Source organism: Bradyrhizobium nanningense (assembly GCF_004114535.1).
Taxonomy (GTDB): domain Bacteria; phylum Pseudomonadota; class Alphaproteobacteria; order Rhizobiales; family Xanthobacteraceae; genus Bradyrhizobium; species Bradyrhizobium nanningense.
Genome location: NZ_LBJC01000030.1, coordinates 169,950 through 225,408, shown reverse-complemented (window position 1 = coordinate 225,408; position 55,459 = coordinate 169,950). Strand labels below are relative to the sequence as shown.

General features: G+C 64.8%; 61 protein-coding genes (2 of these 61 only partly in view). 51 read left to right on the top strand and 10 right to left on the bottom strand.

The features are described 5' to 3' along the window. The 3 genes in view from fliI to XH84_RS26020 are tightly spaced (at most 42 nt apart) and all read right to left on the bottom strand, a layout consistent with a single transcriptional unit that may run on beyond the window. Window positions 1-305 carry the beginning of a flagellar protein export ATPase FliI gene (gene fliI, locus XH84_RS26030; RefSeq protein ID WP_128920251.1) on the bottom strand. 1,021 nt of this gene lie to the left of the window's left edge, so the window shows 305 of its 1,326 coding nt (coding positions 1-305); its start codon is at window positions 303-305; its stop codon lies beyond the left edge, outside the window. Window positions 306-347: 42 nt separating this feature from the next. Then, entirely contained in the window at window positions 348-1,076 is a 729-nt protein-coding gene (gene flgF, locus XH84_RS26025; RefSeq protein WP_128920250.1) for a flagellar basal-body rod protein FlgF, read from the bottom strand. A gap of 3 nt (window positions 1,077-1,079) precedes the next feature. Further along, complete coding sequence (locus XH84_RS26020) at window positions 1,080-1,868, bottom strand: DUF1217 domain-containing protein (protein ID WP_128920249.1); 789 nt, start codon at window positions 1,866-1,868, stop codon at window positions 1,080-1,082. Between the two features lie 143 nt (window positions 1,869-2,011). Between XH84_RS26020 and motA the strand changes: the two genes are divergently transcribed. The 37 genes from motA to XH84_RS25835 all read left to right on the top strand — a co-directional run bounded on the left by motA (window position 2,012) and on the right by XH84_RS25835 (window position 32,747). Then, complete coding sequence (gene motA / locus XH84_RS26015; RefSeq protein ID WP_128920248.1) at window positions 2,012-2,908, top strand: flagellar motor stator protein MotA; 897 nt, start codon at window positions 2,012-2,014, stop codon at window positions 2,906-2,908. Further along, window positions 2,905-3,846: a flagellar motor switch protein FliM gene (locus XH84_RS26010; RefSeq protein WP_128920247.1), complete on the top strand. Its 942-nt coding sequence runs from the start codon at window positions 2,905-2,907 to the stop codon at window positions 3,844-3,846. Before motA ends, XH84_RS26010 begins: the two co-directional genes overlap by 4 nt. Then, window positions 3,827-4,141 (top strand): hypothetical protein, encoded by a 315-nt coding sequence (locus tag XH84_RS26005; protein WP_128920246.1) that lies wholly within the window; start codon window positions 3,827-3,829, stop codon window positions 4,139-4,141. The genes XH84_RS26010 and XH84_RS26005 overlap by 20 nt, the downstream gene beginning before the upstream one ends. Window positions 4,142-4,217: 76 nt before the next feature. Then, window positions 4,218-4,607 carry a flagellar motor switch protein FliN gene (gene fliN, locus XH84_RS26000; RefSeq protein WP_128920245.1) on the top strand — a complete coding sequence of 130 codons (390 nt, stop codon included), beginning with the start codon at window positions 4,218-4,220 and terminating at the stop codon, window positions 4,605-4,607. A 2-nt stretch (window positions 4,608-4,609) separates the two neighbouring features. Further along, window positions 4,610-5,650: a flagellar motor switch protein FliG gene (locus XH84_RS25995; protein ID WP_128920244.1), complete on the top strand. Its 1,041-nt coding sequence runs from the start codon at window positions 4,610-4,612 to the stop codon at window positions 5,648-5,650. A 13-nt stretch (window positions 5,651-5,663) separates the two neighbouring features. After that, window positions 5,664-6,749 carry a flagellar biosynthesis protein FlhB gene (gene flhB, locus XH84_RS25990; protein WP_128920243.1) on the top strand — a complete coding sequence of 362 codons (1,086 nt, stop codon included), beginning with the start codon at window positions 5,664-5,666 and terminating at the stop codon, window positions 6,747-6,749. A 62-nt stretch (window positions 6,750-6,811) separates the two neighbouring features. Then, on the top strand, window positions 6,812-7,213 hold the full coding sequence (gene flgB / locus XH84_RS25985) for a flagellar basal body rod protein FlgB (RefSeq protein WP_128920242.1): 402 nt from the start codon (window positions 6,812-6,814) through the stop codon (window positions 7,211-7,213). An 11-nt stretch (window positions 7,214-7,224) separates the two neighbouring features. Beyond that, a complete protein-coding gene (flgC, locus tag XH84_RS25980; RefSeq protein WP_097660216.1) occupies window positions 7,225-7,641 on the top strand; it encodes a flagellar basal body rod protein FlgC in 417 nt (138 codons plus the stop codon). Between the two features lie 2 nt (window positions 7,642-7,643). Further along, window positions 7,644-7,973, top strand: a complete 330-nt coding sequence (gene fliE, locus XH84_RS25975) for a flagellar hook-basal body complex protein FliE (protein WP_128920241.1) — start codon at window positions 7,644-7,646, stop codon at window positions 7,971-7,973. 18 nt (window positions 7,974-7,991) lie between these two features. After that, entirely contained in the window at window positions 7,992-8,780 is a 789-nt protein-coding gene (gene flgG / locus XH84_RS25970; protein WP_128920240.1) for a flagellar basal-body rod protein FlgG, read from the top strand. A 13-nt stretch (window positions 8,781-8,793) separates the two neighbouring features. Further along, window positions 8,794-9,270, top strand: a complete 477-nt coding sequence (gene flgA, locus XH84_RS25965) for a flagellar basal body P-ring formation chaperone FlgA (RefSeq protein WP_164936361.1) — start codon at window positions 8,794-8,796, stop codon at window positions 9,268-9,270. Next, window positions 9,267-10,397 carry a flagellar basal body P-ring protein FlgI gene (gene flgI, locus XH84_RS25960; RefSeq protein WP_128920238.1) on the top strand — a complete coding sequence of 377 codons (1,131 nt, stop codon included), beginning with the start codon at window positions 9,267-9,269 and terminating at the stop codon, window positions 10,395-10,397. The genes flgA and flgI overlap by 4 nt, the downstream gene beginning before the upstream one ends. 67 nt (window positions 10,398-10,464) lie before the next feature. Beyond that, window positions 10,465-11,250 (top strand): MotE family protein, encoded by a 786-nt coding sequence (locus XH84_RS25955; RefSeq protein WP_164936360.1) that lies wholly within the window; start codon window positions 10,465-10,467, stop codon window positions 11,248-11,250. Beyond that, window positions 11,251-11,958, top strand: a complete 708-nt coding sequence (gene flgH, locus XH84_RS25950; protein WP_128920236.1) for a flagellar basal body L-ring protein FlgH — start codon at window positions 11,251-11,253, stop codon at window positions 11,956-11,958. It abuts the gene before it with no gap. Window positions 11,959-11,997: 39 nt separating this feature from the next. After that, window positions 11,998-12,441, top strand: a complete 444-nt coding sequence (locus XH84_RS25945; protein WP_128920235.1) for a flagellar basal body-associated FliL family protein — start codon at window positions 11,998-12,000, stop codon at window positions 12,439-12,441. Next, window positions 12,438-13,178 (top strand): flagellar type III secretion system pore protein FliP, encoded by a 741-nt coding sequence (gene fliP / locus XH84_RS25940; RefSeq protein WP_126255035.1) that lies wholly within the window; start codon window positions 12,438-12,440, stop codon window positions 13,176-13,178. The genes XH84_RS25945 and fliP overlap by 4 nt, the downstream gene beginning before the upstream one ends. Window positions 13,179-13,418: 240 nt before the next feature. Continuing rightward, on the top strand, window positions 13,419-14,324 hold the full coding sequence (locus XH84_RS25935; protein WP_128920234.1) for a flagellin N-terminal helical domain-containing protein: 906 nt from the start codon (window positions 13,419-13,421) through the stop codon (window positions 14,322-14,324). 274 nt (window positions 14,325-14,598) lie between these two features. Beyond that, window positions 14,599-15,513 (top strand): flagellin N-terminal helical domain-containing protein, encoded by a 915-nt coding sequence (locus tag XH84_RS25930; protein WP_128920233.1) that lies wholly within the window; start codon window positions 14,599-14,601, stop codon window positions 15,511-15,513. Between the two features lie 306 nt (window positions 15,514-15,819). After that, window positions 15,820-17,445, top strand: a complete 1,626-nt coding sequence (gene fliF, locus XH84_RS25925) for a flagellar basal-body MS-ring/collar protein FliF (protein WP_164936359.1) — start codon at window positions 15,820-15,822, stop codon at window positions 17,443-17,445. Continuing rightward, window positions 17,442-18,134 carry a hypothetical protein gene (locus XH84_RS25920; protein WP_128920231.1) on the top strand — a complete coding sequence of 231 codons (693 nt, stop codon included), beginning with the start codon at window positions 17,442-17,444 and terminating at the stop codon, window positions 18,132-18,134. The genes fliF and XH84_RS25920 overlap by 4 nt, the downstream gene beginning before the upstream one ends. A 6-nt stretch (window positions 18,135-18,140) precedes the next feature. After that, window positions 18,141-19,448 carry a MotB family protein gene (locus XH84_RS25915; RefSeq protein ID WP_128920230.1) on the top strand — a complete coding sequence of 436 codons (1,308 nt, stop codon included), beginning with the start codon at window positions 18,141-18,143 and terminating at the stop codon, window positions 19,446-19,448. Then, window positions 19,445-20,623 (top strand): chemotaxis protein, encoded by a 1,179-nt coding sequence (locus tag XH84_RS25910; RefSeq protein WP_128920229.1) that lies wholly within the window; start codon window positions 19,445-19,447, stop codon window positions 20,621-20,623. Before XH84_RS25915 ends, XH84_RS25910 begins: the two co-directional genes overlap by 4 nt. Then, a complete protein-coding gene (gene fliK, locus XH84_RS25905; protein ID WP_128920228.1) occupies window positions 20,620-21,957 on the top strand; it encodes a flagellar hook-length control protein FliK in 1,338 nt (445 codons plus the stop codon). Before XH84_RS25910 ends, fliK begins: the two co-directional genes overlap by 4 nt. Beyond that, on the top strand, window positions 21,908-22,489 hold the full coding sequence (locus XH84_RS25900) for a transglycosylase SLT domain-containing protein (RefSeq protein WP_128920227.1): 582 nt from the start codon (window positions 21,908-21,910) through the stop codon (window positions 22,487-22,489). The genes fliK and XH84_RS25900 overlap by 50 nt, the downstream gene beginning before the upstream one ends. Window positions 22,490-22,609: 120 nt before the next feature. Continuing rightward, on the top strand, window positions 22,610-23,845 hold the full coding sequence (locus XH84_RS25895; protein WP_128920226.1) for a flagellar hook protein FlgE: 1,236 nt from the start codon (window positions 22,610-22,612) through the stop codon (window positions 23,843-23,845). A 34-nt stretch (window positions 23,846-23,879) separates the two neighbouring features. After that, the gene (flgK, locus tag XH84_RS25890) at window positions 23,880-25,355 is read left to right on the top strand and encodes a flagellar hook-associated protein FlgK (protein WP_128920225.1); all 1,476 of its coding nucleotides are present in this window, start codon (window positions 23,880-23,882) and stop codon (window positions 25,353-25,355) included. Window positions 25,356-25,358: 3 nt separating this feature from the next. Further along, window positions 25,359-26,405, top strand: a complete 1,047-nt coding sequence (locus XH84_RS25885) for a flagellar hook-associated family protein (protein WP_128920224.1) — start codon at window positions 25,359-25,361, stop codon at window positions 26,403-26,405. Window positions 26,406-26,472: 67 nt separating this feature from the next. Next, the gene (gene flaF, locus XH84_RS25880) at window positions 26,473-26,817 is read left to right on the top strand and encodes a flagellar biosynthesis regulator FlaF (RefSeq protein ID WP_164936358.1); all 345 of its coding nucleotides are present in this window, start codon (window positions 26,473-26,475) and stop codon (window positions 26,815-26,817) included. Further along, window positions 26,817-27,227 (top strand): flagellar biosynthesis repressor FlbT, encoded by a 411-nt coding sequence (gene flbT / locus XH84_RS25875; protein WP_128920223.1) that lies wholly within the window; start codon window positions 26,817-26,819, stop codon window positions 27,225-27,227. Before flaF ends, flbT begins: the two co-directional genes overlap by 1 nt. A gap of 14 nt (window positions 27,228-27,241) precedes the next feature. After that, window positions 27,242-27,664: a flagellar hook assembly protein FlgD gene (flgD, locus tag XH84_RS25870; protein ID WP_128920222.1), complete on the top strand. Its 423-nt coding sequence runs from the start codon at window positions 27,242-27,244 to the stop codon at window positions 27,662-27,664. Continuing rightward, window positions 27,661-27,927, top strand: a complete 267-nt coding sequence (gene fliQ / locus XH84_RS25865) for a flagellar biosynthesis protein FliQ (protein ID WP_027572776.1) — start codon at window positions 27,661-27,663, stop codon at window positions 27,925-27,927. The genes flgD and fliQ overlap by 4 nt, the downstream gene beginning before the upstream one ends. A gap of 78 nt (window positions 27,928-28,005) precedes the next feature. Further along, on the top strand, window positions 28,006-30,087 hold the full coding sequence (flhA, locus tag XH84_RS25860) for a flagellar biosynthesis protein FlhA (RefSeq protein WP_128920221.1): 2,082 nt from the start codon (window positions 28,006-28,008) through the stop codon (window positions 30,085-30,087). Then, window positions 30,084-30,836 carry a flagellar biosynthesis protein FliR gene (fliR, locus tag XH84_RS25855; protein WP_128920220.1) on the top strand — a complete coding sequence of 251 codons (753 nt, stop codon included), beginning with the start codon at window positions 30,084-30,086 and terminating at the stop codon, window positions 30,834-30,836. Before flhA ends, fliR begins: the two co-directional genes overlap by 4 nt. A 5-nt stretch (window positions 30,837-30,841) precedes the next feature. Beyond that, entirely contained in the window at window positions 30,842-31,261 is a 420-nt protein-coding gene (locus XH84_RS25850) for a hypothetical protein (protein ID WP_128920219.1), read from the top strand. Further along, window positions 31,258-31,737, top strand: coding sequence for a rod-binding protein (locus XH84_RS25845; RefSeq protein ID WP_164936357.1), 480 nt, complete (start codon window positions 31,258-31,260; stop codon window positions 31,735-31,737). The genes XH84_RS25850 and XH84_RS25845 overlap by 4 nt, the downstream gene beginning before the upstream one ends. 42 nt (window positions 31,738-31,779) lie before the next feature. After that, entirely contained in the window at window positions 31,780-32,292 is a 513-nt protein-coding gene (locus tag XH84_RS25840; protein ID WP_128920217.1) for a flagellar biosynthesis protein FlgN, read from the top strand. Continuing rightward, window positions 32,289-32,747 carry a hypothetical protein gene (locus XH84_RS25835; RefSeq protein WP_128920216.1) on the top strand — a complete coding sequence of 153 codons (459 nt, stop codon included), beginning with the start codon at window positions 32,289-32,291 and terminating at the stop codon, window positions 32,745-32,747. Before XH84_RS25840 ends, XH84_RS25835 begins: the two co-directional genes overlap by 4 nt. 316 nt (window positions 32,748-33,063) lie before the next feature. On the opposite strand, the gene XH84_RS25830 is transcribed toward XH84_RS25835, so the two are convergent. Next, window positions 33,064-33,834 (bottom strand): winged helix-turn-helix transcriptional regulator, encoded by a 771-nt coding sequence (locus XH84_RS25830; protein ID WP_164936356.1) that lies wholly within the window; start codon window positions 33,832-33,834, stop codon window positions 33,064-33,066. A gap of 817 nt (window positions 33,835-34,651) precedes the next feature. Between XH84_RS25830 and XH84_RS25820 the strand changes: the two genes are divergently transcribed. Next, the gene (locus XH84_RS25820) at window positions 34,652-35,614 is read left to right on the top strand and encodes a hypothetical protein (RefSeq protein WP_128920214.1); all 963 of its coding nucleotides are present in this window, start codon (window positions 34,652-34,654) and stop codon (window positions 35,612-35,614) included. Window positions 35,615-35,628: 14 nt separating this feature from the next. On the opposite strand, the gene XH84_RS25815 is transcribed toward XH84_RS25820, so the two are convergent. After that, complete coding sequence (locus XH84_RS25815; protein WP_128920213.1) at window positions 35,629-36,207, bottom strand: MarR family winged helix-turn-helix transcriptional regulator; 579 nt, start codon at window positions 36,205-36,207, stop codon at window positions 35,629-35,631. A 705-nt stretch (window positions 36,208-36,912) separates the two neighbouring features. On the opposite strand from XH84_RS25815, the gene XH84_RS25810 reads away from it, so the two are divergent. Continuing rightward, window positions 36,913-37,800: a dienelactone hydrolase family protein gene (locus XH84_RS25810; RefSeq protein ID WP_128920212.1), complete on the top strand. Its 888-nt coding sequence runs from the start codon at window positions 36,913-36,915 to the stop codon at window positions 37,798-37,800. Window positions 37,801-37,857: 57 nt separating this feature from the next. On the opposite strand, the gene XH84_RS25805 is transcribed toward XH84_RS25810, so the two are convergent. Then, complete coding sequence (locus XH84_RS25805; protein ID WP_128920211.1) at window positions 37,858-39,126, bottom strand: serine hydrolase domain-containing protein; 1,269 nt, start codon at window positions 39,124-39,126, stop codon at window positions 37,858-37,860. Between the two features lie 119 nt (window positions 39,127-39,245). Further along, window positions 39,246-40,094: an SDR family oxidoreductase gene (locus tag XH84_RS25800; protein WP_128920210.1), complete on the bottom strand. Its 849-nt coding sequence runs from the start codon at window positions 40,092-40,094 to the stop codon at window positions 39,246-39,248. Between the two features lie 144 nt (window positions 40,095-40,238). On the opposite strand from XH84_RS25800, the gene XH84_RS25795 reads away from it, so the two are divergent. Continuing rightward, window positions 40,239-40,994, top strand: a complete 756-nt coding sequence (locus tag XH84_RS25795) for an HAD family hydrolase (protein WP_128920209.1) — start codon at window positions 40,239-40,241, stop codon at window positions 40,992-40,994. Window positions 40,995-41,018: 24 nt separating this feature from the next. On the opposite strand, the gene XH84_RS25790 is transcribed toward XH84_RS25795, so the two are convergent. Continuing rightward, complete coding sequence (locus XH84_RS25790) at window positions 41,019-41,426, bottom strand: nuclear transport factor 2 family protein (protein WP_128920208.1); 408 nt, start codon at window positions 41,424-41,426, stop codon at window positions 41,019-41,021. A gap of 98 nt (window positions 41,427-41,524) precedes the next feature. Next, window positions 41,525-43,009: a mannitol dehydrogenase family protein gene (locus XH84_RS25785; protein WP_164936355.1), complete on the bottom strand. Its 1,485-nt coding sequence runs from the start codon at window positions 43,007-43,009 to the stop codon at window positions 41,525-41,527. 143 nt (window positions 43,010-43,152) lie between these two features. Here XH84_RS25785 and XH84_RS25780 point away from each other — a divergent pair, with 143 nt between their 5' ends. The 6 genes from XH84_RS25780 (at window position 43,153) to uxuA (ending at window position 49,458) form a co-directional block, all read left to right on the top strand. Further along, on the top strand, window positions 43,153-43,962 hold the full coding sequence (locus XH84_RS25780) for a FadR/GntR family transcriptional regulator (protein WP_128920206.1): 810 nt from the start codon (window positions 43,153-43,155) through the stop codon (window positions 43,960-43,962). Window positions 43,963-44,047: 85 nt separating this feature from the next. Continuing rightward, window positions 44,048-45,013 (top strand): sialic acid TRAP transporter substrate-binding protein SiaP, encoded by a 966-nt coding sequence (locus XH84_RS25775; RefSeq protein WP_430641960.1) that lies wholly within the window; start codon window positions 44,048-44,050, stop codon window positions 45,011-45,013. 203 nt (window positions 45,014-45,216) lie between these two features. After that, window positions 45,217-45,795 (top strand): TRAP transporter small permease, encoded by a 579-nt coding sequence (locus XH84_RS25770; protein WP_128920205.1) that lies wholly within the window; start codon window positions 45,217-45,219, stop codon window positions 45,793-45,795. 4 nt (window positions 45,796-45,799) lie between these two features. Beyond that, window positions 45,800-47,206 carry a TRAP transporter large permease gene (locus tag XH84_RS25765; RefSeq protein ID WP_128920204.1) on the top strand — a complete coding sequence of 469 codons (1,407 nt, stop codon included), beginning with the start codon at window positions 45,800-45,802 and terminating at the stop codon, window positions 47,204-47,206. Beyond that, window positions 47,203-48,252 carry an L-idonate 5-dehydrogenase gene (locus XH84_RS25760; protein ID WP_128920203.1) on the top strand — a complete coding sequence of 350 codons (1,050 nt, stop codon included), beginning with the start codon at window positions 47,203-47,205 and terminating at the stop codon, window positions 48,250-48,252. The genes XH84_RS25765 and XH84_RS25760 overlap by 4 nt, the downstream gene beginning before the upstream one ends. 15 nt (window positions 48,253-48,267) lie before the next feature. After that, complete coding sequence (uxuA, locus tag XH84_RS25755) at window positions 48,268-49,458, top strand: mannonate dehydratase (RefSeq protein ID WP_128920202.1); 1,191 nt, start codon at window positions 48,268-48,270, stop codon at window positions 49,456-49,458. Between the two features lie 133 nt (window positions 49,459-49,591). Here the strand turns inward: uxuA and XH84_RS25745 are convergent, their stop codons facing one another. Further along, a complete protein-coding gene (locus tag XH84_RS25745; protein ID WP_128920200.1) occupies window positions 49,592-50,530 on the bottom strand; it encodes a LysR family transcriptional regulator in 939 nt (312 codons plus the stop codon). A gap of 210 nt (window positions 50,531-50,740) precedes the next feature. On the opposite strand from XH84_RS25745, the gene XH84_RS25740 reads away from it, so the two are divergent. From XH84_RS25740 to XH84_RS25715, 5 genes are all read left to right on the top strand, one after another. Then, complete coding sequence (locus tag XH84_RS25740) at window positions 50,741-51,820, top strand: ABC transporter ATP-binding protein (RefSeq protein ID WP_164936353.1); 1,080 nt, start codon at window positions 50,741-50,743, stop codon at window positions 51,818-51,820. A 34-nt stretch (window positions 51,821-51,854) separates the two neighbouring features. Then, window positions 51,855-52,580: an HAD family hydrolase gene (locus tag XH84_RS25735; protein ID WP_128920198.1), complete on the top strand. Its 726-nt coding sequence runs from the start codon at window positions 51,855-51,857 to the stop codon at window positions 52,578-52,580. 8 nt (window positions 52,581-52,588) lie between these two features. Continuing rightward, window positions 52,589-53,896 (top strand): NAD(P)/FAD-dependent oxidoreductase, encoded by a 1,308-nt coding sequence (locus tag XH84_RS25730; protein ID WP_164936368.1) that lies wholly within the window; start codon window positions 52,589-52,591, stop codon window positions 53,894-53,896. A gap of 23 nt (window positions 53,897-53,919) precedes the next feature. Further along, the gene (locus XH84_RS25725) at window positions 53,920-54,969 is read left to right on the top strand and encodes an ABC transporter substrate-binding protein (protein WP_128920196.1); all 1,050 of its coding nucleotides are present in this window, start codon (window positions 53,920-53,922) and stop codon (window positions 54,967-54,969) included. 193 nt (window positions 54,970-55,162) lie between these two features. After that, on the top strand, window positions 55,163-55,459 hold the 5' end (the start) of the coding sequence (locus XH84_RS25715) for an ABC transporter permease (protein ID WP_181769564.1). Its footprint extends 576 nt past the window's final position; 297 of the gene's 873 nt are visible here — the first part of the coding sequence; it begins with the start codon at window positions 55,163-55,165; the stop codon falls past the right edge of the window.

The following is a 55,459-nucleotide window of genomic DNA, read 5'->3' as shown; positions in this document are numbered from 1 at the left end:
CAGCTCGGATCGGGCGCAAAGGACAAGGGCGGCATCCGGTAGGCGACCGACCCGAGGCCGCCGGCGAAGTGCCGGTCGAACGGCTTGGCAACGATGCCGTCGCTGTCGATCCGCACCACCTCGCCGATCTGGGGCTTACCGGCCGAGTTGACGCCGATGAGCTCGCCGAGCCTGACGAAGCGCGACAGGCCGGAGACACGGAAATGCGTCGGCGCGATCTCGGAGATCGCGCCGCTGACGCTTGCCAGGGGAGTGCTCTGCTGAAGCTCCAGCAGCGCCCACTCGAGTTGCCGAAGAGCGTTCAAGGAAACCGTCCAACCTCAATCTCAATGCGCGCGAGGCGCGCTCTACTTGCCGGGTTCGCCCAGCGTCCGAATGGCGTTCTGAAGCGAGCTCTCGGTGCCCTCGATCATCGAATTGGTGCCGTCGAAGGCGCGCGAGGCCGCTATCAGCTTGGTCAATTCCATCATGGGATTGGCCCCGGAGCCCTCGACATAGCCCTGCTTGAAGCCGTCGCGCGAGAAATCCGCGATCGCGGTCGCGGGCCGGTCCGGCGTCACGCCGGAATTGCCGTAGCGTTCCAGATTGGCGTCAGCGGGAATGTTGAACAGGCCGATGGTGCCGATCTCGTTGTTGTCCTGGGTGATCGCACCGTTGCGCGCAATCGAGATCTGTCCGCCGTTGGGGTCGAGCGTGATCTGCGCGCCGCCGGAATCGACGACAGGGAAGCCGCTCACGGTCTGAAGATCGCCGTTGGGGGCGATCTGGAGGCGGCCGTCGCGGGTATAGACCGTGCCGTTCGGGCCGGCGAAGGCGATCCAGCCCTGTCCGACCACGGCGACGTCGAGCGGGTTGCCGCTCTCGGTGATGTTGCCCATCTCGCGCGAGATGATGTTGTCGCCGGGCGAAGAGAAGGCGACCGGGTTCGGACCCGCCTTGGACAGCACGGTTTCGAACTTCACTACGTCGGTGCGGAACGCCGCCGTGTTGACGTTGGCGACGTTGTTGGCGATCGTCTGCAGGCGCTTTTCGAGGGCGACCTGGGCCGACAATCCCACATAGAGGGCCGATTGCATGTGCTACTTTCCGAACCGGATGGACTGAAGTTTCGACAGCATGTCGCTATCCATGCTGGCCGACGCCGACGCGCCGCCGATCAGGACCAGCGCGGGATTGGTCGAGGTGTCGCTCTGGGCCTGGGTCGCGTCCCACATCGCCGCAAAGCGCTGCACGAACTTGGTGACCTTGGCCGGGTCCTGGAAATCGGTGAGCTCGACCTTGTTCGTGATCAGCTTGGCCTGAGCGTCGATGTTGCCCGCGCTGATCGTCGACGGCAGACCGAGCGCGGTCTGAACCACCTGCGTCAGCGCCTTGTCCGCGAGGACCTGGTAGGCGGTCCTGATCGTGGAGGCCTTGCGGGTGAAATAGAGCGCCAGCCGCAGACCCTCGTTCTGGTCGCCGGCCTTCTGCTCCATGGTCTGCGTGACATAGTGGGTCGCCGTCCCGGTCGTGGCCTGGGTGGTCTTGGTCGCGTTGCTGCCGAGAGCGGCGAAATTGAAGGCGGTGGCGAATTCGCGGTAACGGGCGTCGGTCAGCTTGTTGGCGAAGGTGTCCTTGTTCGCGACACCCTCGGTCAGCACCTTGCGCATGAACGCCTTGGCATAGGTCATGTCGCTGAGGCCGTAGGCCTTCATCGCATAGGAATAGAGGCGATAGTCCTTCAGGAAGTCATCGATCGTCTTCACGTTGCCGATATGGCTCAGGAAGTAGTCGGTCTCGCGGCTGACATCCGGCTGTGTCGCGACCTGCGTCAGCGACTTGCCCATGTCCTTGGTCAGTCTGGTGTAGTCCGCGATGGTGGATAGCATGACACGCGCCTCTCTGGCCGCCGTTGCGACGCCGCCTCAAGCTGCCGCCAATTGCTTGCGCGAGGCTGGCGATGCGGGAAGCCAGCTTCGCGCAAGGCTCGCCGACTAGATATTCCCGATGGGATCGGCGATGGAGCGGCGTGTTGGGCAGTTTCGTGGGGGTTTTCATCACGGTAGCGGCGCTGCTCGGCGGATTTGCCGCCATGGGCGGGCACCTGGCCGTGCTCATGCAGCCCTGGGAGTTCGTGATCATCATGGGCACCGCGGTCGGCACCTTCATCGTAGCCAATCCGTGGAAGACGGTCGTAGACACCGGGGTCGCCTGCATGCAGGCCATCACCGGCGCGGTGCCGAGTGAGCGCTACTATCTCGACCTGCTCGGGGCGCTCCATGCCCTGATGCGCGAGCTCAGGGGCAAGGGCCGCAACGAGGTGGAAGCGCATATCGACGATCCCGCGTCCTCCGAGATATTCAAGGCGTTCCCGAGCGTGCTCGGAGATCCCTCGCTGCTCCAGTTCATCTGCGACTATGTCCGCCTCATCATCATGGGCAATGCGCGCACGCATGAGATCGAAGCGCTGATGGACGAGGAGATCCACACCATCGTGAAGAGCAAGCTGACGCCTTACCATGCACTGGTGACGGTGTCCGAGGCGCTGCCGGCGCTCGGCATCGTCGCTGCGGTGCTCGGCGTCATCAAGGCGATGGGCGCGCTCGACCAGTCGCCGAAGCTGCTGGGCGGCTTCATCGGCGCGGCCCTGGTCGGAACCTTCGCCGGCATTTTCCTGTCCTACGGCGTCCTTTCGCCCTTCGCGATCAAGATCAAGACGACGCGCGAGAAGAAGTGCCGGCCCTACATCATCGTCAAACAGACGCTGCTGGCCTTCATGAACGGCGCGATGCCGCAGATCGCCGTCGAGCACGGCCGCAAGATGATCGCGAGCAGCGAGCGCCCGTCGATCGACGTCGTCGAGAACGAGACGATCGCAGGTCCCAAGGCCGTCGTCACCGAACCCGAACCCAAGGCTGCCCGCGCATGATGATGGGAGACGTCGAAGTCGATCAGCGCAAGCAGCTGCCGAACTACCTGCTGGACGCCGCCGGCATATCGGTCGAACGCATGCCGATGCTCAATGTGATCTTCGATCGCATGGCGGCATCGTGCACCGACAGCCTGCAGCCAATGGCGGGAACGCCCTGCTATTTCTCGGTCAACGGCATCACCAACGACCGGGTCGGCGACATCGTCAAGGACTACGAGGCCAACGCGGTCGCCGCCGTGCTCTACGCCGAGCAGTGGGATTCGCGCATCATCATCATGCTCGACCGCGATTTCGTGTTCACGATGGTCGAGGCGATGTTCGGCTCCGACGGTGCCGAGCCGCCGCTCGACGTCGAGCGCTCGTTCTCGAACATCGAGATCCGGCTGGTCCAGGCGCTGTTCGAGCGTTTCGCCAAGGCGCTGCAATCTGCCTTCGCCGGCACCTCCAACGTCACCTTTCGCGTGGAGCGGGTCGAGACCGCGATGGCCTCGCTGGCGATCGGGCGGAGCGGCAACATGTCGATCTGCGCGAACATCATGTTGCAGGCGCTGTACCGCGGCGGCCAGATGTTCCTCATCATTCCGCACTCCGCGCTCAATCCGCTTCGGCAGAAGCTCGCCCACGTCGTCGTCAGCGACGGCCGCGCTTCCGATCCGCGTTGGCGCGAGCAGATGGAGAGCGAGGTCCACAGGACCGAGGTGACGCTGAGCGCGGTGCTCGACGAGAAGATGATCTCGCTCGAGGACGTCGTGAAGTTCAAGATCGGGCAGGTGCTCGAGCTGGAGGCCACGCCGCGCACGCTGGCCCGGCTCGAGAGCAACGGTCAGGTGCTGTTCTGGTGTCAGATCGGTCAGCTTGATGGCTACTACGCCATGCAGGTGGCCGATCCCGTGGATCAGAAACGGGAGTTCGTCGATGATATCCTATCTCGTTGATGCCGTGCTGCTGATTGCGCTCGCCTTCACCAGCATGCGGGTGACCCGGATGCACCGCGAGCTGGCGCGGCTGCGCAGCTACCAGGGCGAGTTCTCCACCATCGTCCACGAGACGGCGGGCGCCTTCGACACGGTCATCACCGCGGCGCATGATTCCACCGCAAATCTCGGGCGGCTCGCCAACGTGCTGACCACCAAGATCGATCAGGCCCAAGAGGCGATCGCGGCGCTCGACGCCCGCACCGGGCTTGCGCCGGCCGCGACCGCAGGCGGCACCGAAGTGAACAAGCACTGAAGCCGGAGCCGGCAAGACCAATACGATCGGAACGTCGAGGCGCTCCGGGAGCGGAAATACCAAGAGGCGATACCAGATGGCGCAATCCTTCGACTATGACTCTGCCACGCGAGCACCTGCCTCCGACGAGGGGCATACCGACACGACTCCGCTGGAGCGGCTGGCGGAGATCGCCGCGCGCACGGCGGAGGAGAGCGGCAAGTTCGCCAATGTCGATGCCATCCTGCGTATTCCGGTCACCATGCAGGTGGTGCTGGGATCAGCGACCATTCCGGTGGCGAACCTGATGAAGCTCGGCCGCGGCGCGGTGGTTCCGCTCGACCACCGGGTCGGCGAGCCCGTCGACGTCGTCGTCAACGGCCGCATCGTCGCCCGCGGCGAGGTGGTCGTCGTCGAAGAGGACAATTCCCGCTTCGGCGTCTCGCTCACGGAGATCGTCGGACCGCTGGGGCAGGGTGATAGCTGACCATGGCGGCACAGGTCGGCATCGCCCCCATCAAGCAGCGAGGCGTTGCCACGCTGGGGGGAACGGAAAAGGTCGCGGCGCTCCTCCTGGCCATGGGCCGGCAGGCGGCCGCAAGCGTGCTTCAGCAGTTCGAGCCGCAGGAGATCCGCATCGTCACCAAGGCCGCAGCGGAGCTGCGGCCGATCACGGCGCAGGAGCTCGAGGGGATCGTGGAGGAGTTCGCCCAGCAGTTCTCGATGGGCGCCAACATCCTCGGCACGCTGGGCGGTCTCGAGGCCGTGCTCGGTGACGTGCTTCCGGCCGATCAGGTCTCGCAGATCATGTCGGACCTGCTCGGCAATTCGAGCCGGTCGGTGTGGGACCGCGTCTCGTCGGTCTCTGAAAACTCGCTCGCGAGCTATCTGTCCAAGGAGCATCCGCAGACCGCGGCGCTGATCCTGTCCAAGGTCAAGCCGGCCTGCGCCGCCAAGGTGATGAGCCAGCTGCCCTCGAGCCTGCGCAACGAATTGATGCGGCGCGTGCTGAGCCTCAAGCCGATCGCCGACGACGCCATGAGGGTGCTCGAGAAGACGCTGCACGAGGATCTGACGCTGAATTTCGCCCGCAATCTCGGCGCCGATACTTACGCCCGCGTCGCCGACATCATCAACAAGATGGAGCGCGGCCACATCGAGGACATGCTGAAGAGCCTGTCGGAAAAGCGGCCGAAGTCGGCCGAGGTTCTGAAGGAGCTGCTGTTCACCTTCGACGACGTCGTCAACCTGACGCCGAAGGCGCGCACCATGATCTTCGACCAGGTGCCGACCGATCGCATCGTCATCGCACTGAAGGGAACCGACAAGCATTTCCGCGAACTGATCCTGTCCTCGGTCGCATCGCGCGTGCGCCGCGTCGTCGAGCACGAGCTCGCCATCGGCGAGCCCTCGAACCAGCGCGACGTGCTGGAGGCGCGGCGCGTGATCACCGATCTCGCGCTCGAACTCGCGGAAAAGGGCGAAATCGAGCTCAACCCCGAGCAGGAGGATGAGCTGGTCTTCCGCTGACCGCTGAACGGGCATGGCAGAAACATCCGATCAGGAGAGCAAAACAGAAGAACCGACCGAGAAGAAAGTCCGTGATGCGCTCGAACAGGGCAAGATCCCGGTCTCTCGGGAGGCCTCTATTTTCGCCTCGATGGCCGCGCTGATGGTCATTCAGGCGTTCCTGATCGGTCAGGGCGTGCAGCAATTGACGCCGACGTTGACGAGCCTGCTGGACGATCCCGAAGGTTTCCCGCTGTCCACCGGCGCGGACGCGCAGAACCTGCTCACCGTGGTCGGTCTCCAGGCGCTGCGTTTTCTGGTGCCGCTGGTCGTCGTCCTCATGGTATTCGGGCTCGCCTCCTCGCTGCTGCAGAATGCGCCGCGCTTCGTGCTGGAGCGCATCAAGCCGGAATTGTCGCGCATCTCTCCGGTCGATGGCTGGAGCCGGATCTTCGGAACGCGCGGACTGGTCGAGTTCGCCAAGTCGCTGTTCAAGCTGGCCGCGGTGACCTCCGTGGTCGTCTTCGTGCTGCGCTCGTCGGAGGCGAAGGCGTTCGAGGCCATGTACACCGATCCGGTTGCGCTGCCGGAGATGATCCTCAACATCGCGATGCGGATCGTCTCGGCGATCTGTATCGCGACCATCATCCTGGTCGCGATCGATCTCGCCTGGGCGCGCTTCCACTGGCGGCGCGAGCTGCGCATGACCAAGCAGGAGATCAAGGACGAGCACAAGCAGGCCGAGGGCGATCCGCTGATCAAGGCCCGCCTGCGCTCGCTGGCGCGCGACCGCTCGCGGCAGCGGATGATTGCCTCCGCCGCGCGCGCGACGCTGGTGATCGCGAACCCGACGCACTTCGCGATCGCGCTGCGCTACAACCGCGAGGAAAATCCCGCGCCCCTCGTGGTGGCCAAGGGCATGGACGTGATCGCGCTGAAGATCCGCGAGGTCGCCGAACAGAATCGGATCCCGGTGATCGAGAACAAGGCGCTGGCGCGCGCACTCTACGAGGCCGTCCAGGTCGATCAGGTGATTCCGGCTGAGTTCTTCCGGCCGGTCGCCGAGATCATCTACTTCCTTCAGTCGAAGCAGGCGCCGCGCGCCGAGAAGGTCCAGTAGAATTCCGAGCAACGTCCGGCCCAACAGCTTGACGAAAGCTTAACGCCCTAGGCTTCTCCCGAATGGACCAGAACGGGGCTGTCGTGGGACCGCTTTATCTCTTCGAACTCGCATCGTCGCAGGCGCGCTACCTCGAGCTCCGCCAGTCGACCATCGCCACCAACGTCGCCAACGCCAATACGCCGGGCTTCAGGGCACGCGACGTCGAGCCCTTCAACAAGGTGCTCGACGGCATGCCGGTGAGGCTCGCCACGACGTCGCCCTCGCATCTGCAATTGTCCGCGGCCGAGACCGATACGCGCGCAACCGCGAAGAAGGACAGCTGGGACGTGGTTCACTCCGGCAACTCCGTCAGCCTCGAGCAGGAAATGATCAAGGGCAGCGACGTCAACCGCGACTATTCGATGAATTCGGCGATCGTGCGGTCGTTCCACCGCATGGTCCTGTCGAGCGCAAAGGCCTGAGGTGAACTGACATGCTGGACTCACTGAGCGCTTCCCTGACGGTCGCGAGCTCCGGGCTCGAAGCGCAATCGACGCGGATGCGCATCGTCTCGGAAAACCTCGCCAACGCGACCTCGACGGGGCGCACGGCCGGCGCCGATCCCTATCAGCGCAAGACGATCACCTTCGATGCCGCGATGGACCGTGCCTCGGGCTCGCAGCTCGCGAAGGTCAAGGAGATCGGCGTCGACACCACGCCTTACCGCGTCGAGTACGATCCCGGACATCCCGCCGCCGACAAGGCCGGCTACGTCAAGATGCCGAACGTCAACATGATGATCGAGATGGCCGACATGCGCGAAGTCAACCGGTCCTATGAAGCCAATCTCCAGGTCGTGAAACAGGTCAGGTCGATGCTCGGCATGACCATCGACCTCTTGAGGAGCTGACAATGCTTGAGGCGATTTCATCCACGGCGGTCGCCGCAGGGCAGGCGGCGTCCCGCGCGACCGAGACGCAGGCGATCTCGCCCGCCGCGACGACGGCAATCCAGTCCGGAGACGATGTCGGCTTCGAATCGGTGATGAAACAGGTGACGACCGATGCAATCGGGACGCTGAAGGCGGGCGAGGCGGCGTCGATCTCGGCGATGCAGGGCAAGGAATCGACGCGGCGCGTCGTCGAAGCGCTGATGTCGGCGGAGCAGGCCCTGCAGACGGCGGTCGCGGTTCGCGACAAGGTCGTGCAGGCCTACCAAGAAGTCGTCCGGATGTCGATTTGATCTGAAGGAGTGGGTTAAGTGAAATCGCTTGCCATTGCGGCCACGGGCATGAACGCCCAGCAGACCAACATCGAAGTCATCGCGAACAACATCGCCAACATCAACTCGACGTCGTACAAGCGGGCGCGTGCGGAATTCACCGATCTGTTCTACCAGATGGACCGCATGCAGGGCGTGGCCAACGTGAACGGCTCCTCGCCGATTCCGGAAGGCGCCAACCTCGGCCTCGGCGTCAAGTCGGCGGCGATCCGCAAGCTGCACATCCAGGGCGCGCTGACGCAGACCGGCAACCCTTACGACCTCGCGATCAACGGCCGCGGCTGGTTTCAGGTGCTCGGTCCCAACAACGAGGTGCAATACACCCGCGCGGGTTCGTTCAACACCAATGCCAACGGACAACTCGTCACGATCGACGGCTACCTGCTGGATCCGGCGATCACGGTGCCGCAGGGGACGGTCGAGGTCACGGTCAACGCCACCGGCCAGATGTTTGCCAAGCTCGACACGGAAGTGAACCCACGGCAGATCGGCCAGCTCAACCTTGCCAATTTCGCCAACGAAGCGGGCCTCGAACCGCTGGGCAGCAATCTCTACAAGGAGACCACGGCGTCGGGCACGCCGGTCGTCGGGCTGCCGGGCGATGCCGGCTACGGCAAGATCAACCAGAAATATCTCGAAGCCTCGAACGTCGATCCGGTCAAGGAAATCACCGAGCTGATCTCGGCGCAGCGCGCCTACGAAATGAATGCCAAGGTCATCCAGGCCTCGGATGAAATGGCCCAGACGGTCTCGAAGGGCATGCGCTAGGTCCGGTGTATCTATGTTGAACAGGCTGGGCCTGATCATGCGCGGGTTGGCCGCCGTGCTGCTGATTCTGGCTTCAGTGCGCCTTGCTGGCGCCGAGGAGAAGCGGCTTCCCGTGCCGGCGGTTTCGATCCGCGCCGGCGAGCTGATCCGGGACGACATGATCATCGAACGCGCCTTCGCGCCGAACCTGCTCGGCGTTGCCATGTTCATCGAAGGGCGCCAGGTCCTGGTTGGCCGCATGGCGCGGCGCGCGCTGTTGCCGGGCCAGCCCATTCCCAGCAATGCGGTGGAAGATCCCTGGACGGTCGCCCGCGGCGCCATGGTCAAGGTCGTGGTGGAAGACAGCGGGCTGTCCATCGTCACCTACGGCTCGGCGATGCAGTCCGGCGCGGCCGGCGCGCTCATTCCGGTGCGCAATACCGATACCGGGGTGGTTATCAGGGGCGTCGTCCAGCCGGACGGCACCGTCAAGGTCGTGGACGGCTCATGACCAGGCTCCTGCTTGCGCTCGTCCTGCTGCTCTCGGCCGTCAGCGCCCATGCCGCCGTCCGCATCAAGGACATCGCGGACATCAAGGGGCTGCGCGAAAACCAGATCGTCGGCTACGGCCTCGTCATCGGCCTCAACGGCACCGGCGACACGCTTCGCAACGCTCCCTTCACGGAGCAATCCCTGCAATCGATGCTCGAGAACATGGGCATCAACGTCAGGAACGAGACCACGAGCACCACCAATCCCCCGCGTCCGACGACGCTGCGCACGCGCAACGTCGCGGCCGTGATGGTGACTGCGGACTTGCCGCCCTCGATCGGGCCCGGCGAGCGCATGGACATCACGGTGTCGTCGCTCGGCGATGCCACCTCGCTGCTCGGCGGCACGCTGGTCATGACGTCGCTGCGCGCGGCGGACGGCGCCGTCTACGCGGTGGCGCAGGGCGCGATCACCGTCGCCGGTTACAACGTTGGTGGCCAGGCGCAGAACGTCAGCCAGGGCACGCCGACGGCCGGGCGCATCCCGAACGGGGCGCTCGTCGAACGCGCGGTGCAGGGAAGTCTCCATGAGATGGAGTTCCTGGTGCTTGAGCTGAAGAACCCCGACTTCGTCACCGCAACGCGCATCCTCGACGCCATCAACCGATACGCCGGCGGACGCTACCGCGCGCAGATCGCCTTCGAGCGCGACTATCGCACCATCGTGCTGTCGAAACCGCGCCACATCGGCCCGGTCCGATTCCTTGCCGAGATCGGCGAGCTGACGGTCGAGCCGGACACGCCGGCGCGGGTGGTGATCAACGAGCGCACCGGCACGGTGGTGATCGGGCGCGACGTGCGGATATCGACCGTTGCCGTGACGCACGGCAATCTGACGGTCCGTGTCACGGAGATGCCCGTGGTGTCGCAGCCGGCGCCGTTCTCGCGAGGCCAGACGGTGGTCGTCCCGCAGACAATGGTCGAGGCCAACGAGGCCGGGTCGCAGGTGGCGATCCTCAGCGGGGTCGATCTGCAGCGCCTGGTGCGCGGGCTGAACCAGATCGGCCTGAAGCCGTCCGGCATCATCGCGATCCTTCAGGCCATCAAGACCGCCGGCGCGCTCCAGGCCGATGTCATCGTGCAATGATGCATAAGCGTCGTGCAAGCTTGGTCGCTCAATGCTGAGGTCTGAAGCGAGAATCGCGCGCGGCCCGATGCTGAAGCTGGATCACAAAGCCAAACTCCTCCTGCTGGTCGCGGCATCGATGCTCGCGGGCGCATCGCCCGTGCTCGCCCTGGACGAGGCCAGGCCCTCGAAGCCGCTGAACCTGCTCTCCTTCGCGCGCGCCCGCGCGGCCGGGCCGCAGAAGCCGCAGCCGGTCACGGCGCCGCCAAGCGACAATGCCTCGATCCGGGCGGCCGCATGGGCCGCCGAAGATCAGGGCCCCGCGGCCACCGGCGCGGTGCCTGCGTCCGAAACGCCTGCGCCTGCGCAAGCGGCTGCGCCCGCACCCACGCCTGCACCGGCCCGACTGGTCAAGCCCGGCAGCGTCACGGCGCCGCCGAAACCCGCGCCGCCGCAGGCCGCGGCGTCCGCGGACAACGAGGTCGCGCTGTTCTGCAGCAACGTCGCCGATCCCGCCGTTGATGCGAGGCTGGCCTGGCAGCTCAAGGAATTGCAGAAGGCCGAGACCCTGCTCCGCGAGCGGATTGCCGAGGTCGAGGCCAAGCGCGCCGAATATGAAAAGTGGATGGAACTCCGCGACGACTTCCTGAAGAAGGCCGAAGCGAGCGTTGTCGAGATCTATTCGCGCATGAAGCCCGAAGCCGCGGCGACCCAGATCGCCGGCATGGCGGATGAGACCGCCGCCGCCGTGCTCGCCAAGCTCAGCCCGAGGAGCTCGAGCGCAATCTTCAACGAGATGGAGACGGCACGCGCGGCACACCTTGCCGACCTGCTGGGCGGAATGCGCCGCGTGGATGACGGAAAGACCAAATAGATGAAGACGCCGATCCGCATCCTCCCGCTCGTCCTGGCGTCCGTGCTGCTGGCGGGGTGCTTGCATGACCCGGCCGAAATCCTCACCGGCCCGCAAATGTCGCCGGTCGGCAGCGGCTTGAGGACCCAGGCCGATCCGATCCCGGTGACGCCGCGCATGCGCACGCCCGTCAGCTATCGCTCGACCTGGGACGACGGCACCGATCTCTACCGCGATCCCCGCGCCCGGCGCACCGGCGACGTCGTGACCGTGATCATCTCGATGCAGGACAAGGCCAAGCTCGACAACAAGACCGGCCGCTCCCGCGACTCGCAGGTCAAGTTCGGGCTCGACTGGCTGATGGACGTCGCTGGATGGCAGGACAAGGGCTCCACCAACGCCAACCTCAGCACCAACACCCAGATCAAGGGCAACGGCCAGATCGACCGCACCGAGGACATCAAGCTGTCGATCGCCGCCATCGTCACCGACGTGCTGCCGAACGGCAACATGATGATCAGCGGCTCGCAGGAGTTTCGCGTCAACACCGAGATGCGCGTGCTCAACGTCGGCGGCATCGTACGCCCGCGCGACATCTCTCGCACCAACACGATTTCCTACGAGAAGATCGCCGAGGCGCGCGTCTCCTATGGCGGTCGCGGAAATCTGTCCGACGTGCAGCAGCCTGGATGGGGGCATCGGATCTATGACGCCGTGGCACCATTCTGAAGGCCCTGCCGGCAGGGCCGGGCGAGGGCAGGGGACGTCATGCGCCTGATTGCGGCCATCGTGGTGCTGACCCTTGTCGCGATCGGCGCGGGAGCGCTGGCCGGCCTGCATCTGTTTGCGACCGCCGAGCGCGTCGCCGACGCGAAGAAGAGCGCGACCCCGCCGCCGCTTGCGTCGAGCTACGCCGGCAGCGCGCGGCTCAGGAAATTGTCTCCGATCGTGACCAATCTCGCCGCGCCGGCCAACAATTGGGCCCGCATCGAAGCCTCCATGGTGACCGAGAGCATGAGCGACGAGGACGCCGGCATCCTGGCCGCCCACATCAGCGAGGATATCGTGACTTACTTGCGGTCCGCCTCGGTGGCGCAGTTCGAGGGATCGCGCGGGCTCCAGCATCTGCGCGACGACCTGACCGAGCGCGCCGCCATCCGCTCGTCGGGCAAGGTCCGCGAATTGATCATTGAGACGTTGGTGATCCAGTGAGAGTGAAAGTCCTGCTGCTCGCGTTGATCATGGTCGTGCTGCCCGAAGTGGCGCTCGCCCAGATTCCTGATCTCAACTCGCTGCTGCCGCCCGGAAACGGCTCGACCAGCGGCCGGATCATCCAGCTGATGGCCCTGATCACGGTGCTGTCGGTGGCGCCGGGACTGCTCATCATGGTGACGAGCTTCACGCGATTTGCGGTGGCACTCTCGTTCCTGCGCGCCGGGCTCGGCCTGCAGACCACGCCGGCCAATCTGGTGCTGATCAGCCTCGCGCTGTTCATGACCTTCTACGTGATGGCGCCGACCTTCGATCGCGCCTGGGAGACCGGCGTCCAGCCGCTGATGAAGAACGAGATCTCGGAAGAGCAGGCCTATCTGAAGATCACGGATCCGTTCCGCGAGTTCATGCTGGCCCATGTCCGCGACAAGGATCTGCAGACCTTCGAGTCGCTCGCCGCGGAGAGCTTCCGCAAGAAATTCGACGACAAGCGTGTCGATTTGCGCGTCATCATTCCGGCTTTCATGATCTCCGAGCTGAGGCGTTCGTTCGAGATCGGATTCCTCATCATCCTGCCGTTTCTGGTGATCGACATGATCGTGGCGACGCTGACCATGTCGATGGGCATGATGATGATGCCGCCGACGATCCTCGCGCTGCCGTTCAAGATGCTGTTCTTCGTGCTGATCGACGGCTGGAATCTGCTCGCCTCCGGACTGGTGCGCTCGTTCTCGTAACCGCGGCGATCATCGGTCGACTCGTTATGGTTAGCGGAAAGTAATATTAACCATATGATATTGCTTGGGAATTCAAGCCGGCCTTAATCCGGCGGCAAGATTCGACGTGCTAGCAATGCGTCACGGCGGGTTGGACCTCACCCACATCAGTCCAAAGGCATGATGCCGCCCTGTCGTACCGGTGCAAGCCCGGTATGTCCCCTGATGAAAATGTAACGCGTACATAAAGGGACATTCGCAATGTCAAGCCTGCTTACGAACTCGACCGCCATGACCGCGCTCCAGACCCTCCGGTCTGTCAGCTCGCAGCTCTCCACCACGCAGAACCGGATCTCCACCGGCCAGCGCGTGGCCACCGCCTCGGATAACGCCGCCTACTGGTCGATCGCGACCTCGATGCGCGCCGACAACGCCGCACTCTCCGCCGTCTCCGACTCGCTCGGTCTGTCGGCCGCGACCGTCGACACCGAATATACCGCTCTGACCTCGGTCGTCGGCAACAGCACCGGCGGCCTGACCAAGCTCCAGTCGTTGCTGGTCGAAGCCAAGACGGCCGGTATCGACCGCACCAAGATCCAGGCGGACATCACCCAGATCCAGCAGCAGATGAAGGGCACGGCCAACGCGGCGACGTTCAATGGCGTGAACTGGCTGAGCACCAACGCCTCGACGCCGGCGACGGTCAACCTGGTGTCGTCGTACTCTCGCGTCGGTGGCACGCCGACCACGGGCTCCATCACCCTGACCGTTGCCAACTACTCGCTCTACACCGCGAGCACGGGCGGCATTCTTGACACGGTGAGCGGCAGCGCGTCGGTCGACACGATCAACATCAGCGCGCTGACCGACTCGGCGGCCGACCAGACCACGCTCGATGGTTACATCGCGCAGGTCACCGGTGCGATCAACTCGGTGGCTTCCGCCGCCGCCAACCTCGGCGCGGTCAAGAACCGCATCTCCACCAACACGGACTTCGTGAAGTCGCTGATGGACTCGGTGGATCGCGGTATCGGCCAGCTCGTCGACGCCGACATGAACCAGGAGTCCACTCGTCTGGCGGCTCTCCAGGTCCAGCAGCAACTCGGCGTTCAGGCACTCTCGATCGCCAACAACGGCAGCCAGAGCATCCTGTCGCTGTTCCGCTAAGCCGCAAAACGATCTGAGGAGGGCCGCGCTTCTGCGAAGCGCGGCCCTTCCATTTGGCGCGACGCCGCGCGCACGTCGTCATTTCGGGCCGCCCTGTTGCAGCCGGGGCACAGCGCCACAAGCCTCGCGCAAGCTTCGGCCGCTAACCTCTCCGCTACGACAGGTTGGGCCCTCCATCCGCTTTTGCGCGGCCCAAAGGCATGACGCCGCCCTCTCGTACCGGTGCAAGTCCGGTATGTCCCCAATCTCATTCAATCTCTAAAGGGACATCAAAATGGGCTCTAGCCTCCTTACCAACTCCGCTGCAATGACTGCGCTGCAGACCCTGCGCAACGTCAGCTCGCAGCTCGCCACCACGCAGAACCGGATCTCTACCGGCCAGCGCGTGGCCACTGCGTCGGACAACGCTGCCTATTGGTCGATCGCGACGTCGATGCGGGCCGATAATGCCGCGCTCTCCGCCGTCTCCGACTCGCTCGGTCTGTCGGCCGCGACCGTCGACACCGAATATACCGCTCTGACCGCGGTTGTCGGCGATAAGACCGGCGGCCTGACCAAGCTCCAGGCGCTCCTGGTTGAAGCCAAGACCGCCGGTATCGACCGCACCAAGATCCAGGCGGACATCACTCAGATCCAGCAGCAGATGAAGGGCACGGCCAACGCGGCAACCTTCAACGGCGTGAACTGGCTGAGCACCAACGCTTCCACTCCGGCGACCTTCAACCTGGTGTCGTCGTTCTCGCGCGTCGGCGGCACGCCCACGATCGGGTCCATAACGCTCACGATCGCCAACTACTCGCTCTACACCTCGAGCACGAGCGGCATCCTCGACACGGTGAGCGGCAGCGCGTCGGTCGACACGATCAACATCTCGGCGCTGACCGATTCGGCGGCTGACCAGACCACGCTCGATGGGTACATCTCGCAGGTCACCACTGCGATCAACTCGGTGGCCTCGGCCGCTGCCGGTCTCGGCGCCGTCAAAAACCGCATCTCGACCAACACCGAGTTCGTCAAGACCCTGATGGACTCGGTGGACCGCGGTGTCGGCCAGCTCGTCGACGCCGACATGAATGCGGAATCGACCCGCCTGCAGGCGCTCCAGACCCAGCAGCAGCTCGGCGTTCAGGCGCTCTCGATCGCCAACCAGAACAGCCAGAGCATCCTGTCGCTGTTCCGCGGCGGCTAAGCGGCGCTTTCGAAAACGACCGTGCTCCCTCAGGGAGCACGGTCCCCGCCGTAAGCGGCGGATGTGGCGGCACAAGACGTGCCCGCAATTCGACCGCCTGAGTTCAGACTTCTCGCAACACCCGCAGCCGATCGCGTGGCCATGTGCCCGATCGGCCTATTGCAGCCAAGCTGATCGCGTCGCCGCCCAATCTCGTTTTAAAATTGCAACGCCGTGCCTGCGAACTGACACAATCGTGTCCTCGCGCAACCTTCAGACAAGGTTGGCAGCGGAGTGTCCTCCATGTTCGCATTGGTACGAGGTCATATGCTCAGTCGTGCGCAGGTACAGCAACTGCTCAACAATCTGCTGGAGCTTGGGCCGCGACGCCTGATGGCCTTGGGATTGATCGGCTTTGCCGTTCTCGTCACCGTCGTCGGCGGCGCGTACTATCTGAGCCGGCCCGAATTCGAGACGCTCTATACCGGCCTCACCCGCGAGGACGTGACGCGCATGGGCGCGGCGCTGCGCGAGCAGAACATCACTTTCGACATCAATACGGCCGGCGACGCGCTCTCGGTGCGTCCGAGCCAGACCATGCAGGCGCGGATGCTGCTCGCCGAGAAGGGGCTGCCGACCAGCGCCAATTCCGGCTACGAACTGTTCGACAAGATCGGTTCGCTCGGCCTGACATCCTTCATGCAGGAGGTCACCAAGCTCCGGGCGCTGGAAGGCGAGATCGCGCGCACGGTGCAATTGATGAAGGGCGTCAAGGCAGCCCGGGTGCATATCGTGTTGCCGGTGCGCGGCTCGTTCCGCGCGACGCAGCAGCCGCCTTCGGCATCGGTCGTGTTGCGCACCGACGGCGCGATCGAGGCGCGCACGGCGCAGTCGATCCGTCATCTCGTCGCCGCGGCCATTCCAGGCATGAATCGCGACAAGGTGACGGTGCTGGATGCTGACGGTTCGATGCTGCTCGCCGAAGAGGACGAGGCGAGCGCCGCGCCGACCAAGATGGCGAGCCTTCAGAAGACGGTCGGCGGCATGGTGCAGGAGAACATCCGCAAGGCGCTGACGCCGTATCTGGGCCTCGACAATTTCGAGGTCAGCGTCGCGCCGCAGCTCTCCACCGACAAGAAACAGATCAACGAGACCGTCTACGATCCGGAGAGCCGTGCCGAGCGTTCGGTGCGGAACGTGCGCGAGAAGGAATCGTCGCAGAACGCCGACCGCTCGACGCCGACGACCGTGCAGCAGAACCTTCCCGATCAGCAGGTGAACGCCGGCGGCGGCAAGAACTCCAGCGAGGACAAGACCCGCCGCGAGGACGTCACCAATTTCGAGGTCTCGTCCAAGACCACGACGACGGTGAGCGACGGCTATTCGGTGAAGAAGCTCTTCATCGCCGTCCTGGTCAATCGCGCGCGGCTGGTCGCCGATCTCGGCGACAAGACCAACCAGGCCATCGTCGACAGCAAGCTCGCCGAGATCAGCCAGCTCGCGGCGACGGCCGGCGGGCTGGACAAGGCGCGCGGCGACCAGATCCAGGTGACGGCGGTCGACTTCATCGAGGGCTCGCGCGAACTGGCGCCGGTGCCCCCGATCAGCTTCGTCGAGATGATCAACAAGCAGCTCGGCAGCGTCATCAACGCGGTGACGATCCTGGCCGTTGCTTCGATGCTGGTCTGGTTCGGGCTGCGGCCGGCGGTCAACGGCATTCTGACCCATCGCGCGGCGCAGGAGCAGGTGGAGGCCGCCGAGGCCGCTGAGCTCGAATCTGCCGCCGCCCTTGCGCTCGCCGAAAGTCAGGACCCCGAGCTCAACCTCGTCGAGGACCTCGAAGGCAAGATGCAGCGGACGCCGCAGAAGCGGCTGGAGCAGATCGTTCGGCTCGATCAGGCGCAGGCGGCAGCGATCCTTAAAGACTGGATGCGACGCGAGGAGGCGGCATGAACGCGGCAATCGGAAAGCTCCTGACGCAGTTCGATGCGAACGGCCGGGCCAAGTCACCACCGCCTCCACCGCCCAGGATCCAGGATCTGTTGACCAGGCCGAAGGAGGCGGCGCGAGAACCTCAGCCGCAGCTTCAGACTCAGCCGCAGCCGGTGCCGCAGTCACCGCCGCCGGCGCCGAAGGCGGAAGCCCCGGCTACCAATCTGCTGGACGACGCCTACCGGCGCGGCCATGCGGCGGGCGTTGCGGAAGGCGATGCCAAGCTCGCCGAGGAGCGCGTCCGCAGCGCGATCCGGCTCGGCGAGGAGCGCGCCAAATGGTCGGACCAGCAGGCGGTCGCAATCGTCAGCGGCTTCGAGGCCGCCTGCCGCGAGATCGAGACCAACATCGCGAGCTCCGTTGCGCGGATATTGCTGCCATTCCTCGCTGACGCGGTCCGCGACAAGGCGATCGGATCGCTGGTCGAGCAGATTGCGGCGCTCACCGGCAGCTCGTCCGTGCCGGCGTTCAAGGTCACCGGCCCGAGCGAGCTGCTCGACCTCGTGAGGACGCAGCTCGCAGCTTCCAGGCGAATTGGCATCGAGTACGAGGCAGCTGAGGCTCTCGAGGTCCGTGTCGTGGCGGACCAGACCGTGATCGAGACGCAGATATCGGCCTGGAGCGAGCGACTGAAGGAAGCGCGCCGGTAACCCGCCATGGAAGAGGTCAAGCATGAGCTCGTGATCGTTCGCCGGCGCAGCGCCTTCGCTGAGGAGGCGCATCACGGCGGCGTCTGGAAGATCGCCTATGCGGACTTCATGACCGCGATGATGGCGTTCTTCCTGGTCATGTGGCTGATCAACGCGCTCAACCAGGACCAGAAGCAGGTGGTCGCGAGCTATTTCAACCCGATCCAGCTCGCGGAAAATGCCCCCGCGCCGAAGGGCCTCAAGAATCTCTCCAAGAAGGAGCCGACGTCGTTCGAAGGTCAGGACGGCAAGCGTCAGCCGGCTGGCTCGAACGAAGAACGTCGCGGTGACTCGCCGACGAACGAAAAGCCGGCCTCCTTTGAAGAGAAGGTGCTGTTCCGCGATCCCTATGCGACTCTCGCAGAGATCGCGAGCAGCGCGAACCAGTCCTCGGGGCAGCGGCGCGCCGGCGCGCTGACGTCCGCCGAAGAGGATGGCCTCAAGGGCGGCGACGCCTACCGCGACCCCTTTGACCCCGGCTATTGGAAGCTGGCGCCGCAAGCCTCCAAGGACGCCGATCGCATGATCGAGAGCGAGCCCAAGCCGAATGCCTCCGCGCGCGACAGCGCGCCCGCCACAAATCAGAGCGAGCCGCAGGCAAGTCGTGCCAGGGCGGACGATGCCGGCGGAAGCGTAGCTCCGAGCGCGGACGCCTCATCCGCAAACCTGTCACCTTTGCTGCCGCCGGCGCCGGCGCAGTCGCCCCGCGAGGGCAGCGCTCAAACGACCGCTCAACCCAACGCCGCCGCGCAGGCGCGTCAGAGCGATGCGGCGAGGGAGAGCGACCCGCGCGATACGGCCCAGACCCAGCAGCCGACCGTCAAGCAGCTTCAGTCCGCGATCGCGGACGCGCTGTCGGACATCAAGGCGGGCGCAGGACCGGCGGCCGAAGTGCGTCAGGTCGAGGAAGGCATCCTGATCAGCCTGACCGACGATGCGAGCTTCGGCATGTTCACGGTCGGCTCGGCCGAGCCGCGGCCCGAGCTCATCCGCGTGATCGACAAGATCGGGCCGTTGCTGACGAAACGCCAAGGCATGATCATTGTCCGCGGCCATACCGACAATCGGCCGTATCGTTCGGAGACTTACGACAATTGGCGGCTGTCGACCGCCCGCGCCCAGATGGCCTATTACATGCTGGTTCGCTCCGGCGTCGACGCGCAGCGGATCGAGCATGTCGAAGGTTACGCCGATCGGCGGCCGAAGCTTCCGAACGATCCCGCGGCCGCGCAGAACCGCCGGATCGAAATCCTCATCCGTGAGAAGCGCCCTTGATCAGGCCGCTCCTTTGCGCCGCTCTGCTGCTCCTGCCGTTCACGGTGGCGAACGTACGGGCTCAGCCCGCGCGCCAGCCGGGCGAGCCCTATGAACTGGTCCGCGCGCTGCAGGCGGTACAGGACGGCATCGCCAATGGTGATACCGCCGCGCATGGCAGCCACATCGCGCTGATCCGGCAGATCGGAGAGAGGTTTCTCGCCGCCGATCCCACCGTGTGGAGCAATCCGCAGAACAGCCAGGCCGTGGTGATCTACCTGCTCAGCGGCGGCGCGCCGCAAATCGTCCGCAAGCTGCCGCGCGACAAGATGAACGTCGACGAGCGGCTGTTCAACGGCGCGCTCGCCTATGTCGAGGGTCGTCAGGAGGAAGCGCGGGAGCTGCTCAAGGAGGTCAAGCCGCGGACGCTGTCCTCGGGCCTCGGTGGACAGGTCGCGCTGGTCCAGGGCGCGTTGTTCGCGCGTACCGAGGCATCGCTCGCGATCGAGCGGCTGGACGACGCGCGCCTGCTTCTGCCCGGAACGCTGGTGGAGGAGGCGGCGCTGCGGCGCGAGATCCTGCTGGTCGGGCAGGCGGAAGACTTCGACAAGTTCGAGTTCCTGACGCTGGCCTATCTCCGCCACTACCGCAACTCGATCTATGCCGGAGATTTCTGGCAGCGCTTCTCCACCGGCCTGACGCAATCGAGCCTGGCGCTCGACGAGCGCCGCTTTGCGCGGATCGCTGCCATGCTGGAGAAGATCGATGGCGCGAGCCGCCTCAAGCTCTATCTCGTGATCGCGCGCACGGCGATGGTGCGTGGGCAGCTGGCCGTGACGCGGCTTGCCGGCGAGCGGGCGCTGACGCTCAGCGCCGACGCCTCCGCGGATCGCGAGCGGGCGCATTTCTTCCGCGGCGCCTCGCGAGCGCTCACCGACGAATATGACGGCGGTCTCGCCGAGTTGAAGGCACTCGACCGGTCGAAGCTGCCCGAGCGCGATGTCCCGCTTCTGAATGCCACGTTGCAGCTCGCGCTCGATGTTCGCAAGCCGTTCCCGGGCGGATCCGCCGCCGCGGCCGACAAGCCTCCGGCAACGCCGGCGCGTCTCGATCTGGCGTCATCGACCGTGACGCTTGCGCGCGCGCAGAAGCAGCTCGGCGAACTCGAACTCCTCACCAGGGACCGCCGTCCATGACCAAGCTCAGTGGAACATCCGGACAGCTTTTTTCAGGCCTCGCCGAGACTCTCAATATGCGCGGGACATCGCGTGCGGCAAAGAGCGCCGGCGCCAAATCGCAGACAAGCTCGTCGTTCAACGATCTGCTGCATACCGTCTCGAACCTCGCCAAGCAGGCTCTGAACGACGACGGCAGCGATACGACCGATAAGGCCGGGCCACTGCGCACGCGTCTGGCTCATCCGACCGGGAAGGCGAAGCCGAAGGACGCGACGGCGCACGAGCTCATGGATGCGCCGGAGCGAGCAGAGCCCACAGAGGGGGCTTCCGACAAGAAGGTCGACAAGCCGTCGGAGAAACAACATCCGGTCGATCATGTCGCCAGGGCGGAGGTTCAGGACCAGTCGGGCATCGCCGTGGGTGTCGGACAGGAGATCGCTGCCGCGCCTGCCGTGAAGCCGCAGATGCAGTTGCAATCCGCCGACAGGACCGCGCCGGCGCGCGACGAGCGGTCCTCCGCGACCAAGCGCGACGTTCAGGGCGCAAAGGCGGCGACAGGCGATACCGCCCCGTCCGGTGTCGCTCCGACCGCCGCGCGCTCGCAGGCTGCGGCGTCGCAAGCGACGGCCGTGCCGCTGCCGACACAAGGCGGTGAGCCGTCGAGCCCAATGCCCGCGACGCCGGGCTTCGAGGCGGTCACGGCCAATGTCGAGCGCGCTGCCAAGGCCTCGGGCCGTGACGCACTGCCCGAGACGACCAAGGTCACCGTGGTCCAGCAGGAGACCCATCTGCCGCCGGCGCAATTCAACGCCCCGCAGCAGGTCGCCAATGCGGTCGTCGCCGAGCTGAAGGACTCCGCTGGTCCGACGGCGCCCGCAGCGCCTGATCTTGCGGCGTCCCAGACCAATGCGCCGGATCAGCCGCTCAAGATCCTGACCATCAATCTGGAGCCGCCGGCGCTCGGCAACGTCACCGTGCGTCTGCGCCTCGTCGGCACCGAAGTCGCTGTCCATCTCGCGGCCGAGCGCAAGGATACCAGTCAGATGCTGGACCAGCAGCGCGACCAGATCCGCGATCTCATGCAGTCGGCGGGCTATGTCGCCGACGTCGCACCGGTCCAGCACGGCTCGCTGGACGGATTCCAAAGCGGCTCCGGCCAGTCGCAGCCGCAGCTCCCGAGCCAGCAACAGCCCTCGTCGCAGTCGCAAGGAACGTTCGACGGCTCCGGCACGTCGTCGGGGCAGTCCGACGGCGGCGCGAGACAGGCCCGGCAGGAGCGCCAGTCCAACCAGGAGACGCGTCATGACCAGGACGTGGGCCAGCCAAATCGTCGCGGCCCTGTTTATCTGTAACGCCGGCGCCGCGGCTGCGGCGACCGACCACGCGCGCTCCTGCGAGCGCGAGATGGCGCGCGCGGCCCAGCAGCACGGGATTCCACTCGGCATTCTCTATGCGGTCGGCCTCACCGAGACCGGACGGCGCGGCGCGCTCCATCCCTACGCTCTCGGCGCCGACGGCCAGACCGTGTTCGCCAAGGACATCAACGACGCGATGGCGAATTTCGAGGCGATGCGAGCCAAGGGAATCAAGTTGATCGACCTCGGCTGCATGCAGATCAACCACTATTATCACGGCGACAAGTTCGCCTCGGTGCGGGCAATGTTCGACCCCGCCAGAAACGTCGATTATGCCGCGCGTTTCCTCAAGGAGCTGAAGCAGCGCGAGGGCAGCTGGACCATGGCGGTCGCCCGCTACAATGCCGGTCCCAACAACCAGCCGGCCCAGAAGCGCTATGTCTGCCACATCGTCGCTCATCTCGTCTCGAGCGGCTTCGGCGCCTGGACCGACAATGCTCGCTCGTTCTGCCAGCCGAAAGCAACTTGAGTTGACGAGCTGAAGCAACAACCGGCGGCACGACGACAAGTTGTGCATCGTTCCCAATCATCAGCCCCGCGCAAGCAAGACCCCCCATTGTAGCTGCAACCTACCAAAGGAGCCCCTTTCATGAGCCTGTATGGTGTTATGCGCACCGGCGTTTCCGGGATGAGCGCGCAGTCCAACAAGCTGTCGACGGTCTCGGACAACATCGCCAACGTCAACACGACCGGCTACAAGCGGGCTTCCACCGAATTCTCCTCGCTGATCCTGAAGAGCGGCTCCGGCAATTACGATTCGGGCGCGGTCGAGACCACGGTCCGCTATGCCATCAGTGACGCCGGTCATACGCAGTTCACGACGTCGACGACGGACCTCGCCGTCCAGGGCAACGGCTTCTTCGTGGTGTCGAATGCCAACAACACGCAGCAGTACCTGACGCGTGCCGGCTCGTTCGTGCCGGACAGCCAGGGCAATCTGGTCAATGCGGCCGGCTTCTACCTTCTGGGCAAGCAGGGACTCGTAACCAATTTCTCGCAGAACAATCTGACGGGACTTCAGATCGTGAACGTCTCACAAGTGTCGCAGGTGCCTGTGCCGTCGACGCTGGCAACTGTGACCGGCAATCTTGATCCCAGCGCGGCCATCGTCCCGCCGGCATCCCTACCTCCCAGTCCGACGTCATATTCGTCGAAGAGTTCGATCGTGGCCTACGACAACATCGGCAACGCCAAGAAGCTCGACGTCTATATGGCTAAGACCGGATCGATTGCCGGTACGGACACTTGGCAGATCCAGGTCTACGATTCGGCAGCGGGTGCCCCGCTTGCGGGTGGTCTTGGCACGTTCACCTTCGACACGACGGCAGCCGGAAAGGGCGCAATGACCGGTCCAACATCGCTCACAGTGACTGTTCCCGGTGGCTCAGCCTTTACGATCGATATGTCGGCCGTGACGCAGGTCGCTTCCAGCTTCGACTTCAAGGCGACGGTCAACGGCAGCGTTCCCTCTGCCATCGAGAAGGTCGACGTTAACTCCCAGGGCGTGCTGACCGCCATCCTCAAGAATGGGCAGCAAACGCCCCTCTACACGATCATGCTCGCCGACGTTCCGAGCCCCGACAATCTCACGCCCGAAGCGGGCAACGTCTATTCCATCAGTATGAATTCCGGAAACGCGCAGGTCGGGAATACTGCTGCTGGCGGGCGCGGCACCGTTCAGTCGGGTGCGCTGGAGGATTCCAATGTCGATCTCGCGGACGAACTCACCGGGATGATCGAGGCGCAGCGCGGCTTCACCGCAAACTCGAAATCGTTCCAGACCGGCGCCGACCTGCTCGACGTCGTCGTCAACCTAAAGCGCTGAGTCGTTCGGCACGCATCCCGGCCAAGAGCAGATCATGTCCCTTACCGCCGCTCTCGACTCCGCTCGCGCCTCGCTCATGGCGTCGGGCATCCAGTCGTCGACGATCTCGCGCAACATCGCCGGTGCCGGCGCCGTCGGCTATTCGCGCAAGATCGCCGTGCTGGACAACCTGCCCAATGCCGGCGTCTATGTCGCGGCGATCCAGCGCGCCGCAAGCTCGGGTCTCTACAACAACGTCTTGATCGCGACTTCGTCGTCGGCCAAGCAGAATGCGATCTACGATGGTCTGCAGAAGATCGCATCGGCCACGGTGGACGATCCGGAACTCGGCCAGTCGCCGACGGCGCGGCTCAATGCGCTGAAGCAGGCACTGCAGCAATATGCCAACGCTCCGGACAACGCCACGCTGGCGCAGGCCGCGGTGACGTCCGCAAAGGACATGGCGACCTCGCTCAACGAGGCGACCAGGACCGTGCAGACGGTGCGCGCGGGCGCGGACGCCGACATGGCGACCTCGGTCGCCAACATCAATCAGCTGCTCACCCAATTCGATAAGGTCAACACCGCGATCGTGAAGGGAACGATCGCCGGCGACGACATCACCGACTATCTCGACCAGCGCGACACGATCGTTTCGAAGATGTCGCAGGAAGTCGGCGTCTCGATGTCGATCCGCGCCAACGGCGATGCTGCGCTCTACACCGACAGCGGCGTCGTCCTGTTCGACAAGACGGCGCGCTCGGTCAGCTTCGCGGCGACCAACAACTACACGGCCGGTACCACGGGCAACGCGGTCTATATCGACGGCGTGCCTGTTACGGGCGCCAATTCGGTGATGCCGATCAAGACCGGCAAGCTCGCGGGCCTCGCTGACCTGCGCGACAAGGCCACGGTCACGTATCAGGACCAGCTCGATGAAATCGCGCGCGGCCTGATCAATACCTTCAGGGAGAGCGATCAGACCGCCGCGGCGCTGCCCGACGTTCCCGGTCTCTTCACCTATCCCGGCGCGCCGGCGATGCCGGCGAGCGCCACCGTCTCGGTCGGCCTTGCCGGCCTGATCAGTGTTGCGGCGTCGGTCGATCCGGCCCAGGGCGGCAACCCGAACCTGCTGCGCGACGGCGCGATCAGCGGCAACCCCGCGTACCAGTACAACGCCGCCGGCAACGGCGGCTACTCGGCCCGGCTGCAGCAGCTCATCGGCGGCATGGACGCGGCGCAGCCGTTCGATGCAACCACGCAAGGCAAGCCGAACGGCAGTCTGGTCGACTTCGCTTCGTCGTCGACGAGCTGGATCGAAAACCAGCGCAAGACCGCGGACTCCAACGTGAGCTACCAGAAAACGATGCTCGAGCGCAGCACCGCGGCGCTGTCGAATGTCAGCGGCGTCAATATGGACGACGAGATGTCCTTGATGCTTCAGGTCGAGCGCACCTATTCGGCATCGTCCAAGATCATCTCGACCGTCGACCAAATGTTGCAGAGCCTGCTGGCTGCCGTAGGGAATTAAGCCATGATGAGCGCGAACTACATCTCGACCCTGATGCTGTCCTCGGGCTTGAGGTCCTCGATCACGAACAATCAGGCCGCGCTGGCCAAGGCCTCGAAGGAAGCCACCACCGGCCGCTTCGCCGATGTCGGCCTCGAGCTTGGTGCCACAACGGGAAGCGACGTCACGTTGCGGGCGGACTTCAGCTTCGCCGATCAGCTCGTTGATACCAACGCGCTCGTCTCGGGGCGCCTGGACACGACGCAGAACCGCATCACCCAGCTCAACACGACCGCAACGTCTTTCCTCAAGGACCTGATCGCGGCCCGCAGTACCGACGGCGGCGGGCGGATCATCCTGCCGCCTGCGTCCTCCAACCTCCAGGATCTGATCGGCGCGCTGAACGTGTCCTACAACGGCTCGTATCTGTTCTCGGGCATCAATACGCAGAACCAGCCGATCACGGCCTACACGGCCGGCTCGGCCAGCAAGAACCAGGTCGTTGCGGATTTCTTTGCGGCCTTCGGCTTCTCGCAATCCTCAGCCAGCGTGAGCAGCATTAGCCCGGCACAAATGCAGACCTTCCTCAACACCACCTTTGACGCCGAATTCGCGAGCCCGGCTTGGAACACCAATTGGTCAACGGCCACCGACCAGGTCATGCAAAGCCGCATCTCGACGACCGAGATCGCCGATACGTCCGTGAGCGCCAACCAGACCGGCTTCCGCAAGCTGGCCGAGGCCTACACCATGATGGCGGATCTCGGGAACGCGAACCTGAGCCAGGATACGTTCCAGGTCGTCGTGGACAAGGCCATTGGCCTCGTCGGTAATGCCATCACTGACCTCGCTGCGCTCGGCGGCAGCGTCGGCACAGTCCAGCAGCGGGTTACCGGCGCCACTGAAAAGCTCAAGACGCAGCAGGACATTCTGAACAATCAGATCGTCAAGCTGGAGGCGGTCGACCCGACCGAAGCCTCGGTCCGGGTCAACACCCTGCAGACCCAGATCCAGACCGCGCTGGCGCTCACCTCGCAGCTCCAGAAGATCAGCCTGATCAACTATCTCTGAGAAGGCTCCTTCGTGAAGGCTCGTAACCTTTGTCTTGCTGTCCGGTCTCCTGTTTAGAGTGGTTCTGATGACGTTTGAAGCCTATGAAGCGGTCGTCGACGAGAGTGGCTTTGAGGCGCGGGGTCGCGAGCGGCAGGCGCTCAGCCTCGGCATCGATCGGCTCGAACGGCTCCAGAAGGGGCGCTTCAGCCTCGAGGATCTGGTCGAGAGCCTGCTCTATGTGCGGCGGTTGTGGACGATCTTCATCGAGGACCTCGCGCACCCGGAAAACGGGCTGCCGGACAAGCTGCGCGCCGACATCATCTCGATCGGCCTGTGGGTCGTCAAGGAAGCCGATCGCCTTCGCGAGGAGAGATCGAACGACGTGATGCAGCTCATTGAAATCAACCGCCTGATCCGAGACGCTCTTTGATGAAAGTCTCCTTGCGGGCGGGCGAACGCATCTACATCAACGGCGCGGTGCTTCGCGTGGACCGCAAGGTCTCCGTCGAGCTCGTCAACGACGTGATGTTCCTGCTCGAAGGGCAGGTCATGCAAGCCTCCGATGCCACCACGGCGTTGCGGCAGCTCTATTTCATCGTCCAGCTCATGCTGATGAATCCGACTGACATCCGCGACGCCGCCGCGCTCTACGCGCAGCATCACGCGGCCCTGTGTGCCGTGTGCGAGAGCCGCGAGATGCTGGAGGGACTCGGCGCGGTCGACGAGCTGGTCCAGGCGACGCGTTACTTCGAGGCGCTCAAGCGGATCCGGGCCCTGTTCCCGGTGGAGCAGGCGATCCTGGCCGGCGCCGCCACCGTTTCCCCCTTCGAGGCTGCCTGACAGCGGAGAGTCACATGAACGTCACCAGCGCGACCGACAGCACAAGCAAGTCGTCCAACTCGACTGGCCAGACCACGACGACGTCGAGCAACGGCGTCGACTACAATACGTTTCTTCAGCTCCTGATCGCCGAGATGAAGAACCAGGATCCGACCAATCCGATGGACACCTCGCAATATATGAGCCAGTTCGCCCAGCTCTCGACGGTCGAGCAGGCGATGCAGACGAATTCGAAGCTGGACGCGCTGCTGTCGTCGCAGTCCTTGTCGCAGGCCAACAGCCTGATCGGGAAGACCGTCAGCTTCACCGACTCCACCGGTGCCAGCTTCAGCGGCAAGGTCGCTTCGGTCGCCATCAACAGCGATGGCTCCATCGCGACCCTTCAGGACGGCACCAAGGTCGCGGTCGGGCCCGGGCTCACGATCAGCCAGTCATGAACGAGCGCGACGCTCTCGATATCGTCCAGGCGGCGATCTGGACCATCATCGTGGCCTCCGGGCCCGCGGTCGGCGCCGCGATGCTGGTCGGCACCGTGATCGCGCTGATCCAGGCCCTGACCCAGATCCAGGAGGTGACGCTGACCTTCGTTCCGAAGATCATCGTCATTCTGCTGGTCGTTGCCGTCTCCGGCTCCTTCATCGGCGCGCATCTCTCCACTTTCACCGAGATGGTCTATTCGCGGATCGAGCACGGCTTCTGATCCTGGCGGCGACCTGCCACCACCCTCGCGTAAGCTTTGCGCGGCAGATTGCGAACCGGACTCCTCCGCCGGTGACCCATGGCCGATACGTTAGCTGCTAGCCTGCCCAGCCCGCGCCGCCTCGGGGCCGACGCCTTTTTCGCGGCCGGCATCGTGACCATGCTCACGATTCTGTTCCTGCCGATTCCCCCGATCCTGATCGACCTCGGCCTTGCGTTCTCGATCGCGCTGTCGGCGCTGATCCTGATGGTCGCACTGTGGATTCAGAGACCGCTCGACTTCTCGGCCTTCCCGACCGTGCTGCTGATCGCGACGATCCTGCGCCTGGCACTGAATATCGCGACGACGCGCCTGATCCTGTCGCGGGGCGGGGAGGGCGAACAGGCCGCCGGCTACGTCGTCGCCGGCTTCTCGAAGTTCGTCATGGGCGGCGACTTCGTCATCGGTCTGATCATCTTCGCCATCCTGGTCACCGTGAACTTCGTCGTGATCACCAAGGGCGCGACGCGTATCGCCGAAGTCGGCGCCCGTTTTACCCTGGACGCCATTCCCGGCAAGCAGATGGCGATCGACGCGGACCTGTCCGCCGGCCTGATCGACGACAAGGAAGCCCAGCGCCGCCGCCGCGAGCTCGAAGAGGAGAGCGCCTTCTTCGGCGCCATGGACGGCGCCTCGAAATTCGTCCGCGGCGACGCCATCGCCGGCCTCATCATCACCGCGATCAACATCTTCGGCGGCATCGTCATCGGTGTCACCCATCACGGACTGACCCTGACGCGTGCCGCGGACGTCTATACCAAGCTCTCCGTCGGCGATGGTCTGGTGTCGCAGATGCCGGCGCTGATCGTGTCGCTGTCGGCGGGCCTGCTGGTCTCCAAGGGCGGCACCAGGGGGTCGGCGGAGCAGGCGGTGCTGCGGCAGCTCGGCGGCTATCCGCGCGCGGTGTCGGCCGCCGCGCTGATGATGTTCGTGCTCGCCCTGATGCCGGGCCTGCCGATGGCACCCTTCGTGCTGCTCGGCGGTGTCATGGCCTTCGTCGGCTATACGCTGCCGAGGCGGCAGGCGGCCCGGGAGCGCAAGGAGGCGGCCCTCAAGGCCGACGAGCGTGCCCAGACCGAGGTCAAGGAATCCGTCAAGGAGCAGCTCAAGACGGCCGAGATCGAGCTGGCGCTCGGCGGCCACCTTTCGGTCCATCTGCTGGGCTCGCGCACCGAGCTTGCGCACCGCGTGGCCAAGATCCGCAAGAAGTTCGCCAAGCAATACGGCTTCGTCATTCCCGAGATCAAGCTCACCGACAATCTCTCGATCGATCCCAAGGGCTACCAGATCCGGATCCACGACACCCGCGTCGCCCATGGCGAGCTCAGGCTCGGCGAGGTGCTCGTGCTGGTCGACAAGGACGGCAAGCCCGACGTGCCGGGCGAAGAGGTGGTCGAGCCCGCCTTCGGCATGAAGGCGCTGTGGGTGACGGAAGCCTTCACCGACGAGATCAAGCGGCAGGGCTGCAAGCCGGTCGACAATCTGTCGGTGCTGCTCACGCACTTGAGCGAAGTGATCAGGGCGAACCTCGCCCAGCTCTTGTCCTACAAGGACATGCGCGCGCTGCTCGACCGGCTCGATCCCGAGTACAAGCGCCTGGTCGAGGATCTCTGCCCGTCGCAGATCTCCTATTCGGGCCTGCTGGCGATCCTGAAGATCCTGCTGGCCGAGCGGGTCTCCATTCGCAACCTCCACCTCATCCTCGAGGCGATCGCCGAGATCGCGCCCCATGTGCGGCGCTCCGAGCAGGTCGCCGAGCACGTGCGGACGCGGCTTGCCCAGCAGATCTGCGGCGATCTCTCCGACAACGGCGTGCTCAACGTCGTGCGTCTCGGCAACCGCTGGGACCTCGCGTTCCATCAGAGCCTGAAGCGCGACGCCAAGGGCGACGTCGTCGAATTCGACGCCGATCCGCGCCTGATCGAGCAATTCGCAACCGAAGCCAGCGCTGCGATCCGCAAATTCACCGAAAGCGGCACCAGCGTGGTGCTGGCGGTGACGCCCGAAGCGCGCCCCTATGTCCGGATGATTCTGGAACGGGTGTTCCCGACATTGCCGGTGCTGTCGCATGTCGAGGTCGCGCGCAGCGCGGAGATCAGGGCACTCGGAGCCATCTCGTGATCAGCGGTCTCGCCGACAGCGTGCTGGTGACGTTCATCGTGTTCTGCCGCATCGGCGCTTGCCTGATGCTGGTGCCCGGCTATTCCAGCGTCAACGTTCCGGCCCAGGTCCGCCTGTTCGTCGCGCTGGTCACGACGTTCGCGCTGGCGCCGATCCTGATCGCGGTTCTGAAACCTCTCACGGACAACGCCGCGCCGCTGACGCTGGCACTCCTGATCTGCTCCGAGCTGCTGGTCGGCAGCGTCATTGGGCTCGGCGGGCGGGTGTTCTTCCTCGCGCTCCAGACTATGGCGACCGTGATGGCGAGCGCGATTGGCCTCAGCAACATCCCGGGGACGCCGGTTGCCGACAGCGATCCGGCGCCGGCGCTGGTGCCGCTGATCATGGTATCGGTCACCACGCTGTTCTTCATGACCGACCAGCATTGGCAGGTCCTGCGCGGGCTGATGAACTCCTACGACGTCTGGCATCCCGGCGACAGGCTCGGCGGCGGCATGGCGCTCGACCAGCTGGTCGGCCGCTTGTCCGAGGCGTTCGTGCTGACGCTGCGGATCACCAGCCCTTTCATCGTCTATTCGGTGATCGTCAACCTGGCGGTCGGCCTGATCAACAAGCTGACACCGGCAATTCCGGTCTATTTCATCTCCGTGCCCTTCGTGCTGTTCGGCGGCTTCCTGCTGCTCTACCTCACCAGCGACGAACTGCTGACGCAATTCATGCTCGGCGTCTCGTCCTGGCTGGCGGAGTAACTGGCATGACCTCGCGCGCGGACAAGCTCGGCCGGATGGTCTCGCTGATGAAGCTCCAGCTCCGGCTGTCCGAATGGCAGCTTGCGCAGTTGCGGCAGCAGGAGCGCAGCCTGCAGCACGAGCAGGAATGGCTGGTGGGAGCCTTGAACGACGGCAAGCCGCCGGCGGGCTCGTCGAGCGAATCGATCGCGCGGCGCCTCAACAGGACGAGCGTCGGTGCGCGCGCGGTCGAGGCGCAGGCCGCCCAGCAGCTCGACCAGGTTCGCGCGGAGAACCGCCGCGTGAAGCAGCTCGAGGAGGTCGCGAAGGCGGCACTGGCCGACAAGCTCCGCGACGCGGAGAAGCGGGTTCTCGAGGAGATGACGGGACTAAGCCCTGCCGTGCGCGCGTGGACGCCACGGCCAGCCAACCGGAACAAGACATGATCGTGACAGCGACGCCAGACCTCGTACTCGACGTCCTCGGGGCCGCCGATCCCGTGACGCAGCGCGCAGCGACCGCGAAACTCGATGCACTGAAATCTTCCGGCGCCGACTTCGCCGCCACGATGGATGCAGAGGTCGGCAAAGCCGCAGCAGTGGCAGCCGACCAATCCGCGGCGCACCTGTCCGAGGCGCAGTCGAGCGCGGTGAACGGCGCGCCGGTTCGGGTGATCAAGGCGCCGGCATCCGGCGAGGTCTATCGGAAGTTCGAAGCTTTCATCCTCCAGACCTTCGTCGAGACGATGCTGCCGAAGGAGTCGGAGGAGGTCTTCGGCAAGGGCACGGCTGGCGGGGTCTGGAAGTCGATGCTGGCGGAGCAGCTTGGCAACCAGCTGGCAAAGGGCAAGGGCATCGGCATCGCCGATCGGCTCGCTGCTGCGCATCCAGCGGCACCGAACGTTGCGGACAAGGCGGGATGATGGTCCGCGAATGGGTGACAGAAGTTGAGGGGTGAAGTTTCTATGCAGGTACAAGAAGGCGCGGCGGCCATGGCGATCGAACAGCCGGTCGCGGACACCGAGGTGATCACGACGGACGCAGCGGCAGGCGATGCGCTGCTTCCCGTGTTGCTGCCAATCGTGAGCAGCGAGGCCGTGGTCGACGGCGCCGATGCGGTGAGATCGGACGAGGTGCGCGGCCTGCTGTCTGCGATCCGCCGGCTCGAGAGCATCGTCGAAGAGGAGACGGCCGCGCTCGCCACGGGCAAGAAGATCGATTTCGACGACTTCAGCGCGCGCAAGAGCCGGAGCATGCTCGAATTCGTCCGCCTGATGCGGGCGCGGATGCATCTCGGCGGCGAAGTCGAGGTCACCGCGGAGATTCAGCGGCTGCGCGAAAAACTCGAGCGGAATCGCTCGATCCTCGAAATGCACTATGACGCGGTGCGCGAGGTCGCCGGCATCATCGTCAAGGCGATCAAGGAGGCCGAGTCGGACGGCACCTATACCGGTCGCGCAGCGCAGGACGGAAAATGATCAGACTGGTGCTGGCCGGACTCTGGGTATGCATCCTCACTGCGGGCACGAGCTATGCCGTGGCTTATTGGAAGGAAAACGGCAGCCTTCTGCCGGCGAAGGACGAATATCTCGACGGGCTGCAATACCAGAAGACGCGGGCACTGAGCGTGCCCATGGTCGAGAACGGCAATGTGCAGGGCTATATCGTCGCGCGCTTCGTCTACACCGTGGAGGCGCGGACCATGCACCAGCTCAACGTTCCGCCGGAGCCGTTCGTCGTCGACGAGGCCTTTCGCAGGATCTACGCCGACGACCGTCTCGACTTCAGGAAGCTCGCCCGTTACGACCTCTCCATCCTGACGACGGCGATCAAGCAGCGCGTCAACGAGCGGATGCAGGCTGACGTCGTCCAGGACGTCCTGGTCGAGGATTTCAACTACGTCTCCAAGGAAGAATTCCAGCAGAAGCCGTAGGATGCGACGGCTTGACGTCGAGTCGTGCTCGGCCGATAGCACCTCAGCATGAGGCCAAGCAGCGTTGGTGCTCGCTGAAACTGGCGCCGCGCACCCGGTCCTCGTCCTGAGGGCCCGCCACCGGCGGGCGTCTCGAGGATGGCCACAGGCGAGATCGCTCCCACATGTGATTGCCTGCCCCACAAGGGGGAGGGGAACGCACCTTCATCGCGGCTCAGCAAGGCTCGTCCCAGCGTCTCCGCCCCAAACGTGCAACGGCCTCCGCGAAGGTGCTTCGCGGAGGCCGTTGTCGGTTTCACAGCAGGCTTCTGCCGCGTCAGTTGCCGGCCGGGTACGCGGCCGAGACGGCATGCGCTCGGTTCAGGAGGATGCCGACCTCGTCGAGCTCCTGCATCGGTTCGTCGAGGGTTTCGCCGGCGGGGATGTCGAGGCGGTATCCGACGTAGCGCCGGGCCACGATCGCGTCGAAGCCGAGGCGGTCGCGGAGCTTCTTGCGCAGCTTGCTGACGTGACTCTCGATCACGCTTTCGTCGAAAGTGGACTCGAAGATGCCGTAGACCGCGTTGAAGATCTGCGTCTTGGTGATCCACTTGCCGTGGTTGCTGACCATATATTCGAGAATGCGCAGTTCGCGGCGGGGCAGGGTGAGGGCGTGGCCCGCGATCTCGGGGTCGCGGCCGTTGAAGAAGACCTGGATCCTGGTCTCGCAAGGCCTTGGCAGTTCGCCCACCCGGCGGCGCGCGATCGCGGCCGTCCGGGCGAGGATTTCGCGGAGGTGAACCGGCACGTGCACGACATCGTCGACGCCAGATTCGAACAGCTCGAGCGTGTTCTTGAGCATTTTCTGGCCGCTCACGGCGATAATGGGAGCCGATGAGCGTTTGCGCATGGCCCGCGGCAGGCTTCCGCGGGCATCGCAATCCCCGAGGATGAAGGCATCGACCGCTGCCAGATCCGATTCGCTCGCGGATTGCAGCCAGTCCCAGAATTCCCCGGAGGAGAATCCGATCGACGATACGCCTTCGCGGACGAGCCCTCCGACGTAGCTGTTCGCGACGCTCTCGCGATCATCAACGATAATATACATCAGTCTTTCGCCCCTGTTTCGCATTCGTCGCGGCCGGTTGGTGGTGTGATGCCCGGCTCGGCAACGATGCTGTTTGACGACATTCCTTCCCGCGAACCGTTGTTATGGTTTCGATATTCGCGGGCAGCCCTACGCATTCAGTGCCTGCGTCTCGCAGGCCTGGTACTTCCACTCGATACTGAACGCTTACTGTGTGAGGCCCGGCGGGTGTCTTGCGGATCACCTCGCGGAGCGGATTGAGAAACGACCTAGAACAGCTGCGCCAAGTTGCTCATTGCGTCCGAACGCCACCGAAACTGTGTCGATCTCCTCGCCAACTGGCGAGAATCACTTGACTAGGACCGTAACAATTGCCGATTCCCGATCAAGCGTGCGTAATAAAGCGATTGCTACGTGTGCTTGATACTGTTGGTTTGTTTCCGGTTGTTGCTTGATGTATTCAATCGCATCAGTTGATTTAGAAATTAAACTAGTTCTGCACCGTGATGGTTCTAAGGTTCCGTATCCCCGTACGATTACAGCTCTTTCGGGCAGTGCCGCGGCCATGCATGTGGAAGGGTTTTCAACCCGGGATTGACTCTGGACCGCCTGTTTCCACATGCGGCAATTCGACTCGGGTATAGCGGCGAGACTCCAGCTTGGCGAAATCTTGGCGAGTGTGTGTCTTTCGAGTCGCACTCTCGCCACGTACATGGCGCGTTCGTACCGCCCGTCGTCGCATCGCGCATGATGAAAATCTTTCGACGCGCACGTTTCAGGCAAGCTTCGGCAAATAACGTCGCCGTTCGACAGATCGAACCGAACGGAGCATTCTCACATGTTGTCCGATGGACAAGCTCGTCCCAACGCGACCGCTGATGTCTCCGCGACGGTGAAGCCGACTCCCGAGCCGCGCGATATAAAGGACAATACGGCGCGAGCGACCAAGCCTGCTGCGGGCGCAAAGCGTGTGTCGGCCGCGGCCAGCGACGAAGCTCTCGCGAAGGAGGCGCTCGAGGGCCTCAAACGTATTCGCGCCAAGGCGCGTCTCGACAAGATGGCGATACCCAAGCCCACGCCGACCGTGATCAAGCCGGCCGTGATCGTGGCCAAGCCCCCGCCGCCCCGTCCGGCATGGGTTGCGCCGCTCGCAACATTGGCGGTCGCCGCCATACTTGTGGTCTGCGCCTGCACCGGCGTGATCGCCTATCTCACCACCCAGCCCGCGCAGAACAACGTTGCGGCCAATACGGAGATCAGGATCCTGCGCGAGACCGTCGCACAGCTGCGCAAGCAGGTGTCGGGCGTGTCGGAAAATCTCGATGGCCTCCGCACCGCGGTCGATCAATCGAGCAAGGCGACCAACGACCGGTTCGGCAGGTTCGCCGAGAACCTGGATCGCATCGAGCGGGTGAGCTCGTCCTCGACGGTAAAGCTCGACAAGCTCGCCCAAGGACAAGCTCAGGCGCAAGTCCAGGCGCCGGCACCGGCAATGGTGCAATCACAGCCCTCGTCACCGCAAGGGCCGATGATGGCCTCGGTCGCAGCGCCGGAGTTCACCGGCTCGGTGTCTCCGTCCGAGCGCACGTCGGCGCCGCGCAAGGTGATCAAGGGCTGGTCGGTTCGCCAGGCCTATGAAGGAATTGCCATCCTGCAGAGTCCGAACGGCGTCATCGAAGCCGTGCTGGGACAGCAGGTGCCAGGTCTCGGCCGCATCGAGGAGATCAGGAACGAGAATGGGCGTCTGGTGGTGGAGACAAGCGGGGGCGTCGTCTATTCGTCACGCAAGGGGACGCCCTGATCGAACGCCGCCTTCTATTGGCGATGATGCTCGAAGCTGGTGCATAGCAGATCGACCTCCGCCTCCGCGATCGGCGAGCGAAACAGGCGGCAGCTGAACTCGGCCGTCGCCTTGCTGTCCATGGCGGTGCGCTCTTCCCGGAGGAAGATGCATCGCTTGCAAACGTCGGTGTGGTGCCGCTGCTCGGCTGTGTCCGACTGATCCAGCACGTGCCGGAACGTGTCGCGGAAGCGGATCTTGACCTCGTCGTCGAGCACGGCAATCGCCTCGACCAGAACGTTGACGGGGTCGCGCACCAGGAACTTCTTGCCCTGCTGCGTCACGCTCAGCATCACCGAGCGCTTGTCGGTGGCCGAGCGTTTCCGCTCGAGATAACCGAGCCGCTCGAGCTCCCCGATGATGAACGATGCGGTGCCACGCGTGGTGCCGACGTAACTTGCGAGCGCCGAAGGCGTCCGGGAGAAGCGGTTGGCGCGGGAGAGGAATCGCAGCGCCATCCACTCGCGGTCGCGCAAGCCGTGCTTGGTGCCTTCGAACCACAGGATTCGTGCGACCTGCTCCAACAGTTCAATCGATTCACGAGCCAAATTCATTTCGGTTCCAGGTCGGATAAAGCTTTATTCAATTGAGCCTTGGGTAGCGCAGTCTGAGGGACGGGAATGAAGTCCCCACTTGGCCCTTCGTCCGTTGCCGAACGGCGAGCCTCGCGCGGGGAAGAAGCTCCGTTGCCGGAGATGGAACTTCCGGACGTGGAACTAGGCGTCACAAAGAAAGTTCGAGTAAATCGCACGGCTCGATTCATCTGAAAATTTCAATCAAATGACGGCGGCTCGCCCGTGATCTGACGGTCGTGCGCGATGCCTGAGCAATATGATTGTCATTGTGGCCATTGCGGCGTCCATTTGTTGCGGGCGAGCGTGTCGAATGCGCAAACATGTGCATCGCCTGCGGCGCCCGGCGGTGGGATCGGCCGGGAGAGAACCATCTTTCTCGGTTAATGGATGTTGCGATGCGGCGCAGCTAGACGGTTAAGTCCGCACGCGAGCGATCCAGGGAATGTCAGCGCGTCGCTGGAAATCGAGCAAGCAGCGCCGTTCAGCGTCACACGTGGAGCATTGGCAGCCTCTGTTGGGCAACATGCTCGAGCTCTACGACCTCATCACCTGCAGCGTCTTCGCCCTCCGGGGGCCGGCCTGAAAGCGCGGTTGCTCGCAGGCTGGTGATTTGCGTTTCGCCGGCAAGTATTGGCGAATGCGTCGCCCGGGGCATCAGCATAAGCGGCAGGGAGGGATAGACCGATGAGCTTCGAAACCACCATGACATCCGACGTCGTCGGGTTGACGAAAGTCGCCCCGGTCTCGCGCCGCGGCTTCATGAGCGCCACTGCGGCGGTGGCGGCCGGCTACACGCTTGCGGCCGGGCCCGTGCGGGCCGAGGTGATCACGACTGACACCAATGGTCTCCAGGTTGGCGACGCCAAGATCAAGGTCGGCTCCGAGGAAATGCCCGCCTATTTCGCCCGCCCTGCCGGCAACACCAGGGCGCCGGTGATCGTCGTGGCGATGGAGATTTTCGGCCTGCATGAATACATCAAGGACGTGACGCGGCGCCTCGCCAAGCTAGGCGCCTTCGCCATCGCGCCAGACTATTACTTCCGCAAGGGCGTCGACCTGACCAAGATCACCGAGCTCAAGGACCTCTTGCCGATCGTCAATGCCAAGCCGGACGCGGAGCTGCTGTCCGATCTCGACGCGACGGTGGCGTGGGCGGGATCGCAGGGCGGTGACACGGCCAAGCTCGGCATCATCGGCTTCTGCCGGGGCGGCCGCACGGTTTGGGAATATGCCGCCCATAGCGGCACCCTCAAGGCCGGCGTTGCCTTCTACGGACCCGTGGTCGATCCCGCCAATCCGCTGTGGCCGAAGAGCCCGATGCAGCTCGCGCCCGAGATGAAGGCGCCGGTGCTCGGCCTCTACGGCGCCGCCGATACCGGCATTCCCGTCGCACAGGTCGAGCAGATGAAGGCGGCGCTCGAGCAGAACAAGAAGACGGCCGAGTTCAAGATTTATCCGGAAGCGCCGCACGGCTTCCATGCCGATTATCGCGGCAGCTACCGCAAGGACGCCGCGGAAGATGCCTGGAAGCAGGCGCAGGCCTGGTTCAAGAAATACGGCGTGTTGAGCTGATGCTGAAGTTCAAGGGCGGCCTTGGCGCCGCCCTTTCTCTGTAAAATACCGCAGGTCTCACTTCGTCATCGCGCCGTAGACGATGTCTTGTACCTGCTCGCGATAATATTTCCTGAGCTCGCCGGGTGCCGCCGTTCCGACCACGACCACGAGACGTTCCTTCGGATCGCAGAAGAACTGCGTTCCGTAGGCACCGTTCCAGGTAAACTCGCCGGGATTGCCGGGGACCGAAGACAGCCCCTCGCTGGTGCGAACCGCGACTGCAAGGCCAAAGCCGAAGCCGGCGCGATGCGGCTCGACATTGGCCACATTGTTCTTGATCTCGGGACCGAGATGGTTGGTCGTCATGTGATGCACGGTGCTCGGCGAGAGGATGCGCTGGCCGTCGAGCTCGCCGCCGTTGAGCAGCATCTGCCCGAAGCGGAGGTAGTCGCCGATCGTCGCGAACGAGCAGGCGCCGCCGCAGTCGAACTTGGTCGGATTGTCCAAAAGCTTGATGGCTTGCGGTTTGCCCGTTAGCGGATCGTTGGCGAACGGGCGGGCGAGGCGAGGGCGCTGCGCGTCGGTCGGGTGGAAGGTCGCGTCCTTCATGCCGAGCGGCTGCCAGACGTTGGCGGCGAGGTAGTCGCCGAGCTTCTGCTCGCTCACCTTCTCGATGACCGCGCCGAGCACGTCGATCGAGAAGCCGTATTCGAACTCGGTCGAGGGCTGGTGCGCCAGCGGCAGTTTGGTGATGCGGTCGATGAAGGCCTGGGTGTCGCCCTCGATCGCCGGCGCGACGCCATCGGGGTATTGCCGCGCCACCGGGCTCGAACTGTCGGGACGGCCGCCATACATCAATCCCGACGTGTGCCGGTAGAGATCGTGGATGAAGATCGGCGAGGCCTGCGGCTCCAGTTTGAGCGAACCGTCGGCCTCGGTCACGCCGACCTTCATGTCGGCAAAGCCGGGATAGTAATTGGACAGCTTGGCCTGGAGCGGCAGCCGTCCCTGCTCCATCAAGGTCAGTCCCGCGACCGCCGCCATCGGCTTGGTCATCGAGGCCAGCGCGAAGATCGCGTCGACCGGCATCGGCGTGCCCTTCTCCGGATCGAGCAGGCCGTAGGCCTTGTAGTGCACCAGCTTGCCGTCCCGCGCGATGGCGACCACCGCGCCGGGCACACGCTTGGCGGCGATCTCGCGCGCGAAGAAATTGTCGAGGCGCGCCAGGCCCTGTTTGGAAAAGCCGACGTCGTCGGGATTGGCTTCGGGCAGTGGCGCGGCGCTGGCCGTGCCGAATGCGACGACGGCAGCCGCCGTCGCGATCATGGCGATCATCTTGTTCATTGCGTCCTCCCAGGCGAGCTCGTTATGCGGTGGCTCGCTCGATGCCTAGATCATGTCCGCACCGACGCGAAGTCAAGCGCGGGCGGGGCATGTCTGGAACGCGCCGGGATGCCGGAACCCTAGCGTCCTTCGCCCGCGCGCCACAGCGCATCGAGGCCGTGCCGATAGGTCGGGTGGACAAGCGTGACGCCGAGCTCGCGCTTCAATTTCGCGTTGGAGACACGGGCGCTGCTGGCATAGAAGCTGCGCGCCATCGCCGACATCTCGGCGGTGGCGAAATCCTCCTCGGGCGGCGGCGGCGCGCCCATCAGCTTCGCCGCATAGACGATCACGTCCTGCGGCGGCGCGGGCTCGTCATCGCAGACATTCCAGGTGCCGCCGCTTTCGTGGCGAATGGCGGCCATGATCGCACTCGCAATGTCGTCGACATGGATGCGGTTGAAGACCTGGCCGGGCTTGATGATGCGCCGCGCCTTTCCCGCGCGCAGCGTCGCCAGCGCATTCCGGCCGGGGCCGTAGATGCCGGCAAGCCGCAGGATCGCGGCATCGCCGCGCGCAATGTCCATCCAGGCTTGCTCTGCCGCAATCCGCATGCGCGCGCGGTCGAGCGTTGCCTGCGGCGGGGTGCTCTCGTCCACCCAGCCGCCGTCGTGATCGCCATAGACGCCGATGGTGGAGAGATAGACAACCTTGCGGCGGCGCGCCGCCAGCACGTCGCCGAACGCCGCGATGGCGGGATCGCCGGAGCTGCCGGGCGGGATCGACACCAGAAGCACATCGGCATCGCGGGTTTGTTCGACCGTCTCGCGCGACGGAGGGCCGCCCGAAAAGGCGTCCACGTCGATGCCGGCAAGGTCGCCCCGTTGCGCGGGATCGCGCACGGTGCCGGCGAGATGCGAGAAGCTGCCGCCGTGTTTGCGGACGAAATGCCGGGCGCTGTAGCCGAGGCCAAGAATGAAGAGGCGCATGCGTCTCCCTGAAAGCTCGAAGTTCCGTCCGCGCCGTCGCGCGCCTTTCGCTCATAAGAGATTTTTGGGTCCGGCAAAAGATATTGCGATTTGTCTCGTCTCCTGCCGCGGGCGATGTTCGCTTGTCACAGGGAGGCACCGATCATGCAGGCAAAGGCGCTCGCTTTCGCACCGGCGGATGCCAGCGAGCTGATCCGGCGCGCGGCCGCGCTGATCTTCGACGTCGACGGCACCCTCGCCGAGACCGAGGAGCTGCACCGGCAGGCCTTCAACCACGCCTTCGCCCGCCACGGCCTCGACTGGCAGTGGGACCGCGCCGTCTACAAGGACCTGCTACGGGTGACCGGCGGCAAGGAGCGCATGCGCGCCTACCACGCCGGGCTCGGGATCACCCCGCCGCTGCCGGACGAGGACATCGCCGCGCTTCACCGCATCAAGACCGCGCATTATGCCGAGCTGGTCGAAACTGGCTGCTGCGAGTTGCGGCCGGGCGTGATCGAGTTGCTCGCCGCGGCGAAGGCGCGAGGCCAGCGGCTTGCGATCGCGACCACGACCTCGCACGGCAACATTGCTGCGCTGCTGTCGCAGACGCTGGGAGCGCGCTGGGCTTTCGGGTTCGACGCCATCGTCGCCGGTGACGACGTCAGGCACAAGAAACCCGCGCCGGACGTCTATCAGGAAACGCTGGCGCGGCTGAAGCTGGACGCGGCCGACTGCGTTGCCATCGAGGATTCCGCCAACGGGTTGATCGCCGCCTCACGCGCCGGCATTCCGGTTCTGATCACCCGGAGCATGTTTTTCCGCGACGAGGATTTCAGCGCGGCACGGTTCGTGCTGGATGATCTGTCGGAACTCGGGCTCGCCAAACAAGAAACCGAAAAACAACCCCATGCACAGTAGAACACGCCCGCCCGTTCGCCGCGGTCAGTGGACGCGGTGGCTCGTCCTATCGTCCTCAACCTGCTCGACAATCTGCGCGATCGGGCTCGACTGGTGATGCACCAGGCGCCAGTCGTTGCCGACGCGGCGGAAATGGTTCGCCGCGGCCAGAGCGGTGCCGTCGACGATCTCGATGCAGAGCACGCGGGCGCTGTCGCCGTCCACGATCGCCTGCGGCTCGGCGCAGACGATCTGCGGCCGCTCCGGATTCTGCAGGATGTCGCGCCAGCTTCCGATCACCGTGGCGCGCCCGACGATCGCCGGCCAGCCCGGATGGATGCAGGAAATGCCGTCGTCATCGGCCCATATCTGTTCCATGCCGGCGAAGTCGCCTGCTGAAAAAGCGGCGTAGAAGGCCGCGTTTGCGGCGATGATCTTACTGTCCTTTGCCATCGCTCTCGGGTGGGGCAAGGACAGGCAAAAATCAAGCGCGACTTCCGTTCGACTTCGTGTTCGATTTGGACCGCAGTGCAGCATTGCCCGCTCTGTGGTCAAGCCGACACGAGCGACTCCACCGCCCGCCGCGCGCCATCCTTGTAGAGACGGCCGAGGGCCGCGGTCACGGCCTCGCGCAGGCGTGGCTCGGCACCCAGCGGTCCGAACACTTGTCCGACGCCGAGCAGAGCGGGCGCGAGCCGCTCGGCCACAGGTCCCGCCTCACGCGCCAGCGCGGCGAACTCGCCGGCAAGGGGATCGCGCACGTCGATGGCGCGGCCCTGTTCGTCTGTTGCGCTGACGTAGCGCATCCAGCCGGCCACCGCGAGCGCATGCGTTGCGATCGGCAGCCGCCGCGCGAGGCGATCCTGCATCGCGCCAAGCAGGCGCTGCGGCAGCTTTTGCGAGCCGTCCATCGCGATCTGCCAGGTGCGGTGATGCAGCGCCGGATTGGAATAGCGCTTCAACAGCGAAGCGCGATAGGCGGCGAGATCCGTGCCTGCGGGCATCGTCAGCGTCACCGCGGCCTCCTCCATCACCTTTGCTGCGAGGCGAGCGAAATGCGGGTCCCGCATGGTGTCGGCGATGGTCTCAAAGCCTGCGAGATAGCCGAGATAGGCCAGCGCCGAATGGCTGGCGTTGAGCAGCCGCAGCTTCATCAGCTCGAACGGCTTGACGTCGGAAACGAGCTCGACGCCCGCGGCGGCAAGATCGGGTCGGCCCGCCGTGAAGCGGTCCTCGACCACCCATTGCGTGAACGGCTCGGTCATCACGGGCCAGGCGTCGCGTAGGCCGAGGGCGTTCGACACCGCGTCGCGGTCGGCATCCGTCGTTTCAGGCACGATGCGGTCGACCATGGTCGAGGGGAAGGCGGCATTGTCCGCGATCCACTTGCCGAGATCCTTGGAGCGCAGCGCGGCGAACTGCGTCACGATGCGCTGCACGGTGTGGCCATTGGCGGCGAGGTTGTCGCAGCACAGCACGGTGAACGGCGGCAACCCCTGCGCGCGCCGGCGCGCCAGCGCCGCGACGATGAAGCCCGGCGCCGAGCGCGGCGCGTCGAAATTGTTGAGATCATGCACGACGTCGGGATGACGCTCGTCGAGATCCCCGGTCTGCGGCGTATGGCAATAGCCTTTCTCGGTGACGGTGAGCGAGACGATGCGGGTGGCGGGATCGGCCATCCGCTCGACCAGAGCCGCCGGCTTCTCACGCGCGACGACACTGTCGAGCAGTGCGCCGATCACGCGATGTTCGGTGCCTTCGGCGGCGCGTACGGCAAGTGTGTAGAGATGATCCTGCGGGGCGAGGGCGGCGCGCGTGTCCGGGCTGCGCAGGCTGGCCCCGACGATGCCCCAGGAGGAGCTGCCTGCTGCAAGGCAATCGTCGATGACGACGGCCTGATGCGCGCGATGAAACGCGCCGAGACCGAGATGCACGATACCGGGCGTGACGCGCGAACGGTCATAGGCCGGGCGGCGGACGGCCGACGGCAACCGGTCGAGATTGGCGCCGCCAAGACGCGCTGAACCTGGGCGCATGGACGTCTCCCCCTTTGCTTTGCCGCTGCTTGACATGGCGCCCGTATCAGGTCAATGCTTCGGTCAATTGGTAAGACCAATTTTCCAAAATTGGCGGGCCGCGGACTGAATTGCTCCCGCGCGACCCTTTCGGGAGGACCAGCGTGCCGCTGGAAGCTGTGGAGGCGAGACGGCTCTATCGCCAGGTCGCCGATCAATTGCGAAGCCTGATCGACAGCGGCGAGTACGCGGTCGGCAGTCGCTTGCCGACCGAGCGCGAGCTCGCCGAGCAGCTCAAGGTGTCCAGGCCGACCGTGCGCGAAGCCCTGATCGCGCTCGAGGTCGAGGGCCGCCTGCGCATCCGGGTCGGGTCCGGCATCTATGTGATCGAGCCCGCCGCAATCGCCGCGCCCGCAGCCGCGTCCGTCATCGAGGGGCCGTTCGAGCTGCTGCGCGCTCGTGAATTCCTGGAAAGCGCGATCGCCGAACAGGCCGCACGCGTGGCGACGAGGGACGACATCGCCCGCATCGACGCCTCCCTCCTCGCGATGGAGCAGGTCGAGCATCCCGGCGAAGCCTCCATGGTTCACGACCGCGCCTTCCACGTCGCGATCGCCGGAAGCCTCGGCAATGCCGTTCTGGTGCGCGTGGTCGGCGAGCTGTTCGACCAGCGCCTCAACCCCTATTTCGCGCAGCTTGCGCATTATTTCGAGAGCCCTGGCACCTGGCGCACTGCGCTCGACGAGCATCGCGCCGTGCGCGAGGCGATCGCGGCGCATGATCCGGACGCCGCGCGCGAGGCGATGCGAAAGCATCTGGCGCGCTCCCAGGAGCGCTTCGCGCAGAATTTCGGCGCCGAGAAAGCGGCAGGATCCTCTTCCGGGCGGAGCCGGACTTCGCGAGCCCCGGCGAAGCCGGCGGCATCAAAGCGGCCACCGAAGAAGCAGGCCGGGAGCGGTCGCGCGCGGCGGTGATGAGATTGTGTGGTCCGCATCCGTGCCGGGGCGGGCGAACAAGAAGCAGACTTGAATGATGGAGGAAAAGTCGATGTTGAAGAAGATGACGATTGCAGCAGTGATCTCCGCCGCTACGCTGCTGGCTGCGACCAGCGCCGGCATGGCGCAGACCAAGCTGAAATGGGCCCATGTCTACGAGACCTCGGAGCCGTTCCACACCGCTTCGGTCTGGGCCGCGCAGGAGATCGGCAAGCGCACCAACGGGCGCTACCAGATCGACGTCTATCCGGCCTCCCAGCTCGGCAAGGAGGCCGACATCAACCAGGGCCTGTCGCTCGGCTCGGTCGACATCATCATCTCCGGCTCGAGCTTCGCGGCCAAGAGCTTCCCGCCGATCGGGGTGACCTATTATCCCTATACGTTCCGCGATGCCGATCATCTGCTCGCCTACACCAAGAGCGACATCTTCAAGGAGCTCGCCAAGGGCTATGAGGACAAGAGCGGCCACCACATCGTCGCGGTGACCTATTACGGCGTGCGCCAGACTTCGTCGAACAAGCCGATCAAGACCTGCGCCGACATGAAGGGCCTGAAGATGCGCGTGCCCGACGTGCCGGCGTACCTGGCGATGCCGCGCGCCTGCGGCGCCAACACCGCGCCGATCGCATTCGCCGAAGTCTATCTCGCGCTCCAGAACGGCACCGTCGAGGCGCAGGAAAACCCGCTGACCACGATCGAGGCCAAGAAGTTCTACGAGGTGCAGAAGCACATCGTGCTGACCGGCCATATCGTCGATCACCTCAATACCGTGATCGCCGGCGCGCTGTGGAAGAAGCTCTCTGACGAGGACAAGAAGATCTTCACCGACGTGGCGCAGGAAGCCGCCGCCAAGGCCACCGGCGAGATCAAGCAGAACGAAGCCAAGCTCGTCGCCTTCTTCAAGGAGAAGGGCCTGACCGTGACCGAGGTCGACAAGAACGAGTTCCGCGACACCGTGCTGAAGAACGTCGCGTTCGAGACCTTCGGTTATCGCAAGGCCGACTGGGAAAAGATCCAGGCCGTCAAGTAAGTAAGACCCTCATGGTGAGGAGCGCGAAGCGCGTCTCGAACCATGAAGGCCCCGATCTCGCCCGGGGCCATCCTTCGAGACGCTTGCTTCGCAAGCTCCTCAGGATGAGGAGCGGAGCAAGCGTAGATAGCAGAACAAAGACGTCATTCCGGGTTCGACGTTGATGCGTCGCCCCGGAACGACGATTGGAGAGAGGTAACCCCATGTCCACCGCCGAAATACACCGGCAGATCACCGCGGACGAGATCGCCCATACCTTCGAGGAGGAGGCGACGCCGAAGGTCGATCTCGGCATCTACGCGTTCGAGGACTGGGTGGCGCTTGCGATCTTCTGGGTGATGGCGCTCGCCGTCTTCCTCCAGTTCTTCACCCGCTACGTGCTCAACGACAGCTATGCCTGGACCGAGGAGATCGCGACCTATTGCCTGATCGGGGTGGTCTTCATCGGCGCCTCGATGTGCGTGCGGCTGTCGCGGCACATCCAGGTCGACCTCGTCTACCGCTATCTGCCGCGGCCCGCGGGGCGCGCGCTGTCGACAATGATCGACCTGATCCGCATCGCCTTCTTCGGGTACGCCACCAAGCTGGTCTGGGTCTACATCCAGATCATCGGCGACGAGCAGATGACCACGATCAACTTCCCCAAGAACTACGTCTATTACGCCGTGCTGCTCGGTTTCGTGCTGATGTTCGTGCGCTCGTTGCAGGCGGCACTGCAGCACTGGCGGCAGGGTTACTCGGTCCTCGAACGTCCCGGTGCCTACGACGGATCGGAGATTTGACATCATGCTGCTGTTGCTCGGAGGTTTCCTCGTCCTGATGCTGCTCGGCGTTCCCGTGGCGGTCGCCATGGCCGCCTCGTCGCTGCTCTACATCCTGGTCAGCGGCGTGACGCCCGACGTGACGCTGGCGCAGCGCATGATCGCCGGCGTCGAGAGCTTTCCGCTGCTCGCCGTGCCGTTCTTCATTCTCGCCGGCAACCTCATGAACATCGCCGGCGTCACCGGGCGCATCTATAAATTCGCCGTCGCACTGGTGGGGTGGATGCGCGGCGGCCTCGGCCACGTCAACATCATCGGCTCGGTGATCTTCTCGGGCATGTCCGGCACCGCGATCGCGGACGCCGCCGGCCTCGGCACCATCGAAATCAAGGCAATGAAGGACCACGGCTACTCGACCGAGTTCTCGGTCGGCGTCACCGCGGCTTCGGCGACGCTCGGCCCCATCATCCCGCCGTCGCTGCCTTTCGTGATCTACGGCATGATGGCGAACGTCTCGATCGGCGCGCTGTTTCTCGGCGGCGTCATTCCTGGCGTTGTCCTGACGCTGTTCATGATGGCCACCGTGACCTATTTCGCGCACAAGAACAAATGGGGCAGCGACACGCCGTTCTCCTGGCCGCAGCTCAGCTCGGCCGGCCTCGAGATCGTCGTCGTGCTCTCGTTCCCGCTCGCGATCTGGCTGATGGTGATGGCCGGCCTCTCGGTCAACGTGTCTGTGGTCATCGGTCTCGGCACGCTGCTGGTGATCGACTGGTACTTCGACTTCTCGGCGGTGATGGCGCTGATGGCGCCGGTGATCCTGATCGGCGGCATGACGCTCGGCTGGTTCACGCCGACGGAAGCTGCGGTTGCCGCCGTGATCTGGTCGCTGTTCCTCGGCCTCGTCCGCTACCGCACCATGACGCTGCAAACGGTGGCGAAAGCGACGTTCGACACGATCGAGACCACGGCCTCGGTGCTGTTCATCGTCACCGCCGCCTCGATCTTCGCCTGGCTGCTCACGGTGTCGCAGGCCGCGCAGACGCTCTCGGACTGGATGCTCAGCGTCACCCACAACAAATGGGTGTTCCTGGCACTCGCCAACGTCCTGATCCTGTTCGTCGGCTGCTTCATCGACACCACAGCAGCGATCACCATTCTGGTGCCGATCCTGCTGCCGATCGTGCTCAAGCTCGGCATCGATCCCATTCACTTCGGCCTGATCATGACGCTGAACCTGATGATCGGCCTGTTGCATCCGCCGCTCGGCATGGTGCTGTTCGTGCTCGCCCGCGTGGCAAGACTCTCGGTCGAGCGCACGACGGTGGCGATCCTGCCCTGGCTGGTGCCGCTAATGCTGGCGCTGATCGCGATCACCTACATTCCCGAACTGACCCTCTGGCTGCCAAAATACATGGGACTCTCCAAATGACCTCGATCGCTCTTGCCGCAACCCTGTTCGGTCCCGAAGATCTGCGCATGATCGAGCATCCGCTCGACAAGCTCGCAGACGGCATGGTGCGCATCCGCTTCGGCGCCGGCGGCATCTGCGGATCGGACATGCACTATTTCCGCCATGCCCGCACCGGCGATTTCGTGGTGAAGTCGCCGCTGGTGCTCGGCCACGAGATCTCGGGCGAGGTCGTGGAAATCGCAGGCGCCGCAGCCAATCTGAAGGTCGGTGACCGCGTCGCGATCAACCCGTCGCGCTGGTGCGGCCATTGCGTCGCCTGCCGCGAGGGCCGGCCGAACCTCTGCGAGAACATCTACTTCATGGGCTCTGCGTCGAAGACGCCGCACATGCAGGGCGGTTTTGCCAATTATTTCGACGCGATCCCGGCGCAGTGCGTGAAGATTCCCGATCACGTCTCCTACCAGGCCGCGGCGCTGGCCGAGCCGCTCGCCGTCTGCCTGCACGCGGTCGCGCGCGCCGGCAATATCGAGGGCAAGCGCGGCATCATCTTCGGTGCCGGCCCGATCGGGCTTCTGACCATGCTCGCCGCGCGCCGCGCCGGCATGACCGACATCACGGTCGCCGACATCGCGCCGGCGCCGCTCGCCTTTGCAACCCGGCTTGGCGCTTCGCACGTCGAGAATATCTCCGGCGGCGAGGAAGGGCTCAAGGCGCAGGCGGCCTCGCGCCCATACGACGTTGCATTCGAGGTCTCCGGAACCGCCGCAGGCCTTGCCAGCGCGATCGGCATCGTCAGGCGCGGTGGCATCGTGGTGCAGATCGGCAATTTGCCGGGTGGCCAGATCCCGACGCCGTCGAATGCGGTGATGGCGAAGGAGATCGACCTGCGCGGCTCGTTCCGCTTCGGCTTCGAATTCGCAACCGCCGTGGAACTGATCTCCAATGGCAGCGTCGACGTGCTGTCGCTGGTCACCACCGAGCGGCCGTTGTCGACCGCGCCCGATGCGCTGCGGCTGGCGCTCGACCGCTCGCAGAGCGTCAAGGTCGTGCTGACCGCGGACTGATCGGAGACAATGCCTATGATGCTGGAGGGATGGCGCTGGTACGGGCCCGACGATCCCGTGTCGCTGGACGACGTCAGGCAGGCCGGGGCGAGTGACATCGTCTCGGCGCTGCATCAGGTGCCGATTGGGGAGGCCTGGACGCGCAAGGCGGTCGAGGAGCGCAAGAACTTCATCGAGCGCGGTCGACCCGGCCGCTCGCGATTGACCTGGTCGGTGGTGGAATCGATTCCAATCCCCGACGACGTCAAGCGCCTGGGGGCTAAGGCGACGAAGTCCACCGAGGCGTGGATCGCGAGCCTGGAGGCGGTCGCGAGCGCCGGCATCAAGATCATCTGCTATAACTTCATGCCGGTGGTCGATTGGTGCCGCACCGATCTCGAATGGGAGCTGCCGAACGGCGCCCGCGCCATGCGCTTCGACCAGGAGCGCTTTGCCGCCTTTGAGCTGCACATCCTCAAGCGTCCTGCGGCCGTGCAGGAATACTCGCCCGAGCAGCAGGCGCGCGCCAAGAAGCTGTTCGACCAGATGAGCCAGGCCGATATCGACTATCTGGTCATGGTGATCGCCACCGCGCTGCCGGGCTCGACCACCGAGCCGATGACCATCCCGCAATTCCGCGATCGGCTGGAGACTTATCGCGACATCACGCCAAAGATCCTGCGGCAGCATCTCGCCGAGTTTCTGGCGCGCGTGACGCCGGTGGCCGAGCAGCTCGGGGTGTCGCTGACCCTGCATCCGGACGATCCGCCGCGGCCGCTGTTCGGTCTGCCGCGCATCGCCTCCTCAGCCGACGATTATCAGGCGCTGTTCGATGCGGTGCCGTCGAAGGCCAACGGCATCTGCCTGTGCACGGGCTCGCTCGGCGTGCGACCCGAGAACAATTTGCCTGAAATGGCCGAGCGCTTCGGCCCGCGCATTGCCTTTGCCCACCTGCGCGCCACCAAGCGCGAGGCGGACGGGCTGTCGTTCTACGAGTCCGATCATCTCGACGGCGACGTCGACATGGTCGCGGTGCTGAAGGCGCTCTTGAAGGAGAACGCCCGGCGGTCGTCGGACAAGAGGATCGTCTTCCGTCCCGATCACGGCCACCGCATGCTCGACGACCTCGCCGCCACCAAGCGCACCAACCCCGGCTACACCGCCATCGGCCGTCTGCGCGGTCTCGCCGAGCTGCGTGGCGCGATCCGGGCGATCGAGCATCGGTAGGGCCAAAGCTCTCTCCACATCGGCATTGCGAGCGCAGCGAAGCAATCCAGAATCCCTCCGCAGATAGACTCTGGATTGCTTCGCTGCGCTCGCAATGACGGGGAGGGAGGGTGCCTCACCCAACACCGCCTGCCTAGTAGCACGCTTCCATCGCGCCGAGCTTCGGATAGAGCCGGTCGATCGCGGCGATCTCGCTTGTCATCTGCGCGATGATCCAGTCGCGGATCTCGGCGGCGATGGGGCGCATCAAGCGATTGCGCGGCGGCAGGAATTCGCAGACCCGGCGCGTGGTGGTCAACCGGTCGGAGGCCGGCACCAGAGCGCCGGTCAATAACCAGTGCGAGGTGACCGTCAACCAGCCGAGCGCGATGCCCTGGCCGAGCAGGGCGGCCTGCACCACGACGGCGTAGTCGGTGAAGCTCAGCGCCTTGGCCGCGCCGCGGCGCCCTGTGAGGAGCGATGCGTAATCCGCGGCCCAGTCGCCCGGCGTCTCGGCAAGGCGGATGATGGTGTTGCCCTCGGTGGGATCGGTTTCGCCGAGATAGCTGGGGCTGCACATCGGCAGCATGACTTCCCTCATCACGAGTGTGCCGCCCGACGACGGCTCCTCGCGATCGCGAAAGCGCATGCCGAGGTCGACATTCTCCACCGGCCCGCGCAACGCGCCGGAGATGAGCTGGAAGCGCAGATCGACCTGCGGAAATTGCTTCTGAAGCTTGTCGATGCGCGGCATCAGCCAATGCGTGGTGAAGGCTGACGAGACCGACAGCGTCACCGTCTCGGTACCCTTGCGGCGCCGCTCGATCTCGACGAGACCGCTCTCGATACTGCGAAAGCCGTCGAGCACGCGGCGATACAAGAGCTCGCCTTCCTCGGTGAGCACCGCGCGCCCCGCGGTCCGGTCGAACAGGCGAACGCCGAGATGCTCCTCGAATTGTCCGAGCATCCGGCTCACCGCCGGCTGCGTGACGTTCAATTCGGCGGCCGCGGCCGTGAAGCTGCCATTGCGCGCCGCCGCGTCAAAGACGAACAGGGCGTTACTGGAAGGCAGCATCCGGCGCAGCTCGGGCATAACCCCATGTTATGGGCCGCGTGAGAATTTGGCAATTGCCGAGTTTTGCCAAGTCTGTTGTCATTGCCATCACTGCCTGAAGACAGGGCTCACGAGAGAAGATTTGGTGCGGCGCACGCTTCGATCAAGAGTGCTCACATTCCCTCTCTATAAAGCAGGCTTATGGCGCGCAGTGAGGCACGCCGTTACAGGGATGGGCGAGGTCGATCGTTGGACAAACGAGCGGAAAGCGTCGAGATCAGATCCGCGAGCAAGGCCTATGGCCCCGTCCGCGCCCTCGACGACGTCTCCCTCAATGTCGGCGCCGGCGAGTTCGTCTCGCTGCTCGGTCCCTCCGGCTCGGGCAAGACCACGCTGCTCGGAATTTTGGGCGGCTTCACCCTGCCGTCGTCAGGCACGATCCTGTTCGGCGGCCGCGACGTCACCTACATGCCGCCGCACAAGCGCGACATCGGCGTCGTGTTCCAGAACTACGCGCTGTTCCCGCATATGAGCGTCGGTGAGAACGTCGCCTTCCCCTTGCGCGCCCGCCGCCTGCCGAAGGCGAGCTGGGCCGACAAGGTGCGCGCAGCGCTCGGCATGGTCGGGCTCGCCGGCTACGAGGAGCGCGGCATTGCGCAGCTCTCCGGCGGCCAGCGCCAGCGCGTGGCGCTCGCGCGCGCCATGATCTTCGAGCCGCGGCTGATCCTGATGGACGAGCCGCTGTCCGCGCTCGACAAGCAGCTGCGCGAATCCATGCAGATCGAGCTGCGCGCGCTGCACCGGCGCATCGGCGCCACCATCATCTATGTCACCCATGACCAGCGCGAAGCTTTGACCATGAGCGACCGCGTCGCGGTGATGAAGGACGGCCGGCTGATTCAGATCGATGAACCCGAGCGCCTGCACGATCATCCCGCCGATTCCTTCGTCGCGAGCTTCATTGGCGAAGCGACGATGCTCCCCGTTCGCCGCGTCGATGCCTCTAGCGTCGCGCTCGGCAATGCGCTGCTGCGCAGCGGCCGCGCCATTCCCACAGGCGCTGCCCTGATGCTCGCCGTGCACAGCGAAAAACTCCTGATCGACGACGGCGCGCAGGACGCCGCCTGCAACCGGCTGACCGGCACGGTCACCGACATCGTCTACCAGGGCGAGAGCCTGCGCATCTTCCTGGCGCTCGAAAGCGGCATTGCGCTCAGCCTGCGCCAGCCGGCCTATCACCAGGCCTACGGCCGCATTCCGCCGCTCGGCGGCAGCCTCACCGTCACCCTTCACCCCGAGGACACCATCGTCGTGCCCAGGGTGGACTGAACTCAAGTCTTGTCCAACCGAGAGAAGAAGCGAAATGTCGTCCCCAGCCTCGTTCAGCAATTTCAAGGTTCTCACCTTCGACGTCGTCGGCACATTGATCGATTTCGAGACCGGCGTGCTCTCCGCGGTGCGCAGGATCGCGGGCAAGACGGCGGCCGAGCTCAGCGACGATCAGATCTTCGAGCCCTACAAGCGCGGCCGGGACAAGCATTACGGGCGCTCCAGCGAGGCGATGTTCCACGTCTATCGCCACCTTGCCAAGGAGCTCGGGCTGCCATCGGATGATGCGTCCTGCGAAATGTTCCAGCTTGCCGTGCTGCGCTGGGGACCGTTCTCGGATTCGGTCGAGGCGCTCAAGCGCCTGCGCACGAAATTCCGCTTGGTGGCGATGACCAATGCAGACCGCGTCGCGCTGTCCTGCTATGCCCACGCGCTCGGCGATCCCTTCGACGACACGGTGTGTGCCGACGACACCGGCGTTGCGAAACCCAATCCTGAATTCTTCGCCTACAACAGGGGGCGCCAGTCCGCTTTCGGCTACAAGCAGTCCGACATTTTGCATGTCGCGCAGAGCCAGTACCACGACGTCGGGGTCGCGCGGAAGCTCGGCTACAAGGTGTGCTGGATCGAACGTCGCCAGGGCATCGCCGGCTTCGGCGGCACGCCGGCGGTGGAGACGCTGACCAAGCCGGATTTCCATTTTCCGACGTTGAAGGCGCTCGCGGACGCGGCCATCGGGGCCGGAAGCCTAGATCCATGAGCACGGGCATGACACGGGACTGGAGCGCGCTGCCCTCGGCCAACTCGCTGTGGGAAGCCACGGCGGCGCCGGCGCGCGATTTTCCCGTGCTGTCGGGCGAGCACCAGGCGGATGTGGTGATCGTCGGTGCGGGATATACCGGCTTGTCCGCGGCGCACCACATCGCCAAGAGCGGCCTGTCGCCAATCGTGCTCGAGGCCAACCGTCCCGGCTGGGGTGCGAGCGGCCGCAACGGCGGCGTGATCACCGCAAAGTTCCGCCTGTCGTTTCGCGAGGTCGATGCCGCACATGGCCGCGCCATGGCACGGCGCATGTACGAGATCGCGCATGAATCGACTGATATGGTCGAGGAGCTCGTCTCCGAATTCGACATCGCCAGCGCGGCATTGACCCGCACCGGCCAGGTCAAGGCCGCGCATAACGAGACGACGCTCCGGTCCGCGATCGACGAAGCCAACTGGATGACGCGCGAGATGGGGTCTGCCGAGGTTCGCATCCTCGACAAGAACGGGGTGCGTGACGAGACCGGTTCGGACATCTTCGTCGGCGGCGTGCTCAATCCCGGTTCCGGCGGCATTCATCCGCTGAACTATCTGCGCGGCCTCACCGACGGCGTCGCGCGTCGCGGCGTCTCCATCTTCCAGCAGTCGCCCGTCATCAGGCTGCGGCGTGAGAAGGACGGAATCGTCGCCGAGACGCCACGGGGAGCCGTGCGAGCAAAACAGGCGATCATCGCCACCAACAGCTATTCCGACCTCACCGGCGCCACCGCGCACATGCAACGCACGCTGATCCCGTTCCGCAGCGCCATGGTCGCGACTAGGCAGCTGCCGCGCAATCTCGCAGGTCGGCTGATGCCGACGGGGCGCACTTATACCGAAACCAAGCGCATGATGCGCTGGTTCCGCATGGTCGATAACCGCGTGATCTTCGGCGGACGCGGCGCCTTCGGCAAGCAGGATTCGCAAGTCGCGTTCGACGCTTTGCGCAAGGCGATGGTCGGCATCTTCCCTGATTTGGCGGACGTCCCGCTCGAATACAAATGGTCGGGCCTGGTCGCGATGACACTGGATTCGGTGCCGCATATCGGCCGGCTCGACGACCGCACCCTGGTCTCGCTGGGCTACAACGGCGCGGGTGTTGCGATGTCGAGCCTGATGGGCCGCTATCTCGCCGCTTTCGCGCGCGGCGAAAGTCCCGATGTGGGCCTGCTCGATATCAGGCGCATGAAGACGATTCCGTTCTATCCGCTGCGTGAGCCCGCCGTGCGCATGGTCGCCGGCTGGTACCAGTTTCTCGATGCGATCGGTCGGTGAGATCTCTATTGGAGGAGGCGAGAATGACGGCGATACGAAATTTCGGATTCGGTTGCGCTCTGGTGGGTGCAATCGCGCTCAGCGGCACCGCGGCTGATGCCGCCGAGCAGATCACCTTCGTCTCGCAAGGCGGGGCCTATCAGCAGGCGCAGACGGTGGCGATCCTCGATCCCTCCGCCAAGAAGCTCGGCATCACTATCAACCAGGATTCGATTCCCGACGCCTGGCCGGCGATCAAGACGCAAGTCGGCAGCGGCAAGCCGATCTGGGACGTGGTCGACACCCCGACCGGCTATTGCCTGCGCGGCGGGGAGCAGGGGCTGATCGAGAAGCTCGACTTCTCGAAGATCCCCAACGCTGCGGCGATGCCGGAGGCGTATCGCAGTCTTTACTCCGTCTCCTACGAATTCTATTCCAGCGTGCTCGCCTTCAGCCAGAAGACGTTCCCGAAGGATGCACCGAACAGCTGGGCGGATTTCTGGGACGTGAAGAAATTCCCGGGCCGCCGCGCGTTGCGCAACCATCCGATCGCCACGCTCGAGGCGGCGTTGATGGCCGACGGCGTCGCGCCGGACAAGCTCTACCCGCTCGACGTCGACCGCGCCTTCAGGAAGCTCGAGGAGATCAAGCCGCACATCACGGTGTGGTGGACCTCGGGCGCCCAGTCGGCGCAGCTGCTCAATGACGGCGAGGTCGACATGGAGATGGCCTGGAACGGCCGCGTCAGCGCCGTCGCCAAGGAAGGTGCCAAGGTCGCCTTCACCTACAACCAGGGCATCCTGCAGAGCACTTCGCTCTGCATCCTCAAGGGCGCGCCCAATCTCGCCACCGCGGTCAAATTCCTCAACGAGGCCGTCGATCCCGTGCACCAGGCCAATCTGCCGCTGCACATCGATTACGGTCCGGGCAATCCCAAGGCGTTCGAGACGAACGTGATCAAGCCTGAGCGTGCGGCGCAATTGCCGAGCGAGCCGGCGAACGCGGCCAAGCAGGCGCTGATGTCCTACGCCTGGTGGTCCTCGCCTGCCGGAGAAGCCGCCGAGAAGCGCTGGGCGTCCTTCATGCAGAAGTAAGTATAGTCGTGATGAGCGCGAGTCGCACCACTGCCGACGCTGCGCTCCCTCCCCCGCTTGCGGGGGAGGGTTGGGGAGAGGGTGTCTCCGCGAGAAAGAATCCCCAAGAGGACAGAACCCTCACCCGGACCGCTTTCGCGATCCGACCTCTCCCGCAAGCGGGAGAGGTGCAGCACCCGAGATGAGCGAGCTTATGCTGACGACATCAGTGCCAGATCCCTCCCAAAAGCATCGGCGCCGCGAGCACGGCCTGATGCTGGCATTGGTGTCGCCGGCGCTGCTGGTGATTCTGGCGCTGATCGTGCTGCCGGTCGGCTGGCTCGCCTGGCAGTCGATCTACCATGACGGCTTCACGCTGGAGAATTATCGCCGCGTGTTCACGGAAGACGTCTACTGGCGCAGCTTCGCGCTGACCTTCGAGATCAGCCTCGCGGTCACGGGGATCGCGCTGCTGCTCGGTTATCCCGTGGCTTATCTTGCCAACTCGGTG

Bases quoted from the DNA above. Each gene is read 5' to 3' on its own strand.
- flgF (WP_128920250.1), bottom strand. From the start codon at position 1,076: ATGCAATCGGCCCTCTATGTGGGATTGTCGGCCCAGGTCGCCCTCGAA.
- XH84_RS26020 (WP_128920249.1), bottom strand. From the start codon at position 1,868: ATGCTATCCACCATCGCGGACTACACCAGACTGACCAAGGACATGGGC.
- XH84_RS26010 (WP_128920247.1), top strand. From the start codon at position 2,905: ATGATGATGGGAGACGTCGAAGTCGATCAGCGCAAGCAGCTGCCGAAC.
- XH84_RS26005 (WP_128920246.1), top strand. From the start codon at position 3,827: ATGATATCCTATCTCGTTGATGCCGTGCTGCTGATTGCGCTCGCCTTC.
- fliN (WP_128920245.1), top strand. From the start codon at position 4,218: ATGGCGCAATCCTTCGACTATGACTCTGCCACGCGAGCACCTGCCTCC.
- XH84_RS25995 (WP_128920244.1), top strand. From the start codon at position 4,610: ATGGCGGCACAGGTCGGCATCGCCCCCATCAAGCAGCGAGGCGTTGCC.
- flhB (WP_128920243.1), top strand. From the start codon at position 5,664: ATGGCAGAAACATCCGATCAGGAGAGCAAAACAGAAGAACCGACCGAG.
- flgB (WP_128920242.1), top strand. From the start codon at position 6,812: ATGGACCAGAACGGGGCTGTCGTGGGACCGCTTTATCTCTTCGAACTC.
- flgC (WP_097660216.1), top strand. From the start codon at position 7,225: ATGCTGGACTCACTGAGCGCTTCCCTGACGGTCGCGAGCTCCGGGCTC.
- fliE (WP_128920241.1), top strand. From the start codon at position 7,644: ATGCTTGAGGCGATTTCATCCACGGCGGTCGCCGCAGGGCAGGCGGCG.
- flgA (WP_164936361.1), top strand. From the start codon at position 8,794: ATGTTGAACAGGCTGGGCCTGATCATGCGCGGGTTGGCCGCCGTGCTG.
- flgI (WP_128920238.1), top strand. From the start codon at position 9,267: ATGACCAGGCTCCTGCTTGCGCTCGTCCTGCTGCTCTCGGCCGTCAGC.
- XH84_RS25955 (WP_164936360.1), top strand. From the start codon at position 10,465: ATGCTGAAGCTGGATCACAAAGCCAAACTCCTCCTGCTGGTCGCGGCA.
- flgH (WP_128920236.1), top strand. From the start codon at position 11,251: ATGAAGACGCCGATCCGCATCCTCCCGCTCGTCCTGGCGTCCGTGCTG.
- XH84_RS25945 (WP_128920235.1), top strand. From the start codon at position 11,998: ATGCGCCTGATTGCGGCCATCGTGGTGCTGACCCTTGTCGCGATCGGC.
- XH84_RS25935 (WP_128920234.1), top strand. From the start codon at position 13,419: ATGTCAAGCCTGCTTACGAACTCGACCGCCATGACCGCGCTCCAGACC.
- XH84_RS25930 (WP_128920233.1), top strand. From the start codon at position 14,599: ATGGGCTCTAGCCTCCTTACCAACTCCGCTGCAATGACTGCGCTGCAG.
- fliF (WP_164936359.1), top strand. From the start codon at position 15,820: ATGCTCAGTCGTGCGCAGGTACAGCAACTGCTCAACAATCTGCTGGAG.
- XH84_RS25920 (WP_128920231.1), top strand. From the start codon at position 17,442: ATGAACGCGGCAATCGGAAAGCTCCTGACGCAGTTCGATGCGAACGGC.
- XH84_RS25915 (WP_128920230.1), top strand. From the start codon at position 18,141: ATGGAAGAGGTCAAGCATGAGCTCGTGATCGTTCGCCGGCGCAGCGCC.
- fliK (WP_128920228.1), top strand. From the start codon at position 20,620: ATGACCAAGCTCAGTGGAACATCCGGACAGCTTTTTTCAGGCCTCGCC.
- XH84_RS25900 (WP_128920227.1), top strand. From the start codon at position 21,908: ATGACCAGGACGTGGGCCAGCCAAATCGTCGCGGCCCTGTTTATCTGT.
- XH84_RS25895 (WP_128920226.1), top strand. From the start codon at position 22,610: ATGAGCCTGTATGGTGTTATGCGCACCGGCGTTTCCGGGATGAGCGCG.
- flgK (WP_128920225.1), top strand. From the start codon at position 23,880: ATGTCCCTTACCGCCGCTCTCGACTCCGCTCGCGCCTCGCTCATGGCG.
- XH84_RS25885 (WP_128920224.1), top strand. From the start codon at position 25,359: ATGATGAGCGCGAACTACATCTCGACCCTGATGCTGTCCTCGGGCTTG.
- flaF (WP_164936358.1), top strand. From the start codon at position 26,473: ATGACGTTTGAAGCCTATGAAGCGGTCGTCGACGAGAGTGGCTTTGAG.
- flbT (WP_128920223.1), top strand. From the start codon at position 26,817: ATGAAAGTCTCCTTGCGGGCGGGCGAACGCATCTACATCAACGGCGCG.
- flgD (WP_128920222.1), top strand. From the start codon at position 27,242: ATGAACGTCACCAGCGCGACCGACAGCACAAGCAAGTCGTCCAACTCG.
- fliQ (WP_027572776.1), top strand. From the start codon at position 27,661: ATGAACGAGCGCGACGCTCTCGATATCGTCCAGGCGGCGATCTGGACC.
- flhA (WP_128920221.1), top strand. From the start codon at position 28,006: ATGGCCGATACGTTAGCTGCTAGCCTGCCCAGCCCGCGCCGCCTCGGG.
- XH84_RS25850 (WP_128920219.1), top strand. From the start codon at position 30,842: ATGACCTCGCGCGCGGACAAGCTCGGCCGGATGGTCTCGCTGATGAAG.
- XH84_RS25845 (WP_164936357.1), top strand. From the start codon at position 31,258: ATGATCGTGACAGCGACGCCAGACCTCGTACTCGACGTCCTCGGGGCC.
- XH84_RS25840 (WP_128920217.1), top strand. From the start codon at position 31,780: ATGCAGGTACAAGAAGGCGCGGCGGCCATGGCGATCGAACAGCCGGTC.
- XH84_RS25835 (WP_128920216.1), top strand. From the start codon at position 32,289: ATGATCAGACTGGTGCTGGCCGGACTCTGGGTATGCATCCTCACTGCG.
- XH84_RS25830 (WP_164936356.1), bottom strand. From the start codon at position 33,834: ATGTATATTATCGTTGATGATCGCGAGAGCGTCGCGAACAGCTACGTC.
- XH84_RS25820 (WP_128920214.1), top strand. From the start codon at position 34,652: ATGTTGTCCGATGGACAAGCTCGTCCCAACGCGACCGCTGATGTCTCC.
- XH84_RS25815 (WP_128920213.1), bottom strand. From the start codon at position 36,207: ATGAATTTGGCTCGTGAATCGATTGAACTGTTGGAGCAGGTCGCACGA.
- XH84_RS25810 (WP_128920212.1), top strand. From the start codon at position 36,913: ATGAGCTTCGAAACCACCATGACATCCGACGTCGTCGGGTTGACGAAA.
- XH84_RS25805 (WP_128920211.1), bottom strand. From the start codon at position 39,126: ATGAACAAGATGATCGCCATGATCGCGACGGCGGCTGCCGTCGTCGCA.
- XH84_RS25800 (WP_128920210.1), bottom strand. From the start codon at position 40,094: ATGCGCCTCTTCATTCTTGGCCTCGGCTACAGCGCCCGGCATTTCGTC.
- XH84_RS25795 (WP_128920209.1), top strand. From the start codon at position 40,239: ATGCAGGCAAAGGCGCTCGCTTTCGCACCGGCGGATGCCAGCGAGCTG.
- XH84_RS25790 (WP_128920208.1), bottom strand. From the start codon at position 41,426: ATGGCAAAGGACAGTAAGATCATCGCCGCAAACGCGGCCTTCTACGCC.
- XH84_RS25785 (WP_164936355.1), bottom strand. From the start codon at position 43,009: ATGCGCCCAGGTTCAGCGCGTCTTGGCGGCGCCAATCTCGACCGGTTG.
- XH84_RS25775 (WP_430641960.1), top strand. From the start codon at position 44,048: ATGACGATTGCAGCAGTGATCTCCGCCGCTACGCTGCTGGCTGCGACC.
- XH84_RS25770 (WP_128920205.1), top strand. From the start codon at position 45,217: ATGTCCACCGCCGAAATACACCGGCAGATCACCGCGGACGAGATCGCC.
- XH84_RS25765 (WP_128920204.1), top strand. From the start codon at position 45,800: ATGCTGCTGTTGCTCGGAGGTTTCCTCGTCCTGATGCTGCTCGGCGTT.
- XH84_RS25760 (WP_128920203.1), top strand. From the start codon at position 47,203: ATGACCTCGATCGCTCTTGCCGCAACCCTGTTCGGTCCCGAAGATCTG.
- uxuA (WP_128920202.1), top strand. From the start codon at position 48,268: ATGATGCTGGAGGGATGGCGCTGGTACGGGCCCGACGATCCCGTGTCG.
- XH84_RS25745 (WP_128920200.1), bottom strand. From the start codon at position 50,530: ATGCCCGAGCTGCGCCGGATGCTGCCTTCCAGTAACGCCCTGTTCGTC.
- XH84_RS25735 (WP_128920198.1), top strand. From the start codon at position 51,855: ATGTCGTCCCCAGCCTCGTTCAGCAATTTCAAGGTTCTCACCTTCGAC.
- XH84_RS25730 (WP_164936368.1), top strand. From the start codon at position 52,589: ATGACACGGGACTGGAGCGCGCTGCCCTCGGCCAACTCGCTGTGGGAA.
- XH84_RS25725 (WP_128920196.1), top strand. From the start codon at position 53,920: ATGACGGCGATACGAAATTTCGGATTCGGTTGCGCTCTGGTGGGTGCA.